Source organism: Streptomyces sp. NBC_01089, from assembly GCF_045162975.1.
GTDB lineage: Bacteria > Actinomycetota > Actinomycetes > Streptomycetales > Streptomycetaceae > Streptomyces.
This window is the reverse complement of the sequence record NZ_CP108660.1, coordinates 5,762,910-5,820,580: the sequence shown is the minus strand read 5'-3', so window position 1 is coordinate 5,820,580 and position 57,671 is coordinate 5,762,910. Positions and strand designations below refer to the sequence as shown.

Annotated in this window: 50 protein-coding genes and 2 tRNA genes (1 of these 52 only partly in view); 9 read left to right on the top strand and 43 right to left on the bottom strand. The window is 71.6% G+C overall.

All coding sequences use genetic code 11. From position 1 onward, the window contains the following. The 5 genes from OG510_RS26085 to OG510_RS26065 all read right to left on the bottom strand — a co-directional run. Positions 1-503: the 5' portion of a PhoH family protein gene (locus tag OG510_RS26085; protein ID WP_406139970.1), read on the bottom strand. 1,585 nt of this gene lie to the left of the window's left edge; the window shows 503 of its 2,088 coding nt (coding positions 1-503); its start codon is at positions 501-503; its stop codon lies beyond the left edge, outside the window. Positions 504-666: 163 nt separating this feature from the next. Beyond that, positions 667-1,755 (bottom strand): carbohydrate kinase family protein, encoded by a 1,089-nt coding sequence (locus OG510_RS26080; protein WP_406139969.1) that lies wholly within the window; start codon positions 1,753-1,755, stop codon positions 667-669. 107 nt (positions 1,756-1,862) lie between these two features. Next, positions 1,863-3,308: an MFS transporter gene (locus tag OG510_RS26075; RefSeq protein ID WP_406139967.1), complete on the bottom strand. Its 1,446-nt coding sequence runs from the start codon at positions 3,306-3,308 to the stop codon at positions 1,863-1,865. Positions 3,309-3,422: 114 nt separating this feature from the next. Continuing rightward, positions 3,423-4,733, bottom strand: a complete 1,311-nt coding sequence (locus tag OG510_RS26070) for a glucarate dehydratase family protein (protein ID WP_406139966.1) — start codon at positions 4,731-4,733, stop codon at positions 3,423-3,425. Further along, a complete protein-coding gene (locus OG510_RS26065; RefSeq protein ID WP_406139964.1) occupies positions 4,730-5,656 on the bottom strand; it encodes a 5-dehydro-4-deoxyglucarate dehydratase in 927 nt (308 codons plus the stop codon). The genes OG510_RS26070 and OG510_RS26065 overlap by 4 nt, the downstream gene beginning before the upstream one ends. Positions 5,657-5,772: 116 nt before the next feature. On the opposite strand from OG510_RS26065, the gene OG510_RS26060 reads away from it, so the two are divergent. Next, a complete protein-coding gene (locus tag OG510_RS26060) occupies positions 5,773-6,555 on the top strand; it encodes an IclR family transcriptional regulator (protein ID WP_406139962.1) in 783 nt (260 codons plus the stop codon). Between the two features lie 190 nt (positions 6,556-6,745). Continuing rightward, complete coding sequence (locus OG510_RS26055) at positions 6,746-8,107, top strand: MFS transporter (RefSeq protein WP_406139960.1); 1,362 nt, start codon at positions 6,746-6,748, stop codon at positions 8,105-8,107. Here the strand turns inward: OG510_RS26055 and OG510_RS26050 are convergent. The 10 genes from OG510_RS26050 to hrcA all read right to left on the bottom strand — a co-directional run bounded on the left by OG510_RS26050 (position 8,053) and on the right by hrcA (position 19,665). After that, positions 8,053-9,066, bottom strand: coding sequence for an adenosine deaminase (locus tag OG510_RS26050; protein WP_406139959.1), 1,014 nt, complete (start codon positions 9,064-9,066; stop codon positions 8,053-8,055). The two genes, OG510_RS26055 and OG510_RS26050, sit on opposite strands and share 55 nt — an antisense overlap. 66 nt (positions 9,067-9,132) lie before the next feature. Continuing rightward, positions 9,133-10,050, bottom strand: coding sequence for a ribonuclease Z (locus OG510_RS26045; protein WP_406139957.1), 918 nt, complete (start codon positions 10,048-10,050; stop codon positions 9,133-9,135). Positions 10,051-10,055: 5 nt separating this feature from the next. Then, entirely contained in the window at positions 10,056-10,415 is a 360-nt protein-coding gene (locus OG510_RS26040; RefSeq protein ID WP_406139956.1) for a histidine triad nucleotide-binding protein, read from the bottom strand. Between the two features lie 152 nt (positions 10,416-10,567). After that, entirely contained in the window at positions 10,568-13,786 is a 3,219-nt protein-coding gene (locus OG510_RS26035) for a S41 family peptidase (RefSeq protein ID WP_406139954.1), read from the bottom strand. 5 nt (positions 13,787-13,791) lie between these two features. Continuing rightward, positions 13,792-14,742: an ATP-binding protein gene (locus tag OG510_RS26030; RefSeq protein WP_406139953.1), complete on the bottom strand. Its 951-nt coding sequence runs from the start codon at positions 14,740-14,742 to the stop codon at positions 13,792-13,794. 116 nt (positions 14,743-14,858) lie between these two features. Next, positions 14,859-15,407, bottom strand: a complete 549-nt coding sequence (locus tag OG510_RS26025) for a hypothetical protein (RefSeq protein ID WP_406139952.1) — start codon at positions 15,405-15,407, stop codon at positions 14,859-14,861. Positions 15,408-15,504: 97 nt separating this feature from the next. After that, a complete protein-coding gene (locus OG510_RS26020) occupies positions 15,505-16,266 on the bottom strand; it encodes a 16S rRNA (uracil(1498)-N(3))-methyltransferase (protein ID WP_406139950.1) in 762 nt (253 codons plus the stop codon). After that, the gene (locus tag OG510_RS26015; RefSeq protein WP_406139949.1) at positions 16,263-17,336 is read right to left on the bottom strand and encodes a nitronate monooxygenase; all 1,074 of its coding nucleotides are present in this window, start codon (positions 17,334-17,336) and stop codon (positions 16,263-16,265) included. The genes OG510_RS26020 and OG510_RS26015 overlap by 4 nt, the downstream gene beginning before the upstream one ends. Before the next feature lie 181 nt (positions 17,337-17,517). Further along, positions 17,518-18,654, bottom strand: a complete 1,137-nt coding sequence (gene dnaJ / locus OG510_RS26010; protein WP_164267319.1) for a molecular chaperone DnaJ — start codon at positions 18,652-18,654, stop codon at positions 17,518-17,520. Next, the gene (gene hrcA, locus OG510_RS26005; protein WP_164267318.1) at positions 18,655-19,665 is read right to left on the bottom strand and encodes a heat-inducible transcriptional repressor HrcA; all 1,011 of its coding nucleotides are present in this window, start codon (positions 19,663-19,665) and stop codon (positions 18,655-18,657) included. A gap of 156 nt (positions 19,666-19,821) precedes the next feature. Here hrcA and OG510_RS26000 point away from each other — a divergent pair, with 156 nt between their 5' ends. Further along, positions 19,822-20,550: an MBL fold metallo-hydrolase gene (locus OG510_RS26000; protein ID WP_406139948.1), complete on the top strand. Its 729-nt coding sequence runs from the start codon at positions 19,822-19,824 to the stop codon at positions 20,548-20,550. 10 nt (positions 20,551-20,560) lie between these two features. Further along, positions 20,561-21,397 (top strand): DUF3097 domain-containing protein, encoded by an 837-nt coding sequence (locus tag OG510_RS25995; RefSeq protein ID WP_406139946.1) that lies wholly within the window; start codon positions 20,561-20,563, stop codon positions 21,395-21,397. Positions 21,398-21,434: 37 nt separating this feature from the next. Here the strand turns inward: OG510_RS25995 and hemW are convergent, their stop codons facing one another. The 4 genes from hemW to lepA all read right to left on the bottom strand — a co-directional run bounded on the left by hemW (position 21,435) and on the right by lepA (position 28,822). Further along, positions 21,435-22,637, bottom strand: a complete 1,203-nt coding sequence (hemW, locus tag OG510_RS25990) for a radical SAM family heme chaperone HemW (protein WP_406142554.1) — start codon at positions 22,635-22,637, stop codon at positions 21,435-21,437. 56 nt (positions 22,638-22,693) lie between these two features. Beyond that, entirely contained in the window at positions 22,694-24,574 is a 1,881-nt protein-coding gene (locus OG510_RS25985; RefSeq protein ID WP_406142552.1) for a SpoIIE family protein phosphatase, read from the bottom strand. Between the two features lie 248 nt (positions 24,575-24,822). Next, positions 24,823-26,712: an AMP-dependent synthetase/ligase gene (locus OG510_RS25980; RefSeq protein WP_406139944.1), complete on the bottom strand. Its 1,890-nt coding sequence runs from the start codon at positions 26,710-26,712 to the stop codon at positions 24,823-24,825. 241 nt (positions 26,713-26,953) lie between these two features. After that, the gene (lepA, locus tag OG510_RS25975; RefSeq protein ID WP_406139942.1) at positions 26,954-28,822 is read right to left on the bottom strand and encodes a translation elongation factor 4; all 1,869 of its coding nucleotides are present in this window, start codon (positions 28,820-28,822) and stop codon (positions 26,954-26,956) included. A 241-nt stretch (positions 28,823-29,063) separates the two neighbouring features. On the opposite strand from lepA, the gene rpsT reads away from it, so the two are divergent. Further along, positions 29,064-29,330 (top strand): 30S ribosomal protein S20, encoded by a 267-nt coding sequence (rpsT, locus tag OG510_RS25970; RefSeq protein ID WP_164266334.1) that lies wholly within the window; start codon positions 29,064-29,066, stop codon positions 29,328-29,330. Positions 29,331-29,688: 358 nt separating this feature from the next. Here rpsT and holA read toward each other — a convergent pair whose 3' ends face one another. Next, a complete protein-coding gene (holA, locus tag OG510_RS25965; protein WP_406139940.1) occupies positions 29,689-30,684 on the bottom strand; it encodes a DNA polymerase III subunit delta in 996 nt (331 codons plus the stop codon). Positions 30,685-30,782: 98 nt separating this feature from the next. On the opposite strand from holA, the gene OG510_RS25960 reads away from it, so the two are divergent. Continuing rightward, positions 30,783-31,028 carry a hypothetical protein gene (locus OG510_RS25960; protein ID WP_164266336.1) on the top strand — a complete coding sequence of 82 codons (246 nt, stop codon included), beginning with the start codon at positions 30,783-30,785 and terminating at the stop codon, positions 31,026-31,028. Positions 31,029-31,039: 11 nt separating this feature from the next. Here the strand turns inward: OG510_RS25960 and OG510_RS25955 are convergent, their stop codons facing one another. Further along, positions 31,040-31,930 (bottom strand): YceI family protein, encoded by an 891-nt coding sequence (locus tag OG510_RS25955; RefSeq protein ID WP_406139939.1) that lies wholly within the window; start codon positions 31,928-31,930, stop codon positions 31,040-31,042. Between the two features lie 166 nt (positions 31,931-32,096). Continuing rightward, the gene (locus tag OG510_RS25950) at positions 32,097-33,074 is read right to left on the bottom strand and encodes an arylamine N-acetyltransferase (RefSeq protein ID WP_406139938.1); all 978 of its coding nucleotides are present in this window, start codon (positions 33,072-33,074) and stop codon (positions 32,097-32,099) included. A 157-nt stretch (positions 33,075-33,231) separates the two neighbouring features. Here OG510_RS25950 and OG510_RS25945 point away from each other — a divergent pair, with 157 nt between their 5' ends. After that, the gene (locus tag OG510_RS25945) at positions 33,232-33,684 is read left to right on the top strand and encodes a pyridoxamine 5'-phosphate oxidase family protein (protein ID WP_406139936.1); all 453 of its coding nucleotides are present in this window, start codon (positions 33,232-33,234) and stop codon (positions 33,682-33,684) included. A gap of 87 nt (positions 33,685-33,771) precedes the next feature. Here OG510_RS25945 and OG510_RS25940 read toward each other — a convergent pair whose 3' ends face one another. The 14 genes from OG510_RS25940 to OG510_RS25875 form a co-directional block, all read right to left on the bottom strand. Further along, positions 33,772-36,342, bottom strand: a complete 2,571-nt coding sequence (locus OG510_RS25940; RefSeq protein ID WP_406139934.1) for a ComEC/Rec2 family competence protein — start codon at positions 36,340-36,342, stop codon at positions 33,772-33,774. Further along, positions 36,339-37,109: a helix-hairpin-helix domain-containing protein gene (locus OG510_RS25935; protein ID WP_406139933.1), complete on the bottom strand. Its 771-nt coding sequence runs from the start codon at positions 37,107-37,109 to the stop codon at positions 36,339-36,341. Before OG510_RS25935 ends, OG510_RS25940 begins: the two co-directional genes overlap by 4 nt. A gap of 660 nt (positions 37,110-37,769) precedes the next feature. After that, entirely contained in the window at positions 37,770-38,615 is an 846-nt protein-coding gene (locus tag OG510_RS25930; protein WP_406139932.1) for a DegV family protein, read from the bottom strand. Positions 38,616-38,753: 138 nt separating this feature from the next. Beyond that, a complete protein-coding gene (locus OG510_RS25925) occupies positions 38,754-39,581 on the bottom strand; it encodes a hypothetical protein (protein WP_406139931.1) in 828 nt (275 codons plus the stop codon). A gap of 177 nt (positions 39,582-39,758) precedes the next feature. Beyond that, positions 39,759-42,674, bottom strand: coding sequence for a leucine--tRNA ligase (leuS, locus tag OG510_RS25920; protein WP_406139929.1), 2,916 nt, complete (start codon positions 42,672-42,674; stop codon positions 39,759-39,761). Between the two features lie 333 nt (positions 42,675-43,007). Beyond that, a tRNA-Ala gene (locus tag OG510_RS25915) sits at positions 43,008-43,080 on the bottom strand. A gap of 85 nt (positions 43,081-43,165) precedes the next feature. Further along, positions 43,166-43,399, bottom strand: a complete 234-nt coding sequence (locus tag OG510_RS25910) for a hypothetical protein (RefSeq protein WP_018103228.1) — start codon at positions 43,397-43,399, stop codon at positions 43,166-43,168. A 336-nt stretch (positions 43,400-43,735) separates the two neighbouring features. Continuing rightward, positions 43,736-43,808 (bottom strand) — tRNA-Ala (locus OG510_RS25905). 112 nt (positions 43,809-43,920) lie between these two features. After that, entirely contained in the window at positions 43,921-44,574 is a 654-nt protein-coding gene (locus OG510_RS25900) for a histidine phosphatase family protein (protein ID WP_406142550.1), read from the bottom strand. Further along, positions 44,571-45,026, bottom strand: coding sequence for a ribosome silencing factor (gene rsfS, locus OG510_RS25895; protein ID WP_164266218.1), 456 nt, complete (start codon positions 45,024-45,026; stop codon positions 44,571-44,573). The genes OG510_RS25900 and rsfS overlap by 4 nt, the downstream gene beginning before the upstream one ends. Before the next feature lie 95 nt (positions 45,027-45,121). Next, positions 45,122-46,948 carry a LytR C-terminal domain-containing protein gene (locus OG510_RS25890; protein ID WP_406139927.1) on the bottom strand — a complete coding sequence of 609 codons (1,827 nt, stop codon included), beginning with the start codon at positions 46,946-46,948 and terminating at the stop codon, positions 45,122-45,124. Positions 46,949-46,967: 19 nt separating this feature from the next. After that, positions 46,968-47,564: a nicotinate-nucleotide adenylyltransferase gene (gene nadD, locus OG510_RS25885; protein WP_406139925.1), complete on the bottom strand. Its 597-nt coding sequence runs from the start codon at positions 47,562-47,564 to the stop codon at positions 46,968-46,970. 46 nt (positions 47,565-47,610) lie between these two features. Then, the gene (locus OG510_RS25880; protein ID WP_203600253.1) at positions 47,611-47,772 is read right to left on the bottom strand and encodes a hypothetical protein; all 162 of its coding nucleotides are present in this window, start codon (positions 47,770-47,772) and stop codon (positions 47,611-47,613) included. Between the two features lie 81 nt (positions 47,773-47,853). After that, a complete protein-coding gene (locus OG510_RS25875) occupies positions 47,854-47,997 on the bottom strand; it encodes a hypothetical protein (protein WP_203600251.1) in 144 nt (47 codons plus the stop codon). A gap of 115 nt (positions 47,998-48,112) precedes the next feature. Here OG510_RS25875 and OG510_RS25870 point away from each other — a divergent pair, with 115 nt between their 5' ends. Beyond that, a complete protein-coding gene (locus tag OG510_RS25870; RefSeq protein ID WP_406139922.1) occupies positions 48,113-49,243 on the top strand; it encodes a M48 family metallopeptidase in 1,131 nt (376 codons plus the stop codon). A gap of 164 nt (positions 49,244-49,407) precedes the next feature. Here OG510_RS25870 and OG510_RS25865 read toward each other — a convergent pair whose 3' ends face one another. The 6 genes from OG510_RS25865 to OG510_RS25840 form a co-directional block, all read right to left on the bottom strand. Further along, entirely contained in the window at positions 49,408-50,496 is a 1,089-nt protein-coding gene (locus tag OG510_RS25865) for a hypothetical protein (RefSeq protein WP_406139920.1), read from the bottom strand. A gap of 136 nt (positions 50,497-50,632) precedes the next feature. Then, the gene (locus OG510_RS25860) at positions 50,633-51,313 is read right to left on the bottom strand and encodes a hypothetical protein (RefSeq protein ID WP_406139918.1); all 681 of its coding nucleotides are present in this window, start codon (positions 51,311-51,313) and stop codon (positions 50,633-50,635) included. Between the two features lie 67 nt (positions 51,314-51,380). Beyond that, positions 51,381-52,664 (bottom strand): glutamate-5-semialdehyde dehydrogenase, encoded by a 1,284-nt coding sequence (locus tag OG510_RS25855; protein WP_406139916.1) that lies wholly within the window; start codon positions 52,662-52,664, stop codon positions 51,381-51,383. Positions 52,665-52,748: 84 nt separating this feature from the next. Continuing rightward, positions 52,749-53,240: a hypothetical protein gene (locus OG510_RS25850; protein ID WP_406139914.1), complete on the bottom strand. Its 492-nt coding sequence runs from the start codon at positions 53,238-53,240 to the stop codon at positions 52,749-52,751. 155 nt (positions 53,241-53,395) lie between these two features. Next, positions 53,396-54,523, bottom strand: coding sequence for a glutamate 5-kinase (proB, locus tag OG510_RS25845; RefSeq protein ID WP_406139913.1), 1,128 nt, complete (start codon positions 54,521-54,523; stop codon positions 53,396-53,398). Positions 54,524-54,538: 15 nt separating this feature from the next. Next, positions 54,539-55,750, bottom strand: coding sequence for a glycosyltransferase family 2 protein (locus OG510_RS25840; RefSeq protein ID WP_406139911.1), 1,212 nt, complete (start codon positions 55,748-55,750; stop codon positions 54,539-54,541). A gap of 296 nt (positions 55,751-56,046) precedes the next feature. On the opposite strand from OG510_RS25840, the gene rfbC reads away from it, so the two are divergent. Continuing rightward, positions 56,047-56,640, top strand: a complete 594-nt coding sequence (gene rfbC, locus OG510_RS25835; protein WP_406139909.1) for a dTDP-4-dehydrorhamnose 3,5-epimerase — start codon at positions 56,047-56,049, stop codon at positions 56,638-56,640. 107 nt (positions 56,641-56,747) lie between these two features. On the opposite strand, the gene OG510_RS25830 is transcribed toward rfbC, so the two are convergent. Beyond that, positions 56,748-57,542: a class I SAM-dependent methyltransferase gene (locus tag OG510_RS25830; RefSeq protein WP_406139907.1), complete on the bottom strand. Its 795-nt coding sequence runs from the start codon at positions 57,540-57,542 to the stop codon at positions 56,748-56,750. Positions 57,543-57,671: the final 129 nt, after the last annotated feature.

The following is a 57,671-nucleotide window of genomic DNA, read 5'->3' as shown; positions in this document are numbered from 1 at the left end:
GACTGGAGTGCCTGGACCGCCTTGGCCATCGCGAGGTACGTCTTGCCGGTACCCGCGGGGCCGATGCCGAAGACGATGGTGTTCTTGTCGATGGCGTCCACATAACGCTTCTGGTTGAGCGTCTTGGGGCGGATCGTGCGGCCGCGGCTGGACAGGATGTTCTGGGTGAGGACCTCGGCGGGGGTCTCGGCCCCCGGCTCGCCCTCGCCGTTCTCGCTGGCCCGGAGCATGGCGATCGAGCGTTCCACAGCGTCCTCCGTCATCGGCTGCCCGGTGCGGAGCACCAGCATCATCTCGTCGAACAGGCGCTGGATCAGGGCGACATCGGCCGCCGCTCCCGTGGCGCTGATCTCATTGCCCCGGACATGGATATCGGCTGCCGGGAACGCCGTTTCGATCACGCGCAGCAGGGAGTCGCCCGAGCCGAGCAGCATCACCATGGGGTGTGCGGCCGGGATCGTGATGTGGGCACGCGCCTGTGGCTGTGTGGGTGTCTGAGTCATGGGCCGGCCCTCGGGCCTGCGCATACCTCCCGTTGCAGGGTTCTCGCTGCTCGACAACCTCTGGAACACCAAGCCTACGACGCCGCACCGACAACGCCACGGGTTTAAGGCCGGCCGGCCGATCTCCCGGCCGGGCCCGTCACCGGGAAGCTCACCGGGCCCCTCACGGTGTGCGGAAGCCGATCGTCGGTACGGCCCTGCGCAGCGGCCAGGAGCGGGCCGCCGCGGGCAGCAGGTCCTCCAGGAAGGCGTACCTGCGCAGGGCGGCCTGATCCTGGCCACGGCAGGTCCGCACACGCTGCCACCAGGCGGCCACCTCGGCCCAGCCGGGCGCCGAGAGGGAGCCGCCGAACTCCTGGACCGAGAGGGCCGCGGTGAGGCCCGCGAAGGCCAGCCGGTCGGCGAGCGGCCAGCCCGCCAGTGTCCCGGTGACGAAGCCCGCGACGAAGACGTCACCCGCGCCCGTCGGGTCCAGCGCCTCGACGGCGATGGCGGGCACGGACGCGCACTCGCCGGTCGATCCGTCGACGGCGTACGCGCCTTCGGCGCCCAGGGTGACGACGGCCAGCGGGACCTTCTCGGCGAGGGCGCGTGCCGCCGCGCGCGGGCAGTCGGTGCGGGTGTAGCGCATCGCCTCCTCGGCGTTGGGCAGGAACGCCTCGCAGTGCTCCAGGTCGGCGAGGCCCGCCAGGTCCCAGCGTCCTGTCTCGTCCCAGCCGACGTCGGCGAAGACCTTCGTACCGCGGTCGGCGGCGTGCAGCACCCACTCCTCGCGGCTGCCGGGCCCCAGTGAGGCGATGGCGGCGCGGGCGCGCGGCGGGCAGTTGGGATAGCTGCCGGCCGGCGGTGGTGCCTCGTGGCCGTGCGAGACCATGGTGCGCTCGCCCTCGTACGCCATGGAGACCGTCACCGGGGAGTGCCAGCCGGGCACGGTGTGGGAGCGTGACAGGTCGATCTGCTCGCCCTGTTCCAGGGCGTCCCAGCAGTACTCGCCGTAGTGGTCGTCGCCGAAGGCGGCGGCGAGTGAGGTGTGCAGGCCGAGCCGGGCCAGCGCGGTGGCCATGTTGGCCACCCCGCCGGGGCTCGATCCCATACCGCGTGCCCAGGACTCGGTGCCGCGCACCGGTGCGCTGTCGAGGCCGGTGAAGATGATGTCCAGGAAGACCGTGCCGGTGAGGAAGACGTCGCAGGCGGGATCCTGGGGGGCGCGCAGCCCGTCCAGCGGGTCGAGTTTCTTGTTGTCGTGGACCACCCTGCACTCCCCGGTTGCCGTGCCGTCAGGCCAGTCTGCACCACGGGTCCGACAGGAGCGCGGACTCGTCGCGCGGAGCCGGCCTGACGGTGGCCGTGCCCGCCGGGTCAGGCGGTCGCCGGCCGTGCGGCGGCTCCGGGCCCCGTACTGCGCGGCGCCGCCCCGGGGTTCGTGCCGGAGTTCGTGCCGGAGTTCGTGCCGGGGACCGTGGTCGCGGGGGCGGTCGCGGGCCTGGCCCTGACCTTGTCGTTACGGCCGCCGCCCCGCACCAGCAGCACGCTCAGCGCGGCGAGGAACCCGATCACGGTGAGTCCGACGAGCCCGCCCTTGGTGGATCCCGTGGAGTCCTCCAGCAGTCCGAAAGCGGTCGGCGCGACGAACCCGCCCAGGTTCCCGATGGAGTTGATCAGCGCGATGCCGGGCGCGGCGGCCCGGGCGTCCAGGTAGCTCTGCGGGATCGTCCAGAAGATCGGTGAGGCCGGCTTGAAGCCCATCGCGGCGATACACAGCGCGCCGAGGCCCACCCAGGGTGAGACGAAGACGGCGAGCAGTGTGCCGGTGCCACCGATCAGCAGCAGAGCCGTCAGGACCGGGCGGCGTTTGCCGATGCGGTCGGAGATCCGGCCCGACACGTACAGCCCGACGAGCGCGAACAGCCAGGGAACCGCGGTCACCAGGCCGACCTGGAAGTCGCTCAGCCCGCCGATGTCGTGGACGATCGCGGGCAGCCAGAACGTCACCGCGTACAGCGCGACGTTGATCGCGAAGTAGATCCAGAGGAAGAGCAGCATCTGCGGGTCGGCGAGCAGCTTCCAGCGGGAGACCTGGGCGGCGCCGCGGTGGACGTCCCGTTCCTCCTGCTCGCTGTCGATGGCGGCGACGAGGCCGCGTTTCTCCTCGTCCGTGAGCCAGTCGGCCTGCTCGACGCTGGAGTCGAGGAAGCGGTGGACGACGAAGCCGAGGGCGACGGAGAAGACGCCTTCGACGAAGAACATCCACTGCCAGCCGGAGTGCCCCCAGATGCCGTGCATCTCCAGCAGGGCGCCGGAGATGGGGCCGACGACGACGGTCGCCGCCCCTGACCCCATCAGGAAGATGGAGGTGGCCCTGCCGCGGTGGGAGTCGGGCAGCCAGCGGGACAGGTAATAGATCACGGCGGGGAAGAAGCCGGCTTCGGCGACGCCGAGGAGGAAGCGCAGCGTGTAGAACATCCCGGGGCTGCTGACGAAGGCCATCGCGGTGGCGACGATGCCCCACGTGATCATGATCCGGGTGAGCCAGACCTTGGGGCCGAAGCGTTCCATCAGCATGTTGCTGGGGACTTCGAAGATGGCGTACGCGATGAAGAAGATCCCGGCGCCGAGTCCGAAGGCGGCGGCGGAGAGACCGACGTCGGCCCGTAGCTGGTCCTGGGCGAAGCCCAGGTTCACCCGGTCCATGTAGTTGGCGACGAACATGACGAAGAAGAGCGGTACGACGCGCCGGAAGACCTTGTGAACGGCGGAGCGGACAGCCGGGGAGTGCTCTACGGGGGCGGAGGGTGCTGCGGACACGAGCGGCTCCGATCGTGGGCAGGGCGAAGCAGAGTGGGGAAGGACGGGGAAGGGTGGGAGGTGAGCAAGAGGCGGGGGGGTTGGGAAAAGGCGGGGTTGGGAAAAGGCGGGTGGTTACCAGCGGGGCAGCGCCGGGGATGTCCAGTCCTCGTAGCCCTTCGCCTTGCGCATCGCTCCGGCGTCGTCGCGGTCGCGCATCGTGCCGTCGTCGTCGAGCCAGCGCCGGTGGAGGCGGGCGAGGGCGTCGCGGTCGAGTTCGACGCCGAGGCCGGGGGCCTCGGAGACCGGGAGCCGGCCTTCGGTGAAGACGTGGCGGGTGGTGATCACGTCGTCGGTCTGCCACGGGTAGTGGCTGTCGCAGGCGTAGTCGAGGTTGGGGACGGTGGCCGCGACATGGGTCATCGCGGCGAGGCTGATCCCCATGTGGGTGTTGGAGTGCATCGAGAGCCCGACCCCGAACGCACGGCAGATCGCGGCCAGTTCACGGGTGGCGCGCAGCCCGCCCCAGTAGTGGTGGTCGGAGAGGACGACCTGGACCGCGTCCTTCAGGAACGCCTCGCGGATCTCCGGGACCGTCGTGACGCACATGTTGGTCGCGAGGGGGACCTGGGTGCCGGCGGAGACCTCGGCCATGTTCGGTGTGCCCGACGTCGGGTCCTCCAGGTATTCGAGTACGTCAGCCAGTTCGCCGGCGACCTGGAGCGAGGTCTCCGGTGTCCAGCCGCCGTTGGGGTCGAGGCGCAGCGGGTGGCCGGGGAACGCCTCGGCCAGGGCCTTGACGGCGGCGACCTCGTCGGCGGGCGGGAAGACACCGCCCTTGAGTTTGAAGGAGGTGAATCCGTAGTCGCGTACGAAGCGGCGGGCCTGCGCGACCACGCCCGCGGGGTCGACCGCCTCGCCCCAGGTGTCGGGCTCGCCGGCGCCGTCCGGGTGCTCGGCCCAGCGGTAGAAGAGGTAGGCGCTGTATTCGACGGAGTCCCTGACCTTGCCGCCGAGCAGGGCGTGCACCGGCAGGCCGCGGACCTTGCCCAGCGCGTCGAGGCAGGCGACCTCGAAGGCCGAGATGATCGAGAGACGCAGCTTGTCGGCGGTCTGGACGCCGCGCAGACCGCCCACGTCGACGGCGTTCTCGATCCGTGCGGCGTCGACGCCCACCTGTCGTGCGAGGGTGACGAGACCGTTGAGGTCGGCCAGGGAGCGGCCGGGGAGCAGTTCCGCGTAAGGGCGGGCGATCTCCAGGTACTTGGTGTCGCCGTAGGTCTCGCCCACGCCGGTGACGCCGTCCGCCGTGACGATCTCGACGACCAGACGCGGGGTGTACGGCTGGTGCACACCCTGGACGTTGAGCAGCGGCGGGTCGGCTATCAGTACGGGCGTGAGGCGTACGTCGGCGATGGTCAGGCTGCGGGGCGTGGACTGCGTCATCGGGTGGCTCCTGCCAGGTCGAGTCCGGTGGTGAGCAGGGTTTCGAGGGCCGCGAGGTCGGCGGGGCCCGGGTCGGTCAGCGGGGCGCGGACCGGGCCGACCGGGTGGCCGCGCAGCCGGGCGGCGGCCTTGACCAGGGAGACGGCGTAGCCGGGGACCCGGTCGCGGAGTTCGACCAGGGGTACGTAGAAGCCGCGCAGCAGGGTGTCCGTGGCGGCGTCGTCGCCCTTGCGGAGTGCGGTGAAGAAGGCTCCGGCGATCTCGGGGGCGAAGGCGTGGACGGCTGAGGAGTACGCGGGGACGCCGACGGTGGCGTAGGCGCGGGCCTGGATCTCGGCAGTGGACGCGCCGTTGAAGAACAGGAAGCCGTCGGGTGCGGCGAGGGTGAGGCGCTGGAGCCGGTCGAGGTCGCTGTGGCCGTCCTTGAGGCCGATGACTCCGGGGATGGCGGCGATCCTGCGCAGCGACGCCGCGGTGAAGGTGACCTGGCCGCGCTGGTAGGCGATGAGGGGCAGCCGGGTACGGGCGGCGATCTGCTCCAGTTGCGCGACCAGCCCGTCCTGCGGGGCCGCGACGAGGTAGTGCGGCATGACGAGCGCAGCGTCGGCGCCGGCCTCCTCGGCGATGCGGGCGAACCGGGCGGCCTGCGCCCAGCCGTATCCGATGCCGGCGACCACCGGGAGCCGTCCGCGGGCCGCTTCGACGGTGGTGGTGACGACCCGGCGGTACTCGTCCTCGTCGAGCGAGAAGAACTCGCCGGTGCCGCAGGCGGGGAAGACGGCGCCGGGGGCGGCGGCCAGCTGGGTTTCGAGAGAGGCGCGGTAGCCATCGATGTCGAGTTCGCCGTCGGCGGTGAAGCTGGTCAGGGGGAAGGAGAGCACGCCGCGAGCCATGCCTTCCCTGAGGCGGGCCACCACATTCATGCTGTCTCCGTATGTAGATGATGTCCAAGCATGGAGACAGACAGTAGATACCCGGGCCAGGAGCGTCAAGAGTCCCGGCACCACGCCCGTTTACCGGCCGGCCTTAGGATCTGGGCATGCCGGAGACCGGAGGCGTACGCGAGGTGAAGTCGGCGGGCCGCACCGTCGAGCTGCTCGAGGTGCTCGCCGCGCGCGGCGACCGGCCCGCCCGGCTGCGGGAACTCGCCGACGAGCTGGGCGTGCCCCGCAGCTCCATGTACGCCCTGCTGCAGACGCTGACCGACCGGGGCTGGGTCCGTACCGACGCGACGGGATCGCTGTACGGCATCGGGATCCGCGCCCTGCTCACCGGCACCAGCTACCTCGACACGGACGCCCGGGTGCGGGCGGTCAAGCCCTATCTGGACCAGGCGTCCACCGCGCTGGGCGAGACCGTCCACCTGGGGCGGTTCGACCGCGGCGACATCGTGTATCTCGCCACCCGCGAGTCGCACGAGTATCTGCGCACCCTCAGCCGGGTCGGCCGCAGGCTGCCCGCCCATGTCAGCGCACTGGGCAAGGCGCTGCTCGCCGAGCGGGACCCGGGCGGGCTGCCGGCCGGCGAGCTGGAGCGGTTCACCGCGAACACGCTGCCCGACCGGGCCGCCCTCGACGCCGATCTGGCGCTGGTACGCGAGCGCGGGTACGCGGTCGACCGCGAGGAGGGCGTCACCGGAATCGTCGGTTTCGGCTTCGCGCTGCGGTACGACACGCCAGCGGTGGACGCCGTCAGCTGCTCGGTCCCGGTGGCCCGGCTGAGTGAGGATCACGAGCGCCGGATCGTCGCGATGATGCGCGAGGTACGGGCCGAGATCGAGGCCGCGGCACACGCCCTGCCCGGCGCACCCGACTGGATCTGAGTAAAAAAAACCCGGCGCCGTCCGTGCCTGCGTGACTATAAACCGAAAGTGCTATAGATCACGTATTGGTAGGTTTCGTTGACTCAGCGTGGTTGATGGATAGGTGACCACGCGCTCCCGTCAATGACACGACGCCCACTTCCCCCCACTCTTCTGCCTGGTCACAGGCATATCTCTGTCAGGAACGCCCGTGTCTTCGCGCTCACGCGCCACATGGCCTCTCATCGCCGTGTTCACCGCTGGTTACCTCGCCTCATACCTCCTGCCGACCATCGTCGGACGCCTGGGCTCCGGTCTCGGCCTCTCTCCTGCCGAAGCCGGCGTCGCCGGCTCGGTCCTCCTCCTCTGCTCGGCGGGCGCCGGTCTCGTACTGGCCTCACACGTCGAGCGCATCGGCCCGCAGCGGGTCGCCCGCGCCGGGCTGCTGCTCACCGTCATCGGCTACGCCGCCGCCGCGACCACCGCGTACCTCCCGCTCGTCATCGCGGGGGCCGCCATCGGCGGCGTGGGCTCAGGTACGGCGACCGCGGTGGCCGCCGGCGGTATCGCGGGCCTGCCCGACCCGCACCGGGCCTCGTCCACCGGGCTCCTCACGGTGTCGGCGACAGCCGGCGCCCTCTACCTCGTCCTGCCGCAGCTCGGCGGCGGTCACCGCGCGCCGTTCGCCGCCGTCGCCCTGGTCGCCGCTCTCGTCTGGCCCGCGACCAGCAGGCTCGGCCGGGCCCGGCCACAGCCACCCGCCACCGGGGCGGGACGCGGCCGTATCCCGCATCTGCGCTCGGGCTCGGTGCTGGCCGGCGCGATGGTCTGCTGGGCCATGGCGCAGAACTCCCTCTGGGGCGTCAGCAGCCGGATCGGCCAGGACCAGGCGGGGCTGTCCGAGGTGACGGTCGGCGTGATCTTCGCGGTGTCGCTCGGCGCCGGGCTGATCGGTGTCGCCGGAGCCGGGGCACTCGGCGCACGGCTCGGCAGAGCGCTGCCGATCGGCGGCGGCACCATGGTCATCTCGGCCTGTATCGCGCTGAGTTCATCGGCGAGCGGGCTCGCCTCGTTCGCGTCGGGCGAGATCCTCTGGAACACCTTCTACCCGGTGGTCCTGTCCTATCTGATCGGTCTGGCCGCCTCGCTGGACCCGCGCGGCCGCTGGGCCGTCCTGGTCGGCTCGGCGTCCTCGCTCGGTGTGGCCTGCGGCCCGGTGGCGGGCAGCCTGCTCGCCGCGCGGACCGGCTTCCCGCTGATGGGGGCGGTGCTCTGCGCCCTGCTTCTGCTGCTGGCGGTCCCGCTGACCGGGGTGGCGCTGCACACATCGGGCCGCCCGCTGCTGCCCGGCTCGGTGCGGCGCAGGGGCGGCGCCCCCGCGGCCGTCGTCGCGGGCACCCTGGGCGCGGTGGCGTCCACGGTCCCGCAGCTCGGCGCACCCGAACTCACCGTCACCGAGATCGCCCTGGAGGAGCCGGAGCCGGTACCCCGCCGCAAGTACCGGCTCACCGGGGGCGTTCAGCCCAGATCGAGGTCCGCGTCGAAGTCGTACGCGTCCACCTCGGCCAAGTAGCGGGCCCTGCGCTCCTCGTCGTGGTCGAGGAAGGCGGCGAGGAAGGAGTTGCGGGCCAGTGTCCGCAGCTCCTCGTGCCCGAGGCCGAGCGCCTCGTGCACGGCGTGGAAGGTGTCGCCCGCGTAGCCCCCGAAGTACGCGGGGTCGTCCGAGTTGACGGTGCAGAGCAGCCCGGCGGCCATCATCTGCGGCAGCGGGTGCTGCTCCAGGGTGTCGACGGCCCGCAGCCGTACGTTGGACAGCGGGCAGAGCGTCAGCGGCACCCGGTCCCTGACCAGCCGCTCCACCAGCGCCGGGTCCTCCATCGAGCGCAGCCCGTGGTCGATCCGCTCCACCCCGAGGATGTCCAGGGCCTCGTGCACATAGGCGGCGGGGCCCTCCTCGCCCGCGTGCGCGACCTTGCGCAGCCCCAGCGCGCCCGCCGCCGCGTACACCTCGCGGAACTTCGACGGCGGGTGCCCGACCTCGGCCGAGTCGAGGCCGACCGCCGCGATCCGGTGCAGATGCGGCTTGGCCGCCTCCAGCGTGCGGATCGCCGAGTCGGCCGACTCGTCGCGCAGGAAGCACATGATGAGCTGCGTGGAGATGCCGTGCCGCTCCTCGCTGCGCCCGAGCGCCCGGGAGATGCCCTCGACGACGGTGCCGATCGGCACTCCGCGCGCGGAGTGCGCCTGCGGGTCGAAGAAGATCTCCGCATGCCGCACGCCCTGTGCGGCGGCGCGCGCGAGGTAGGCGTCGGTGAGCTCCTCGAAGTCCTCCTCGGTGCGCAGCACGGCCATCAGCCCGTAGTACAGGTCGAGGAACGACTGGAGGTCGCTGAAGAGGTACGCCTTGCGCAGCGCCTCGGTGTCCGCGTACGGCAGCTCGATGCCGTTGCGTGCGGCGAGCGCGAAGGCCAGTTCGGGTTCGAGGGTGCCTTCGATGTGGAGGTGGAGTTCGGCCTTGGGGAGATGGCGCATCGGGTCTCGCTCAGTTCGGTGGTGTGGGTGGGTCGGTCGGGACTGGGGACGTACGGCGGACAGCGGTCAGGTGGCGGTGTGCCGGGTGGGGACCGGCACCCGCATCAGGTCGTCGGCGACGGTGAGTTCACCGTCGAAGCCGGCGGCGCGCGCCTGTCTGCCGAACTCGGCGGGGTCGGGGTACCGCTGCGAGAAGTGCGTCAGGACGAGGTGCCGTACGCCCGCGTCGCGCGCGACGCGGCCCGCCTGTCCTGCGGTCAGATGGCCGTGGTCGGCCGCCAGCCGGGCGTCGTCGTCGAGGAACGTCGACTCGATGACCAGCAGGTCGCAGCCGTCGGCGAGCCGGTGGATCCCGTCGCAGAGCCGGGTGTCCATCACGAACGCGAAGCGCTGGCCGCGCCGCACCTCGCTGACCTGGTCGAGCGTGACCCCGTCGACGGCGCCCTCGCGCTGGAGCCGCCCGACGTCCGGGCCGGTGATGCCGTGCTCGGCGAGTTTCGCCGGGAGCATCCGGCGCCCATCGGGCTCGGTCAGCCGGTAGCCGTACGACTCGACGGGGTGCGAGAGCCTGACCGCCTCCAGTTCGTACGCGGGTGTCCGCGCCAGGACGCCGCCGTCGCCGGTGGCCGGGACCTGCGCCAGGGCGACGGACTCGCGGTAGGCCGTGGAGTACCGCAGCCGGTCGAAGAAGTGCTGCCCGCTCGCCGGGTAGTGCGCGGTGACCTGGTGCGGGACCTGGTCCAGGTTGATCCGCTGGATCACCCCGGCCAGGCCCAGCGAGTGGTCGCCGTGGAAGTGCGTGACGCAGATCCGGTCGATGTCGTGCGCGGCGACCCCGGCGTGCAGCATCTGGCGCTGGGTGCCCTCGCCCGGGTCGAAGAGGATGCCCTGCCCGTCCCAGCGCAGCAGATAGCCGTTGTGGTTGCGGCGCCGGGTGGGCACCTGGCTGGCGGTGCCGAGCACCACGAGTTCTCGTACGGACAACGGAACTATCCGGGGGGCCAGTTGAGCCCGCGGCCGCCCAGGACGTGGGCGTGCGCGTGGAAGACGGTCTGACCCGCGCCTGATCCGGTGTTGAAGACGATCCGGTATCCGGTTCCGTCGACCTTGTCCCCGGCGGCGACCTCGGCCGCCTCGCGCAGTACGTCGGCGGCGACCTGCGGTTCGGCCGCCGCGAGGGACGCCGCGTCCGGGTAGTGCACCTTGGGGATCACCAGGACGTGCGTGGGTGCCTGCGGGTTTATGTCACGGAAGGCGACGGTCGTGTCGGTCTCACGGACGACGGTCGCCGGGATGTCCCCCGAGACGATCTTGCAGAACAGGCAGTCGGTCTGCGGCTCTCCCGCCATGCGCTCACTCCTCGGTCGTGGTGTCGGTCAGTGATGATCATTCGTACGCGGCCATGCTAGCCGGGGGCGGCCGGCCGGCCTGTGCTCCACCCCCGGCCGTGCGCCCGCGCCCTGTCCCGGGCGGGGGCGCACGCCGTCGGCGCGTCCGGCGGTCAGCCGCGCGGCTCCGGCAGGCTCGGCGGGGTCTTCGCCGGGGTCTCCTCCAGTGCGGCGAGCGCGGTCCTGACCGCCTCGTCCAGCTGCGGGTCCCGGCCCGCCGCGTGGTCCTGCGGCGCCTGGACCACCTCGATGTCCGGGTCGACACCGTGGTTCTCGACACCCCAGCCGTAACCCTCCAGCCAGAAGGCGTACTTGGGCTGCGTCACCAGCGTCCCGTCCACCAGGCGGTACCGGCTGTCGATGCCGATGACGCCGCCCCAGGTGCGGGTGCCGACCACGGGACCGATGCCCAGCGCCTTGATCGCCGCGTTCACGATGTCGCCGTCCGAGCCGGAGAATTCGTTCGCGACGGCCACCACGGGGCCGCGCGGCGCGTCCTGCGGATAGCTGGAGGAGCGCATGCCGCGCGGCAGGTCCCAGCCGACGATCCGGCGGGCCAGCTTCTCCACCACCAGCTGCGAGGTGTGGCCGCCGCGGTTCTCCCGTACGTCCACGACCAGGCCCTCCCTGGCCACCTCGACCCGCAGGTCGCGGTGGAGCTGTGCCCAGCCCGAGCCGACCATGTCCGGGACGTGCAGATAGCCGAGGCGGCCGCCGGACCGCTCGTGGACATAGCTCCGGCGGTCGGCCACCCACGCGTGGTAGCGCAGCGCCTCCTCGTCACCGGTCGGTACGACCACGACATGGCGGGGGTCGCCGCCGTCCGCGGGCGAGACGGTCAGCTCGACGGGCTTGCCCGCCGATCCGGTAAGCAGCGGCGCGGGGCCGGTGAGCGGATCGACGGCCTGGCCGTCGACGGCCAGCACGGTGTCGCCCGCGCGGACCGCGACGCCCGGCGCGGCGAGCGGTGAGCGCGCCGCCGGGTCGGACGTCTCCGATGGCAGGACCCGGTCGACGCGCCAACTGCCCTCGTCCGTACGGGAGATGTCGGCGCCGAGCAGACCCTGCCGGGTGGTGTCGTCGTGCCAGCCGCCCGGCGGTGTCACATAGGCGTGCGAGGTGCCCAGCTCGCCCTGGACCTCCCAGAGCAGGTCGACCAGGTCGTCGTGGGTGGCGACACGGGCGAGGACCGGCCGGTAGCGGTCCAGGACCCCGTCCCAGTCCACCCCTGACATGTCGGCGCACCAGAAGTTGTCCCGCATGATGCGCCCGGCCTCGTCGTACATCTGCCGCCACTCGGCGGCCGGGTCGAGGGTACGGCGGATCCGGGAGAGGTCGACGGTGACGCTGCGGTCGCTGTCCTCGTCCGCGTCGGATTTGGCCACCCGGCTGTCGGAGGGGACGACGCGCAGCTTGCCGTCCGTGTGCAGCACGAGCCGCTTGCCGTCGCCTGAGACCTCGAAGTGGTCGACGTCAGGGGCGATCTCCTCGTCCCGCAGCTTCTCCAGGTCGTACCGCTCAAGGACGGTGTCCGGCCAGGGGGCGTCCGGGGTGGCCCCGGTCGTGCCGAGGACCCCGCGCAGCGGGTGGCGCAGCCAGAGCAGTCCGTCCCTGGCGGCGCGGAGCGTCGAGTAGCTGCCGGCCTCGACGGGCAGCGGCACGATCCGGTCGGCGAGACCTTCGAGGTCGATACGGGTCACCGGCAGCGCGGTCGGAGCGTCGTGCTCGTCGCCGTCCTTGTCCTTCTCGGTCGCGCGGCCGTGCCGCTGCGGACCGAACGGGGACGGTGTGGTCGCGGCGAGTGTCAGCAGATGCGGACGGCAGGTGCCGATGAACGCCAGGTCGAAGACGTGTGCGTCGTAGATCGGGTCGAAGGCCCGGTCGGAGAGGAAGGCGAGGTGTTTGCCGTCGGTCGTGAAGGCCGGGTCGAAGTCCCGGAAGCGCAGCGGGGTGGCCTCGGCGACGGAGAGGTCGGCGAGGTGCGCGAGCTTGAGCTGGCGCAGCGGCTCGGGGCCGGGGTGCGACCAGGCGAGCCAGGCGGAGTCGGGTGAGAAGACCAGACCCGACGCGTCACCGTCGGCGCTGCGGTCCACCTCGTGCACATCGCCGGACTCGCGCTCGACGACGAGCACCCGGCCGTCGTGTGCGGCGACGGCGAACCGGCTGCCGTCCGGGGCGGCGGCGAGCCCGAGGACCCGGCCGATACGGCCCTGTGCGAGGCGGCGCGGGGCCGCGGCGGGCGCCGCGCCGGTCGCGGGCGCGCACTCCAGGGCGTCCTCGCCCTCCGCGTCGGTGACCCAGACGACCTGTTCGGCGCCGTCGGCCCGGAAGGTGCGGGGCAGCCGCGCCCGTACGCCCGGCTCGGCGGCCAGCGCGCGGACGGGGCCCTCCCGGTGGGTGACCCAGTGCACGGCGCCGCGCGACTCGACGGCGCTGCCGCGGCCGGTACGGTCCGGGGAGGCCGCGCCGATGTGATGTCCGGCGCGCACGGAGTGCGGCTGGAGGTCGGCGCGCTGGCCGCCGAGCCTGACGTCGATCCTGCGGGGCTCGGCGCCTTCGAGGTCGTCGGTGATCCACAGCTCACCGGCCGCCATGTGGACGACGCGGGTGCCGTCGGTGGCGGCGTGCCGCGCGTAGAACCCCTCGGCCGGGGTGTGCCTGCGCAGCTCCGAGCCGTCCGGGAGCGAGGAGTAGAGGGCTCCGACGCCTTCGTGGTCGGAGAGGAACGCCACCCGGTCGCCGACCCACAGGGGGCACTCGATGTTCCCGTCGAGAGAGGCGTGCAGCCGCACGAAGTCGCCTCCGGTCTCACCGGTCCACAGCTTGCCCGCGGTGCCGCCCCGGTACCGCTTCCAGGCGGCGGCCTCACGGCCCATCGTCGCCGACAGGAGCAGCACCCGCTGGTCGGGCCCGTACGCGAGGGAGCCGACCGGCCCGTACGGCAGGGTCCGCGCGGGACCGCCGTCGACCGGCACGGCCCGCGCCCAGCTGCGCCGCAGCGAGACCTGGCCCTGGGCGCTGATGGCGAGCACCTCGCCCTCGGGGGTCCAGCCCCGGACGGAGGTCCGTGCGTCGCCCCAGTAGGTCAGCCGCCGGGAGGGGCCGCCGTCGGCCGGGGCGAGATGCACTTCGGGTGCCCCGTCCCTGGTCGAGGTCCAGGCGACCCAGCGGCCGTCGGGCGATATCCGGGGATGGCTGACGGGGCTGTTGTCAGCGCTGACACGCCAGGCACGGCCGCCGTCGAGCGGGGCCATCCAGACGTCGTCCTCTGCGGTGAAGGCGATCAGATCGCCCTGGACATGCGGAAACCGGAGATAGGAAGGCTGCGTCACACGGATCACCCTAGGCCGTCGCCAAGACCGGCGAGCCGGAGTTTTCCGTACTCCCTGTGTGCCAGCGGCAGCCGGTAGGTCCCGTCACCGCGGGCGTGCACCACCGATGAGCTCACCAGCGAGGCGAGCGACGACCCGTCCGGAAATACCGTACGGACCTGCTCGGCGGTGAACTCACCGGTGAACGCCGACAGCTGGGCCCAGAGCAGCCGTTCGGCCCTGCTGCACAGCTCGTGGCTCCACTCGACGGCCTGCAGCAGCGTGCGGTGCCTGGCCGGATCGCCGGGGCCGTCGGTGAGGACGGCGAAGCGCCCGCCTGGCGCGCCGAGCGCCGCGTGCAGCTGCCGCGCGGTCAGCTGCCGCAGACTGCGGGCGGCGAGCAGGGTGGAGAGCGGATCGCCGTCGAGCTGCCCGGCCAGCCGGCCGGCCCAGCAGCCGGGCAGCTCGACCCCGTACGAGGCGGCGTGCTCCTGGAGCAGGCCTGCGGTCCGGTCCCTGGGCAACGGCGGTACCTCCACCCGGTCTTCGTCCGGTACGCCGAGCGGCCTGCGGCTGGTGGTCAGGATCCGCAGCCCGGGACAGCTGTCGTGCAGCCGCCCGACGAGGTAGGCGCAGCCCGTCAGGACGTGTTCGCAGGTGTCCAGGACGAGCAGCCCCCGGCTGTCGGCGAGCAGGTCGAGCACCGCGCGCACCGGATCGGTGCCGGGCGCGGGGGCGGTGTGCAGCTCGGCGGCCACCGTGTAAGGGACGAGCGCCGCGTCGGGGCAGCCGGAGAAGTCCACCCGGTGCACGGGTGCGCCCGTACACCGGGTGGACTCGGCGAGTCTGGCGGCCAGCCTTGACTTGCCGATGCCGCCGGGGCCGGTGAGGGTCACCAGGCGGGTGGCGGCAAGGCGTTCGGAGAGCGCACCGAGCTCCGGCTCGGGAAGGACGTCCGGTTCGGGAAGGGCAGCCATGGACCCACTCTGACCGGCGAAAGCCCGCCACGCGCGGCCCCGGAGCGAAGATCCGTACACCTAAATCCAGGGATGGGATACCTAGGCGGGATACCTAAGCGCTGGTCGCGGCCGCGCTACTTGCCCGGGTACCGCGTCACGGTGGCGGTGACCGTCACCGTCTCCGTCGGGTGCGCGGCGCCGCCACTGCCGCCGCTTCGGGCCGGCGGTGGGGTGGTGGTGTCCGGGGGCGGGGCCGCACAGTTGCCCAGGAGTGTGGCCGTGAAGGCCAGTTGCCCGCCGACCGTGCTGGTCAGATCGCCCTGTACGCAGCGCCCGTCGACGGTCCGCGTCACCTTGCCCTTGACGGTGATGTCCTGCTTGCTCTTGGTCCTGCCCTGGCAGTCGACCTGTGCCACGTCGTGCGCGGCGGTGGACGGCGGCGCGGACGGAGCGCCGGTGCCGGCCGCGGAGTCGGCCGTGCAGGACAGCCAGTCGACGCCGACGCCGTGGTGCTCAAGGGCGCTGGTGGCGGTGCGGTCGGTGGTGTAGGCGACGGACGCGGTGTTGACCCCGTCGACCGGGTCACAGGCCGCGACGCCCGCGACTGCCGTGCCGGCAAAGCCGATCGCCGCGAGAACCGTCCGGAACCGCACCCGTCTCGATACGTGCCTCAATGCCCCCATACGGGGCAGGTTCCCACCGGAGTGCCCCGATGTGCAGCCCCTATGCGGCCACTTCACTCGCGCGGGTGGCGGACCGCCCCCGGAGGGCGGGCCCCGCTCAGCCCCAGCGTCCCGTCCTGGCCAGCAGCAGCGCTCCCGCGGCCGTGCCCGCCGTTGAGGTGCGCAGCACACTGCGCCCCAGCCGGTACACCCCGGCCCCGGCCGCCGTGAACGCCGCGAGCTCCTCCGGGGACACTCCCCCTTCGGGGCCGACGACCAGCACGATCTCGCCGCGCGTGGGGAGTTCGGCCGCGGCCAGTGGCTCACTGCCGTACTCCTGGTCCTCGTGCAGCACCCCGGCCAGGTCGGCGTCCGCGAGCAGCGCGGCGACCTGCTTGGTGCTCAGCGCATCGGTGACCTCGGGAAAGCGGGTACGCCGGGACTGCTTGCCCGACTCCCGTGCCGTACTGCGCCACTTGGCGAGGGACTTGGCGCCCCGGTCGCCCCGCCACTGGGTGATGCAGCGCGACGCCTGCCACGGCACGATCACATCGACACCTGTCTCGGTCATGGTCTCGACGGCGACCTCGCCGCGGTCGCCCTTGGGCAGCGCCTGTACGACGGTGATCCGGGGTACAGGCGGCGGCTCGTCGGCGCACGCGTCGATCCGGAGCTCCAGCCGGTCCTTGCCCTCGGCCGCCAGGACCACACACCGCGCGGAGCGGCCGGCGCCGTCGGTCAGTACGACGTCCTCGCCCGCCCGCAGCCGCTTCACGGACACCGCGTGCCGGCCCTCGGGGCCGTCCAGGACGAACCGGCCGCCGGGGGCCGCCGTGTCGAGGCCACCCGCCGCGTCGACCACGAAGACCGGGGCGGTCATGACGGGCCGCCATCGGCCAACACCGTGCGGGCCGCGTCCAGTTCGGCGACCAGCACCTCGATGAGCTGGCCCGCGGGCAGCTCACGGGCGAGGCGGTGGCCCTGGCCCGCCCAGAGCGCCATGCCCTGGGCGTCGCCCACTCCGGCCGCCGCCTTGCGCAGTCCGGAGGTGAGGTGGTGCACCTGCGGATAGGCGGCGGGGGCGTACGGTCCGTGCTCGCGCATGAACCGGTTGACGAGACCGCGCGCCGGGCGCCCGCTGAACGCGCGGGTGAGGTCGGTGCGGACGAAGAGCGGGTTGGTCAGGGCCTGCTTGTGCAGCCTGTTCGCGCCGGACTCGGGGCACACCAGGAAGGCCGTACCGAGCTGCGCGGCCTCCGCGCCCGCCGCGAGCACCGCCGCGATCTGCGCGCCGCGCATGAGGCCGCCCGCCGCGATGACCGGCAGCTGCACGGTCTCCCTGACCTGGGTGATGAGCGACAGCACACCGATGCCCGTGCCGTCGTTCTGCGGGTCGTCGCGGTGTGTGCCCTGGTGGCCGCCCGCCTCGATGCCCTGCACACAGACCGCGTCGGCGCCGCACCACTGGGCGGCCTGCGCCTCTTCAGCGGTGGTGACGGTGACGATGGTGAAGGTGTCGACCCGGTCGAAGGCGTCGAGCACATCGCGGGAGGGACAGCCGAAGGTGAAGGAGACGACCGGGACCGGGTCGTCGAGCAGGACGGCCAGCTTGGCCTCGTAGCCGTCGTCCGAGCTGCCGTGGACGTCGCCGAGCGGCGTCTCGTACCAGGTGGACTCACCGGCGAGCTGCTGGCCGTAGAGCTCGACCGCGGCCGGATCGGCGTTGTCGGACTGCGGCATGAACAGATTCACGCCGAAGGGCAGGGAGGTCAGCCCGCGCAGCTGTTTGATCTCCTCGTACATGCCGTCCGCGGTCTTGTACCCGGCGGCGAGGAACCCGAGACCACCGGCCTCGGAGACGGCTGCGGCGAGCTGCGGGCCTGAAGCACCGCCCGCCATGGGGGCCTGCACGATCGGATATCGGCAGAGATCGGCGAGTACGGAGGACATGACCGCATCGTGCCACGTCCTCCGCACCGCACCGAATCGGCGGCTCGGGCGGGAGTACCCACCCTGCGGGCTACCGCCCGTTGAACGCGTCCTTCAGCCGCGAGAACAGCCCCTGCTGCCCGGGCTGACTGCATCCCCCGGGGGACGACCCCCGGACCCCCGGCAGAAAGAACAGCCCCCGCTACCGCCCGTTGAACGCGTCCTTCAGCCGCGAGAACAGCCCCTGCTGCCCCGGCTGGAACTGGCCGGTGGGCCGTTCCTCGCCGCGCAGCTTGGAGAACTCCCGCAGCAGACGCTCCTGTTCGGCGTCCATCTTCGTCGGGGTGAGCACCTCGACGTGCACGATCAGGTCGCCCCGGCCGCCGCCGCGCAGATGCGTGATGCCGCGCTGGTGCATCGGGATCGACTGACCGGACTGTGTGCCCGGCCGGATGTCGACCTCCTCCAGCGCGTCCAGCGTCTCCAGCGGCACCTTCGTACCGAGCGCCGCCGCCGTCATGGGGACCGTCACCGTGCAGTGCAGATCGTCGCCCCGCCGCTGGAAGACCGCGTGCGGCAGCTCGTGGATCTCGACGTACAGGTCACCGGCGGGGCCGCCGCCGGGGCCGACCTCGCCCTCGCCCGCGAGCTGGATCCGGGTGCCGTTGTCGACACCGGCCGGGATCTTCACCGTCAGCGTGCGGCGGGAGCGGATGCGCCCGTCGCCCGCGCACTCGGGGCACGGGGTCGGCACGACCGTACCGAAGCCCTGGCACTGCGGGCACGGCCGCGAGGTCATGACCTGGCCCAGGAAGGACCGGGTGACCTGCGAGACCTCACCGCGGCCGCGGCACATGTCGCAGGTCTGGGCCGAGGTGCCGGGGGCCGCGCCCTCGCCGCTGCAGGTCGTACAGACCACGGCGGTGTCGACCTGGATGTCCTTCGTGGTGCCGAAGGCCGACTCGTTGAGGTCGATCTCCAGCCGGATCATCGCGTCCTGGCCGCGCCGCGTACGCGACCTCGGCCCGCGCTGGGACGACGTACCGAAGAACGCGTCCATGATGTCCGAGAAGTTGCCGAAGCCGCCCTGGCCGAAGCCGCCGGCTCCGCCGCCGCCCGCCTGCGAGAGCGGGTCGCCGCCGAGGTCGTAGACCTGCTTCTTCTGCGGGTCCGACAGCACCTCGTAGGCGGCGTTGATCTCCTTGAAGCGTTCCTGCGTCTTGGGATCGGGGTTGACGTCCGGGTGGAGCTCGCGCGCCAATCGCCGGAATGCCTTCTTGATCTCGTCCTGGGAAGCGTCGCGGCGCACGCCGAGAACGGCGTAATAGTCCGTGGCCACTTACGACTCCGCCAGGATCTGTCCGACGTAACGTGCCACTGCGCGTACCGCTCCCATCGTTCCGGGGTAGTCCATGCGGGTCGGTCCGACCACGCCGAGTTTGGCGACTGCCTCGTCGCCCGAACCGTAGCCGACGGCGACGACCGATGTGGACGTCAGGCCCTCGTGGGCATTCTCATGCCCGATGCGTACGGTCATGCCCGAGTCCTCACCGAGCAGCTTGAGCAGCACGACCTGCTCCTCAAGCGCTTCCAGCACCGGCCTGATGGTCAGTGGGAAGTCATGTCCGAATCGCGTCAGATTGGCGGTTCCGCCGATCATCAGCCGTTCCTCGGTCTCCTCGACCAGCGTTTCGAGCAAGGTCGCGAGCACCGTGGAAACCGTACCCCGGTCTTCCTGTTCGAATGACTCGGGCAGGTCCTGCACCAATTGTGGTACGTCCGCGAAACGGCGTCCCACCACCCGGCTGTTGAGCCGGGCCCTGAGATCCGCGAGAGATGTCTCACCGAACGGCGCCGGGCAGTCGATCATGCGCTGCTCGACCCGTCCGGTGTCCGTGATCAGGACGAGCATCAGCCGGGCGGGCGCCAGCGCGAGCAGCTCCACATGCCGCACCGTGGAACGGGTCAGCGACGGATACTGCACGACGGCGACCTGCCGGGTGAGCTGCGCCAGCAGCCGTACGGTCCGGCCCACCACGTCGTCGAGGTCGACCGCGCCGTCCATGAAGTTCTGGATGGCGCGCCGCTCGGGCGACGAGAGGGGCTTGACGCCCGCGAGCCGGTCGACGAACAGCCGGTACCCCTTGTCCGTGGGGATGCGGCCCGCGCTCGTGTGCGGCTGCGCGATGAACCCCTCGTCCTCCAGGGCCGCCATGTCGTTGCGGACGGTGGCCGGTGAGACACCGAGCCGGTGCCGCTCGGTGAGCGCCTTGGAGCCGACCGGCTCCTCGGTGCCCACATAGTCCTGGACGATGGCGCGCAACACTTCGAGTCTGCGTTCGCTGAGCACCCGCGCACACCTCCAGCTGTCGATCCGGGCCTGCCTGGCACTCGGAATGTTCGAGTGCCAGCAGCGTCCCAGTGTACGGCGGAGAGGTTCACCGCTGGCAAGGGCGGCCCTTCGCACGGTCGCGCCGGTCTCCGCCGACCGGGATAGCGTCGCGGTATGGACGCCGCTTGGGAAGACTCCGGCTGGGAACCGCTGGCGCCGGGCGTGGGCCGGTGCCGGCTCCCGCGCTGGGACGCGACGGCCGGGCTTGTGGCGGGCCGGTTCGGCGCACTGCTCTTCGACACGGGTGCCACGCTCCGCGAGGGCCGGGAGGTCCGGATGCGCGCGGAGGCGGCGCTGGGCCGCCGGGTGACGCACATCGCGCTGAGCCACCCGCACTTCGACCATGTGCTGGGCACCGCCGCGTTCGCCGGGGTGCAGGTGTACGGGGCGGTGGGGACCCGGGCGCTGCTCACCCGGGGCTCGCGCGGGGCCGAAGCGCTGCGCGAGGACGCGGTACGCCACGGGGTGCCGGCCGTGGAGGCCGCCGACGCGGTGGCGCAGCTGGTCGCTCCGCACCATCAGGTCTCCGGGGAGCTGACCCTGGACCTGGGCGGCCGCCGGGTGACCCTGGTGAACTGCGGCCCCGGCCACACCGGCCACGACCTGGCGCTGCTCGTCCCCGGCGACCGCCCTGTCGTCTTCTGCGGCGACCTGGTCGAGGAGTCGGGGGAGCCGCAGGCGGGCCCGGACGCGCTGCCCGCCCGCTGGCCGGCGGCGGTGGACCGGCTGCTGGCGCTGGGCGGCGATGACGCGCTGTACGTGCCGGGGCACGGGGCCGTGGTCGACGCCGCGTTCGTCCGCGCTCAGCGGGATGTGCTGGCAGCGAGCTCCGGGGTGTCGTAGCGTCTGCGGAATGCGCAGCTACAGCCCCGACTTCACGCCGCCGTGGAAGAAGCAGACACCCGCCCGCGAGGTCGCGGCCGAGCCCGATCTGGTGGTCGAGGAGATCGCCACCGGGTTCTGCGGTGCGGTGATCCGGTGCGAGAAGACGGCCGAGGGGCCGACGGTCACCCTGGAGGACCGGTTCGGCAAGCACCGGGTGTTCCCGATGGGGCCGCGCGCCTTCCTGCTCGAAGGGCGCCCGGTCACGCTCGTACGCCCCACGGCGGCGCCGCAGCGCCCGCACCGCACGGCGTCCGGTTCACTGGCGGTGCCCGGCGCGAGGGCGCGCGTGGCGCGGGCCGGCCGGATCTATGTCGAGGGGCGGCACGACGCGGAGCTGGTCGAGCGGGTCTGGGGTGACGACCTGCGGATCGAGGGCGTCGTCGTCGAGTACCTGGAGGGCATCGACGATCTGCCCGCGATCGTCGCGGAGTTCGGGCCTGCGGCGGACGCGCGGCTCGGCGTGCTGGTCGACCACCTGGTCCCGGGCTCGAAGGAGTCCCGGATCGCGGCGGAGGTCTCCAGCGACCACGCGCTGGTGGTGGGGCACCCCTACATCGATGTGTGGGAGGCGGTGAAGCCGTCGTCCGTGGGCATCGCGGGGTGGCCGACGGTACCGCGCGGCCAGGACTGGAAGACGGGCGTGTGCCGGTCCCTGGGCTGGCCGGAGAACACCGGCGCCGCGTGGCAGCGGATCCTGTCGGGCGTACGCTCCTACCGCGACCTGGAGCCCGCACTGCTGGGCCGCGTCGAGGAGCTGATCGACTTCGTGACGGCGCCGGAGGATTCCAGCCACTCCGGCGTTTGAGGAGCGGGGCCGGACGCAGGCAGCGAGCGGCGCCGCCTCAGTCCACCAGATCCCGCACCACCGCGTCGGCCAGCAGCCGCCCGCGCAGCGTGAGCACCGCACGCCCCGACCCGTAGGCCGCCGGATCGAGCAGCCCGTCCGCCAGCGCCCGCCGGGACGCCGCCAGGCCGGCCGGGGCCAGGATGTCCAGCGGGCAGCCGTCGCGCAGCCGCAGCTCCAGCAGGATGCGCTCCACCCTGCGGTCCTCGGCGGGCAGGATCTCCCGGCCCGCGCCGGGTGACTTCCCGGCGGCCAGGGCGGCCGCGTACGCGCCGGGGTGCTTCACGTTCCACCAGCGCACCCCGCCGATGTGGCTGTGCGCGCCGGGGCCCGCGCCCCACCAGTCCGCGCCGCGCCAGTACAGCTCGTTGTGGAGGCACCGGCCCGCGTCGGTGGTGGACCAGTTGGAGACCTCGTACCAGGAGAACCCCGCGTCGGCCAGGACCGAGTCCGCGATCAGATAACGGTCCGCGTGCTCGTCGTCGTCCGTCATGGGCACCTCGCCGCGCCGGATCCGGCGGGCCAGCTGGGTGCCCTCCTCGACGATGAGGGCGTACGCGGAGATGTGGTCGGGACCTGCGCCGACCGCCGCCGCGAGCGAGGCCCGCCAGTCGTCGTCGGACTCCCCCGGCGTGCCGTAGATCAGGTCGAGGTTGACGTGTTCGAAGCCCGCGGCGCGCGCCTCGGCGACGCACGCCTCGGGCCTGCCGGGGGTGTGGGTGCGGTCGAGGATCTTCAGGACGTGCTGCCGGGCGCTCTGCATCCCGAACGAGATCCGGTTGAAGCCGCCGGCCCGCAGCTCCGCCAGATACTCCGGGCCGACGGACTCGGGGTTGGCCTCGGTGGTGATCTCGGCGCCCTCGGCGAGGCCGAACTCGTCCCGTACCGCGGCGAGCATCCGTACCAGGTCCGCCGCGTCGAGCAGGGTCGGTGTGCCGCCGCCGACGAACACCGTGCTGACCGGCCTGGGGTCGTCCCCCAGCACCTTGCGGGCCAGCCTGACCTCTTCGGTCAGGGTCGAGGCGTAGTTGTCCTGGGAGGCCAGCACACCGCCCGAGCCGCGCAGCTCGGTGGCGGTGTAGGTGTTGAAGTCGCAGTACCCGCAGCGCGTCGCGCAGTAGGGCACGTGCAGATAGAACCCGAGCGGCCGCTCACCCGCGCCCTCCAGGGCATGACCGGGCAGCGCCCCGTCATCGGGCATGGGCTCACCATCGGGCAGTACGGAAGGCATGCCCCCATTGTCCCCCGGGCCGGGAACTACTCCGCCCGCAGCACCAGGAGCGCCATGTCGTCGTCCAGCGGCTCCACGCCGAACGCGTACACCGCCTGCTTGATCCGCTCGGCGACGCCCTGCGCGGTCAGCCCCGTACAGCCCGCCAGCTCGGCCGAGAGCCCGTCGCCGTCGTCGAACATGCGCGGGCCCGCCCGCCGCTCGGTGACACCGTCGGTGACACAGAGCAGCGTGTCACCGGGCAGCAGGTCGAACGTCTCGCTCTCGTACGTGACGCCCTCGACCACGCCGAGCAGCATCTGCGGTGCGGCGGCGGCCCGCACGGTGCCGTCGGGGCTCAGCAGCAGCGGCAGCGGGTGGCCCGCGCTCGCCAGGGTGCACCGCACGCCCGCGCCGCCCGGCAGCGGCACCAGCTCGCCGTAGAGCAGCGACAGGAACCGGGACTGTGGGTCCTCGTGCAGCTCCTGGCCGCCCGCGACCGCGACCATCCGGGCCGCGGCCTCGGCGGTCTCCATCGCGTCGTCGAGGAGCAGCTTGTTGAGCCGGTCGAGCACCTCGGACACCTGGTAGCCCTCGCGGGCGAGCAGCCGCAGCCAGGGGCGGGCGAGTCCGGTGACGACGGCGGCTTCCGGGCCGCTGCCCTGGACGTCGCCGAGTGCGAAGCACCAGCGGCCGCCCGCGCTGTCGCCGGGGAAGACGTCGTAGAAGTCGCCGCCCGCGACGCCCTCGCCGCGCGGCTCGTAGACGAGGGCGCTGTCCACGCCGGGGATCTCGGCGACGCTGCTGGGCAGCAGCCCGCGCTGGAGGACCCTGCTGATGGTGGCCTGCCGGGTGTACTGGCGTGCGGCGCCGATCGCCAGCGCGACCCGGCGCGCGAAGTCGCCCACCAGGGCGGCCACTTCCTCGTGGGCGCGGCGCCCGGCCGCGCGGCCGAGCAGCAGGGTGCCCAGCGGCCGGCCCGCGGCAAGGAGCCGGTAGCCGAGCACCGTGCCCTCGGCGCCCGCCGTCCCGTCGGTGACCGGCCACTCCAGGGTCACGGCGCCGCCCCGTGCGGACTCGGGCAGCTGCGGCGGGTCCTTCTCCAGGACGGCCCGCAGTTCGTCGATCCGGCTCTCGTGGGCGTGCCAGACCCGCGAGAGTCTCGGTCTGCGTCCGGGGCCGCCCGCCTCCGGGTCCAGCCAGACGGCGCACCAGTCGCCGAGCCGTGGCACCAGGAGCTGTCCGGCGAGCGCGGCGATCATGTCCTCGTCGAACTGCCCGGCGAGCAGTTCGGACGCCTCGGCGAGGAAGCTGAGCGCCCCGCTGCTGCTCCACTCGCGTTCCTCGCCCTGGGTGCGCCGGGGCGCGGGGGCGAGGATCTCGGAGGCGCGCAGTCCGCGCCTCAGGCGGTCGCTGCCTGACGCGGACTGCGGGTCGCCCCCGTCGAGCGGCAGCCGGGTCCAGACCGTCTTGAGCCCGGTGCGGTAGGTGATGCCCCACGCCTCGGCCAGGGTCGAGACGAGCCGCAGCCCGCGGCCGTACTCAGGGGCGCCGTCCTGGTGGTCATCCGGGTCGCTGCGCACCTCGCGGGACGGGTGGTGGTCGGACACCTCGATCACCAGCGCGGGCTGCTCCTCGCCGGCCGCGCCCTCCAGCCGGAGGAGCATCTCGACGGTGGTGCCCGCGTGCACGACGGCGTTGGTGACGAGTTCGCTGGCGATCAGGACGGAGTCGTCGGCGAGCTGGTCGGTGAAGCCGGTGGCGGCGGGGAGCCCGAGCGCGGTCCAGTCGGCGAGCGCGGCCCGGACGAACCGGCGGGCGGCGGACGGGGACAGCGGGTTGCCGGGCAGGCTGGTACGGACCACTGACGGCACGCCTGCCGGTGGCCCGGAGGGGCGCGCGGTACGGACCGCCGTCTCCCTCTGCACGGGAATGGACCCCACTCGGTGGCTCCCTGACCAGATCTGACGTTGCGCCGATGACGACAACGACAGAGTGACAGACTGAGCCCGCCCATATGCGTCGAGTTACTCAAATGGGCCGTGTCGGATGGGAAAAGCGCTGGTCGGCGCCGTGCCGGAGTGGGGGATTCCATGCCGGGGCCGGGCCCGCGGGGGTGACGGGCGGGCGGCCGGCGGCGGGGTCGGCCGCCGGTCCTGCCCCTTCCCCGCTTCCGTTACGCCTCGCGGGAGCCCGCGTACATGTCCTCGATGAGCCCCTTGTACTCGCGCTCGACGACCGGCCGCTTCAGCTTGAGGCTGGGCGTCAGCTCACCGTGCTCGATGTCCAGGTCGCGCGGCAGCAGCCGGAACTTCTTGACCGTCTGCCAGCGCTGGAGCCCCTCGTTGAGCTGCTTCACATAGCCGTCGATGAGCGACTCGACCTCCTTGGACGCCACCACGTCGGCGTACGTCCGGCCGCCCAGGCCGTTCTCCTCCGCCCAGCCGAGGATGGTCGGCTCGTCCAGGGCGATCAGGGCCGTACAGAAGTTACGGTCCGCGCCGTGCACCAGGATGTTGGAGACGAACGGGCAGACCGCCTTGAACTGGCCCTCGACCTCGGCCGGCGCGATGTACTTGCCGCCGGACGTCTTGATCAGGTCCTTCTTGCGGTCGGTGATCCGCAGATAGCCGTCGGACGACAGCTCACCGATGTCGCCGGTGTGGAACCAGCCGTCGGACTCCAGCACTTCGGCGGTCTTCTCCGGCTGGCGGTGGTAGCCCGCCATGATGCCGGGGCCGCGGAGCATGACCTCGCCGTCGTCGGCGATCCGGACCTCGGTGCCGGGCAGCGGCTTGCCGACGGTGCCGGTGCGGTACGCCTCGCCGGGGTTGACGAAGGAGGCGGCGCTGGACTCGGTGAGGCCGTACCCCTCCAGGATGTGGATGCCGGCGCCCGCGAAGAACAGCCCGATGTCGGGGGCGAGCGCGGCCGAGCCCGAGACACAGGCGCGCAGCCGCCCGCCGAACGCCTCGCGGATCTTGGCGTACACCAGCGCGTCGGCCGCCTTGTGCTTGGCCGAGAGGGCGAAGGGCGCCGACGCGGAGCCGGTGTGCCGGAAGTTGTCCTGGGTGACCCGCGCGTACTCGCGTGCCACTTCGGCGGCCCACAGGAAGATCTTGTACTTGGCGGCGCCGCCGGCCCTGGCCTTGGCCGCGACCCCGTTGTAGACCTTCTCGAAGATCCTCGGGACGGCCGCCATATAGGTCGGCTGGACCACCGGGAGGTTCTCGATGATCTTGTCCACCCGGCCGTCGACGGCGGTGACATGGCCGACCTCGATCTGGCCGGAGGTCAGCACCTTGCCGAAGACGTGCGCGAGCGGCAGCCAGAGGTACTGGACGTCGTCCTTGGTGATCAGCCCGGTGGACACGGTGGCCTTGGCCATGTACGACCAGTTGTCGTGCGGCAGCCGCACGCCCTTGGGCCTGCCCGTGGTGCCCGAGGTGTAGATCAGAGTGGCGAGCTGGTCGGCCGTGATGGCGCCGATCCGCTCCTTGACCGCACCCGGGTTCGCCGCCAGGTACGCGGCGCCGCGCGCCTCCAGTTCGGCGAGCGAGAGGACCCAGCCGGCCTCGTCCGCCGCGTCCGGCTCCAGACCCTCGGTGTCGATCACCACGACATGGCGCAGTTCGGGCAGCTCGGCCCGCCGCTCCCGCGCCTTGGCGAGCTGCGCGGCGTCCTCGGCGATCAGCACCCGGCTCTCGGAGTCGGAGAGGATGTACGCGGACTCCTCGGTGTTCGTCGACGGATAGATCGTCGTCGTCGCCGCCCCCGCGCACATCACACCGAGGTCGGCCAGAATCCACTCGACCCGGGTCGACGAGGCGAGCGCGACGCGCTCCTCGGGCCGCACGCCCAGTTCGATCAGGCCGGCGGCGATGGCGTACACCCGCTCGGCGGCCTGGCCCCAGCTCAGGGACTTCCAGTCGTCGGGCCCCTCGCCCGAGGCGGCGGGCACCGGGAAGCGGTACGCCTCGGCGTCGGGCGTCTCGGCAACCCGCTGGGTGAAAAGGGTCGCCACGGAGGGCGGCCGGGTCTCGATCAAGGTCTGTGTGTCGCTCACGACGTCGTCCTCCGGGCCTGCGAGCAGCTCTGCGCGACTGGCTGGTGGCTGTTATTAAACTGGCGAGTAACTAGTGATCAGAGTAGAGCGCCGCCGTCCGCCACGTAAGAGGGAACGGCCGTGTGGTTCATAACGAACGGGCCCCCGTGCCGTAGCGCGGGGGCCCGTCCGTCGAATCACGTTCCGGTTCTCGCCGGTTCCGGCCGGTTCCCTACCGCCGGTTCCGTATCGCCGGTTCCGGTTACTTCTTCTTGCTCTCGCCCGAGTCGTCGGTCGACAGCACCGAGATGAAGGCTTCCTGCGGGACCTCCACGTTCCCGACCATCTTCATCCGCTTCTTGCCTTCCTTCTGCTTCTCCAGCAGCTTCCGCTTACGGGAGATGTCACCGCCGTAGCACTTGGCGAGGACGTCCTTGCGGATGGCGCGGACGGTCTCACGGGCGATGACGCGGGCGCCGATGGCGGCCTGGATCGGCACCTCGAAGTTCTGCCGCGGGATCAGCTTCTGCAGCTTGGCGACGAGCCGCACGCCGTACGCGTACGCCTTGTCCTTGTGCGTGACGGCGGAGAACGCGTCGACCTTGTCGCCGTGCAGCAGGATGTCGACCTTGACGAGCTGGGCCGCCTGCTCGCCGGTGGGCTCGTAGTCGAGGGACGCGTAGCCGCGGGTCTTCGACTTCAGCTGGTCGAAGAAGTCGAAGACGATCTCGGCGAGCGGCAGGGTGTAGCGGATCTCGACCCGGTCCTCGGAGAGGTAGTCCATCCCGAGCAGCGTGCCGCGGCGGTTCTGGCAGAGCTCCATGATCGCGCCGATGAACTCACTGGGGGCCAGCACCGTGGCGCGGACGACCGGCTCGTGCACCTTGTCGATCTTCCCCTCGGGGAACTCGCTCGGGTTGGTGACGATGTGCTCGGTGCCGTCCTCCATGTCCACCCGGTAGACCACGTTCGGCGCGGTGGCGATGAGCTCCAGGTTGAACTCGCGCTCCAGGCGCTCCCTGACCACGTCGAGGTGGAGCAGACCGAGGAAGCCGACCCGGAAGCCGAAGCCGAGGGCCGCCGAGGTCTCCGGCTCGTACACCAGGGCGGCGTCGTTGAGCTGCAGCTTCTCCAGGGCCTCGCGGAGGTCCGGGTAGTCCGAGCCGTCCAGCGGGTAGAGGCCGGAGAACACCATCGGCTTGGGGTCCTTGTAGCCGCCCAGGGCCTCGGTGGCGCCCTTGTGCAGCGAGGTGATCGTGTCACCGACCTTCGACTGCCTGACGTCCTTCACCCCGGTGATGATGTAGCCGACCTCGCCGACGCCGATGCCGTCGGCCGGGGTCATCTCCGGCGAGGAGACACCGATCTCCAGCAGCTCGTGGGTGGCGTTGGTGGACATCATGCGGATGCGCTCGCGCTTGTTGAGCTGGCCGTCGACGACACGGACGTACGTCACGACACCGCGGTAGGAGTCGTAGACCGAGTCGAAGATCATGGCGCGGGCGGGGGCGTCGGCGTTGCCCACCGGGGCCGGCACGTCCCTGACGACCCGGTCGAGGAGAGCGTCCACCCCGACACCGGTCTTCGCGGAGACCTTGAGCACGTCCTCGGGCTGACAGCCGATGAGGTTCGCCAGCTCCTCGGAGAACTTCTCGGGCTGCGCGGCCGGCAGGTCGATCTTGTTGAGGACCGGAACGATCGTGAGGTCGTTCTCCATCGCCAGATAGAGGTTGGCGAGGGTCTGCGCCTCGATGCCCTGGGCCGCGTCGACCAGCAGGATCGTGCCCTCACAGGCGGCGAGGGAACGGGAGACCTCATAGGTGAAGTCCACGTGACCAGGGGTGTCGATCATGTTCAGGACATGGGTGGTGCCCAGGTCCCCGCCCGTGGTGGGCGCCCAGGGCAGCCGGACCGCCTGGGACTTGATCGTGATGCCGCGCTCGCGCTCGATGTCCATACGGTCGAGGTACTGAGCGCGCATCTGCCGCTGGTCGACCACCCCGGTCAGCTGGAGCATCCGGTCGGCAAGGGTCGACTTGCCGTGGTCGATGTGCGCGATGATGCAGAAATTGCGGATCAGCGCCGGGTCGGTACGGCTCGGCTCGGGCACGTTGGTAGGAGTCGCGGGCACGCAGGGTCCTGATTCTTGAGACGCCGGGCGTCTCGTCTCGGGCGATGGCGGATCGATACGTAGGCTCCATGGTCCCATGGCTGGGGCCCCGATCCCGTTTTGGGCCGGTGGGCGGCCGACTGGTACCGTGGTCAGCTGTGCCTCCTGGGCCTTCCGGATGAACGCTTCACACGGTTCGTGGCGGTCGGCGCGGAGGTGCTCATCGAAATTTCGAATTCATCGAACCTGAAAAGGCTCTTTCGTGGCGAACATCAAGTCCCAGATCAAGCGGAACAAGACCAACGAGAAGGCGCGCCTGCGCAACAAGGCCGTCAAGTCGTCGCTCAAGACCGCGATCCGCAAGTCCCGTGAGGCCGCTGCCGCGGGCGACGTCGAGAAGGCCACCGCGGCCGCTCGGCTGGCTTCCCAGCAGCTCGACAAGGCCGTCAGCAAGGGCGTTATCCACAAGAACTCCGCGGCCAACAAGAAGTCGGCGATCGCCAAGCGCGTTGCCGGTCTCTCCGCCTGAACTGCCTGAAGCCGACCGATGGGGTCCGGCCTCACGGCTGACCACTTTCGGGTGACTTCGACTTACGGGGCTCTCTCCGAGCCCCACCCGTCGTCCCGGGCCCAGCGGCCCCTCTACCGCTCCGGTACGGCACCCCGCGCCGCACACGGCCTGCGTTCGCCACGCGGGTGCGGCGCACCAAGAGCTTGAGCCGAAGGCCCCGCCTCTGTCCTTCCCCAGGACGGATGCGGGGCCTTCGGCGTGGGCGGGGTGAGGGGCGGCTCCGTAGGTGTGGCGAGGCCGCTCCGTGGCCTTCGGCGTGGTGGGCCGCTCCGCAGCGTTCAGCGTGGGCGGAGCGTGCGGACCGGTGGAGCGGTCGTCAGCGCCGCATCCGGGCGGCGCGGGCCACCGTGACCACGGCCCGTTCCAGCTCGTACTCCGGGTCGTCACCGCCGCCCTTCACCCCGGCGTCCGCCTGCGCGACGGCGCGCAGCGCGACCGCGAGCCCGTCCGGTGTCCAGCCGCGCATCTGCTGCCGTACCCGGTCGATCTTCCACGGCGGCATGCCCAGCTCACGGGCGAGATCGGCGGGGCGTCCGCCGCGGGCCGACGAGAGCTTGCCGATGGCCCGGACGCCCTGCGCCAGGGCGCTGGTGATCAGGACCGGGGCGACTCCGGTCGACAGCGACCAGCGCAGCGCCTCCAGGGCTTCGGCCGCGCGGCCCTCGACGGCCCGGTCGGCGATCGTGAAGCTGGAGGCTTCGGCGCGCCCCGTGTAGTACCGCCCGACGACCGCCTCGTCGATGGTGCCCTCGACGTCCGCGACGAGCTGGGAGACCGCGCTCGCCAGCTCCCGCAGATCGCTGCCGATGGAGTCGACCAGGGCCTGGCACGCCTCGGGGGTCGCGGAACGGCCCAGGGCCCGGAACTCCGACCGTACGAAGGAGAGCCGCTCGGCCGGCTTGGTCGTCTTCGGGCAGGCGACCTCACGGGCCCCTGCCTTGCGGGCGGCGTCCAGCAGGCCCTTGCCCTTGGCACCCCCGGCGTGGAGGAGCACCAGGGTGATCTCGTCGGCAGGGGTGCCGAGGTAGGTCTTGACGTCCTTGATCGTGTCGGCGGAGAGGTCCTGTGCGTTCCGCACGATGACGACCTTGCGCTCGGCGAAGAGCGAGGGGCTGGTCAGCTCGGCCAGCGTGCCCGGCTGGAGCTGGTCGGACGTGAGATCGCGGACGTCGGTGTCGGCGTCGGCCGCGCGGGCGGCGGCGACCACCTGCTGAACGGCACGGTCGAGCAGCAGATCCTCCTGCCCCACAGCGAGGGTGAGCGGCACGAGCGGGTTGTCTGCGGAGTCCTGCTGACTCTGTTTCCGGATCATCGCGGTCCAGCATCCCACGGGGCACCGACAGCCGGCCCACGTCCCGTGAGCCCGGGTGCGACGCACCGCGCGCACCGGACGTACCGGAGAATGAACCGGTGAGCGATGTGAGACATGTACTGGTGCTGCCCGACCGCGACACCGCTGACGAGGTGGCGGGGGAGGTCGCCGACCGCTTCGGGGTGGCCGACGAGCCCCAGCTCGTCCGGGACGCGCTGGCCGGGGAGGACGACGCAGACGACGCACAGTGGCTGGTCGTCGTCGAGGACCCGGAGCAGCGGCTGGACCCCCGGGCGCTGGACGCGTTCGCGGCCGAGTACGAGGGGTGGCTGGAGGCGCCTTAGCGGTGCTCCGCTCAGGCGGCCTTCTTCACGATCTGGACGTCCAGATCGATGGTGATGCTGTTGCCGACCACCGCGATACCGCGGGCCAGCATGGTCTGCCAGCTGACGGTGAAGTCGTCACGGTGCAGCTCGGTGGTGGCGCGGCAGGCGGCGCGCACCTCGCCCTCCATGCCGTTGCCGACGCCCAGGTACTGCGAGTCGAGTGTGACGGTGCGGCTGACGCCGTGCAGGGTGAGCGCGCCGGTCACGCCCCAGCGGCTGCCGCCGCGGTGCACGAAGCGCTCGCTGTAGAACTCGAGGGTCGGGAAGCGCGCCACGTCCAGGAAGTCCCCCGAGCGCAGATGGTCGTCGCGCATCCGGACGTTGGTGTCGATGGACGCCGCGTCGATGATGACGTGCATCGCGGACTGCTCCATGTGGTCCGCGATCCTGACGGCGCCGGCGAAGGTGTTGAACCGGCCGTGGATACGCGCCATCCCGATATGGCGGGCGGTGAAGCTGATCTGCGAGTGCATCGGCTCGATCTCCCACTCGCCCGGCTCCGGCAGCGAGGGGGGCTGGGCGACCTGGAGCGTGAGATCACCGAGGCCGGAGTGGCCGCCCTCGGTGACGGTGGCACTGCCGTGGAAGGGCGTGAAGCCCTCGGAGGTGACGGCCAGCCGGTACTCGCCCGGGGGGACGGTGGCGAATATGGAGCCGTACGGGTCGGTCTCGCCGCCGAAGGTTCTGCGGCCCATGGTGTCCGTGAGCACGAACTCGGCCTGCTGGACGGGCTCGTTGACCGGATCGAGCACCCGGCAGCTGAGCACACCCGCGTGCGCGGGCAGGGTGAGTCCGCCCAGCGGGCCACCACTGCGTCCTGCGCCGGTCTGTGACCGGTTTCCAAACCAACGGCTGAACACTTCTGCTGAACCCCCGTGCATCGGGCCGACGTTCGGTCGCACGCACGGAAGGACGTCATTGTCGGGGCGGCGACCCGCTGACGAATATGCATTCGATCACTGTTGGCACGTTCTGGGCAAACGGCGCTGGTCGTGGGGGTTGACGAACAGCTGTCACGAGTTGTACTTACTCAGAAGTAATGTCCATTCGTACCGGCACCCGGTCGAATTCCAGCCCGAAATGGTCGCGGTAGGCGGCGAGAACGGCCGCGTCGCTCACCAGAGCCTGCTCGCGCCGCTCGCCGCGCACGGTGGTGATCAGCTTGCCGCCGCTGAGCGTGATCCGGCCGTGGTCGCTGAGCCGCGAGCAGATGAGCGAACGGGTGAAGTGGGATGCGGGCGAGGTCCGGTGGTACCAGGCGCCCGCCTCGAAGTCGGCCAGCTCACGGGGGCGCTGCTCCAGCCGGTACTGCGGCTTCCCGTCCCGTACGACGTCGAGGTCGTCGCCGGCCGCGCTCGCGATCCGGAAGGTGCCTCCGGGGTCCTGCTGCCCGCCCCGCTCGCCGAACAGCAGCGGGTGGTGACTGTGCTCGCCGAACCCGACGTCGGCGAGCCAGGGGCCGGTGCCGTCGGCCGTCTCGACCCGCAGGGCGAGATGGTCATACGGGATGCCCAGACCGCCGTCGGGGCTGTGCACCCGGCCTTGGAGCAGCGTCACGTGGAAGCCGAGGGCCCGCAGCAACGCCGCGAAGGCGCCGTTGAGTTCGTAGCAGATACCCCCGCGCCGGGCGCCGACGATCTTGTCGATGAGCGGTGCGTCGGCGAGCACGATGTCCTCGCCCCGGTGGATGGAGAGGTTCTCGAACGGCACCGTGTGCAGATGCCGCAGCTGCAGCTCCCGGAGCGCCGCCGAGTCCGGCGCGGCCGGGCGCTCGGCCCCGATACGCCGGAGATACCCGGCCACCCACGCCGGCTCCGGCGGCGCGGGCTGCGGCGGGGCGGCCTGGGGCGGGGTTGCCTGGGGTGGTGTCTGTGACGGGGTGGGCTGTGGCGGCGTGGGCTGCGAAGGGGTGGCCTGGGGCGGTGTCTGCGGCGGGGTGTGCGGCGGGATCTGCCGCCTGGTCCCCGGCGAGCTTGCCGACGGTCTGTCCAGCGATCGGTCCATGCAGGCAGTCTCACGCCGCGTACGGGCTCGCGCCATGCGCCGTAAGACCTACCGGTGTCCTGCCGGAGCCCTGCCGGTGCCCTGGGTGGCCTAGGGCCGGGCACCTAGGACCGACGTACGATCCCCCGGCGCCCGTCCGCCACTAGCGTGGTCCGCTATGACGAACCGGGAACCGGCGCGCGGCCGGCAGCAGCGACGGCAGGACACCATCGGCCGACTGGAGCAGGACGTCGACTGCTGGGTGGCCACCGCCGCCGCGGACGGCGAGCCGTGTCTGGTCCCCCTGTCGTTCGTGTGGCACGAGAACGGCCTGGTGGTCTGCACCCGCCGCACCAACCCGACCGGGGCCAACCTGGTACGCGACGGACGCGTCAGAGTCACGCTCGGCCACACCCGCGACGTGGTGCTCATCGAGGGCGAAGGCGAACTGCTGGCGGACGACAGGCGCACCGTCGCGGCGGATGCCTTCGCGGCCAAGCTCACCTGGGACCCGCGCACCGAGGAGGGATACGTGTATCTGCGCATCACCCCCAGGGCGGTCCAGGCATGGCGCGAGGTGAACGAGATCGCCGGCCGCGACCTGATGCGCGACGGCACCTGGCTGGACTGACCTGCCCGAGCCGGCCTCTCCGAGCGGGCCTGTCCGGACCGACGGGCCCGGGTCCGTGACACCCGGGCCCGGCAGCAGGCCCAGGTGTCACGGGCCCGTCCGTATCGCCCGGAGTGCGGGTCCCGTGCCCGTCACCGCGATGGAACCGTCCCTGTCCGTACGCAGGACCGTGGCCCCGCCCGCCCGGAGCGAGCTGACCGTGCGCGGTGCGGGATGGCCGTACGGGTTGTCCTGGCCGCAGGAGATCAGGGCGAGCCGGGGACGTACCGCACGCAGCAGGGCCGGGTCCTGGTAGGCCGAGCCGTGGTGCGCCACCTTCAGCACATCCACCGGCGGCAGCGCCGGGTAGGCGCGCAACAGTGCCTGCTGGGCCGGGGGTTCGAGATCGCCGGGCAGCAGCAGCGTGAGGCCCGCGGTGCGCACCAGCAGGGTGACACTGGCGTCATTGGGTCCGTCGTCGACGGGCACCGGCGCGGGAGGAGGCCACAGCACCTGCCAGCTCAGCCCTCCGATACGGCGCTGCTCCCCCGGCCCCGCCCGGACGACGCGGACCCGCGCGGCCGCCGCCTCCCGTCGTACCGAAGCGCTCTGATCCGGCGGGTCCTGGAGATTCGTCGTCTCGATCGCCCCGACCGTCCGGCCACGCAGCACGCCGGGCAGACCGGCCACATGGTCGGCGTGGAAGTGGGTGAGCAGGAGCAGCGGGATGCGGGTCACACCGAGGGCCCTGAGGCAACGGTCGACGAGGCGGGGATCGGGACCCGTATCGATCACGACAGCTGTTCCCGTACCGGCCGCGAGCACCGTCGCGTCGCCCTGCCCCACGTCGCACATCGCGTACTTCCACCCGGGTGGCGGCCAGCCCGTGACGACCCGGGTCAGCGGGGCGGGCCTGACGACCGCAAGCAGCAGCAGGAGGACACACCCCGCGCCGATCCATGGGTGGCGACGCACTCTGCGGGCAGCCACGGCGAGGGCGACCGTAACTGCCGCGAGCAGCAACGCGCCGGGCCATCCGCCGGGCCAGTCGATCTCCGCGCCGGGCAGTGCCGCGCCACGCCGGGCCACGGCGGCGATCCAGCCCGCCGGCCACCCGGCGCAGCGGGCCAGTAGGGCGGCGCCCGTGCTCCACAGCGGAGCCACGCCCAGGGCGGCGAAGCCGAGGACCGTCGCCGGTCCGACCGCAAGCTCGGCGAGGAGATTGCAGGGGATGGCGACCAGCCCCACACGGGATGCCAGCAGGACGATCACCGGCGCGCACACCGCCTGTGCGGCCGCCGCGGCCGCGACGACCTCGGCGAGCCTCGGTGGTACCCCGCGCCGCCGCAGTGCGGAGCTCCAGCGCGGGCCGATCGTGAGCAGGGCGCCGGTCGCGAGGACCGAGAGCAGAAAGCCGTAACTGCGGGCCAGCCAGGGGTCGTACAGCACCAGCAGCAGTACCGCGGTGGCCAGCGCCGGGACCAGTGATCTGCGGCGGCCGGTGCCGATCGCGAGCAGGGTGACAAGACCGCAGGCGGCGGCCCGCAGAACGCTCGGGTCGGGTCTGCACACGATCACGAAGGCCAGCGTGAGGGCTCCACCGAGCACCGCGGTCGTCCGCAGCGGGATCCCCAGCCGCGGTGCGAGTCCGCCTCTCTCCGCACGCAGCGCCCTGCCCGGAGGGCCGATCAGCAGGGCCAGGACCAGGGTGAGGTTGCTGCCTGACACCGCCAGCAGATGGGTGAGGTCGGTGGTCCTGAAGGCGTCGGAGAGGTCGGGAGGGACGCGCGATGTGTCGCCCACCACCAGTCCGGGAAGCAGCGCGCGGGCATCCGGGGCGAGCCCTTCGCTCGCTTCCCGCAGTCCGGCGCGCAGATGTCCGGCCAGTCGCTGAACACCGGTTGGCGCACCGATGATCTGCGGTGGCCTGCTGCCCTCCACACTGAGCACGGCCGCGATGCGGTCGTCGCCGGAGAGCGGCGGCTGTGGGCGGGCGCTCAGCCGCAGCCGTGTGGTCGGCAGCAGCCGCTGCCATGCGGCCGAGTGGGCGATCACGAGGACCGGCGTGCGAACGGTGGATGTCGTACCGTCCGGGGCCCGCACCCGTGTCACATCGGCGTCCAGGACGACGGATGCACGGGTCGCGTGATCGCCGCGGATCCGCGGGCGGGTGGGACGGGGGTCGGATGTGACGGTCAACTCCACTGCGACGCGGGCCGACTGACGCGCCAGCTGGGGCAGGGGCCCGCGCCGGACGTCGGCCGCGTGCAGCCCGCCGGACGCGGCGCCTGCCGCGGCGCACAGCAGAACGGCCGCCACCGCTGTCGCGTTCAGCCGCCGCCCCGGCTGGTCGGGCCGGACTGCTGCCCCGACAGCCCGGACAGCCCAGACAGCCCGGATGGCCCGTACAGCTCCTGCTCCGGCGCCACGTCCCCGCCGTTGCCCTTGCCCTTGCCGTTGCGCTCGCCCCCGAGCCACGGCCGCTGTTACCGCAGCCGTGCCGAGACAGACCGTGGTGAAACAGAACGCCCACCAGCCTGGTACCGCCACGGACAGGGCCGCAGCGGCCCAGGTGGCCAGGGCGGGTGCCACCAGCCGTAGGTCTGCGGGGCCCTCCTGGCGGGGGTCGGCCGCGCCGAGGCGGTGGCCCGACGCCGTATGAACTGCCGCGCGCGTCATGGCCGTACGAGGGGCTGGAGGTCGGAGAAGCGCCGGTCACCGATACCGGTCACCTGCCGGAGCTCGTCGACGGAGGTGAATCCGCCGTGCTCGGTGCGGTAGTCGATGATGTGCTGCGCCAGTACCGGGCCGACACCGGGGAGGGTATCCAGTTGCTCCACGGTGGCGCTGCTGAGGCTGACCGGCCCCGCCGTGTCGGCGGGAGCGCCCGGTCCGCCCGCACCGCCGCCGGTGTTTCCGCCTGCGGTGCCCGCCGGTGCGGGCGAGCCGCCGACGATCACCTGTTCGCCGTCGGTGAGCACACGGGCCTGGTTGAGCCCGGACGTGTCCGTGCCCTCCTTCACCCCGCCCGCCGCCCGCAGTGCGTCGGTCACCCGCGATCCGGCGGGCAGCCGCTGGATTCCCGGCTTCCGGACCTTGCCGCTCACATCGACGACGATCCGGGCTGCGGCCGCCCCTGGCCGCGTGGGGCCCGTACCCGGCGCCGGGAGCGCACCGGCCGACGACAGCGGTCCCGGGGCCGGGTGAGATCCGGGCGGCTGTTCGCGGCCATCGGCGGACCGTGCTCCGGCGCCGGGCAGACCCTCGCTGACCACGGCGGGCGCTTGAACGGACTGCGGGCGCCCCGACCAGAAGTGCTGAGCGGCCAGGGCCCCGGCCGCGACGAGCACGAACGCGAGCGCCGCGAGCGTCCTGGGCGTCAGACCGCAGCGTGCCTGCACCCAGAGCGGCATCCGCTCCCACAGGGCCTCCCCCGCACGGGCCACCACCCCGCTCCCCATACGGCCGGAAGCCGACGCAGACCCGACGGACTTGCCACCGCCCGACGTGCCATCCCCCGATGTGCCACCGCCTGACGTGCTACCCCCCGATGTGCCACCGCCTGGCGTGCTACCCCCCGACGTTCGACCTCCCGGCCCACCGGACGCGACGGACAAAACAGATGGCTCCGACGAGACAGGCGCGGGAACCGAGCCAGGCCCGTCAGGCGCCACAGGCCAGTCAGGTCCCACAGGCTCCACAGGCCCGTCAGGTTCCACACGCTCCACACTCAGAGCGGCGGACCGCGCCGGGAAGAGCGCCTCCGCGCGAACGCGCGGCGCCTCATCGGGCTCCGCCGGCCGCCCCCTGAGCCGGGTGCGGCGGCGCGAGCCGGTGTGGCGGGAGCGGCCGTCCGATGCCGGGGCCCGGCCGGGACCGCTGGTCGCGGAACGTGACGTGAGCGTGCGGGAAGTCATGCCACGAGACAGTAAAGACGTCGGCAGAATCTTGTTGATCAAGGTCAATTACGGTGGAAACACCGGGACTTGTGGATATCTCGGCCACCCGAACGAGAGAGTCCGGTTGCGCGGCGGATCCACTCGGCGGATCCGCGTGGGGGGATCCACTCGGCGGATCCGCGCGGGGGATCCACTCGCCGGATCCGCTCAGCGGGGCGAGATCACCACCCCGAGCAGCCCGGGCCCCGTATGCGCGCCGATCACCGCGCCGACCTCGCTGACATGCAGGTCCACCAGGCCCGGCACCCGTTCCCTCAGCCGCTCGGCGAGCGCGGCCGCCCGCTCGGGCGCCGCCAGATGGTGTACCGCGATGTCCACCTGGCCGTCCCCCGCACGCTCGGCGGCGATCTCCTCCAGCCGTGCGATCGCCTTCGAGGCCGTCCGTACCTTCTCCAGCATCTCGATGCGGCCGCCTTCGAGTTGCAGCAGCGGCTTCACCGCGAGAGCCGAGCCCAGCAGGGCCTGTGCGGCGCCGATCCGGCCCCCGCGGCGCAGATAGTCCAGCGTGTCCACATAGAAGTACGCGGACATCCCGCCCGCGCACTTCTCCGCTGCCGCCACCGCCTCGTCCAGTGAGCCGCCCGACTCCGCCGTCCCGGCCGCCGAGAGCGCGCAGAAGCCGAGGGCCATCGCGACCATGCCGGTGTCGACCACCCGGACCGGGACGGGCGCGTCCCGCGCCGCCAGCACGGCGGCGTCGTACGTACCGGAGAACTCGGACGACAGATGGAGCGAGACGATGTCGCTCGCGCCCGCGTCCGCGGCCGCCCGGTAGGCGGTGGCGAACATCTCGGGGCTGGGGCGGGACGTGGTCACCGAACGTCGTTTCTGCAGCGCCAGCGCCAGAGCGCGGGCCGAGGTCTCCGTACCGTCCTCCAGGGCCCGGTCCCCCAGGACCACGGTCAGTGGCACGGCCGTGATGCGGTGCCGCGCCAACGTCTGCTGCGGCAGGTAGGCCGTGGAATCGGTCACGATCGCGACATGGCGGGACATGAGCCGGAGATTACCCGCAGGTGCGGGGGCCCGGCAGCGCGCCCCCTCACCCGTGCCGTCGTCCGTGCCGTCGCCCGTGCCGTCGCCCGCGTCCCTGCCCCCGTCCCCGCCCGTGCCGGAGGTCCTTTCGACGGTCACTCAGGTGGTGCTCTCCGGGCGCGTGGCCTTCTGCCACGAGTAACGCTGCCGACGGCCCGGGTCCCGGCCCGTGATCGCGTCCGGCCCGGTCCCGGCCCCTTCACCGGCCGACGACCAGCGCCCCGCGTCAGCCGACGGGGCGGAACCAGAACCAGAGCGTGAGCCGGAACCGGAACCGGCGCCTGAGCCAGAGCGTGAACCGGCACCAGAGCCAGCACCGGCACCGGAACCGGCACCCGAGCCCACGCCCGGCCGCCGCCCCCGCGGGTCCCCGTCGTCCGCCGGTGTCGTCCAGTGCCGGAGCGCCCCCGCCTCCACATCGATCTGCTCGTTCAGGGCGACCAGGTCGTCGTCGGCGAACTTCCGCGCCCGGTCCCTGGCGGCCCAGCGCAGCGCGTCCGCCGAGTGCGTGATCTGTTCCGTGCGCTCCCGGAGGGCCGGCAGCCGCTGTCCGAGCCCCGTCTTGTCCGGTTCGCGCTCCAGCCGCCGCAGCTCCGCGTCCAGATCCAGGCCGTGCGCGCTGAGCCGCTCGAAAAGGGTCAGCGTCTCGCGCAGCGACTCGTCCTCGGCCACCCCCGCGTGCAGCGCGTCCTGAGTGGCCCGCATCGACGTACGCAGCGAGAGCCTCAGCTGTGCCAGCTCACCCGCGGCGCCCGGCTGGCCGTAGCTCTTCGCGCGCAGCGCGGTGTCCTCGACGGAGCGCCGGGCCTGCGAGATCGTCCGGTCGACGCTCCGCCTCGCGGCTCCCACCACTCTCACCGTCGCGTACGCCCCCACGCCGAGGAAGACGAGGAACAGCAGCACCAGGATCAGGATCACGGCTTCCATGGGGCGTCCCTCGGTTGTCGGACTCGGTACCTCCACGGTAAACGGAAAGGGCAGGCTGAGGGTTCCATCGGAACCCCCAACCTGCCCGTAGGGGAAACCCCGGGGCAGCTCACGCCCGCCCCCGGGACCAAGCCGGACCAGCCTCGCTCAGGCCGGACCGGCCCCACTCGAGCCCGCTCAAGCCGGAACGATGTTCACCAGCTTCGGTGCCCGCACGATCACCTTGCGGATCCCGGCCCCGCCCAGCGCCGCGACCACACCCGGGTCCGTCAGCGCCAGCTTCTCCAGGTCCTCGTCCGAGATCGACGGGGAGATCTCCAGCCGCGCCCTGACCTTGCCCTTGACCTGGACGACACACGTCACGGTCTCGTCCACGACGTACGCCGGGTCCGCCACCGGGAAGTCCTGGTGCACCACGGAATCGGTGTGCCCCAGCCTCCGCCACAGCTCCTCGGCGATGTGCGGCGCCAGCGGGGCGATCAGCAGCACCAGCTGCTCGGCGACCGTGCGCGGCACCGGGCCGCCCGCCTTGGTCAGGTAGTTGTTCAGCTCGGTGACCTTGGCGATCGCGGTGTTGAACCGCAGCCCCGCCATGTCGTGGCCGACACCGTCGATCGCCTTGTGCAGCGCGCGCAGCGTCTCCTCACCGGGCTCCGTGTCGGTGACACCGGCCTCGCCGGTCTCCTCGTCCACGACGTTGCGCCACAGCCGCTGCAGCAGCCGGTACTGGCCGACCACGGCGCGGGTGTCCCACGGCCGTGAGACGTCCAGCGGGCCCATCGCCATCTCGTACAGCCGCAGCGTGTCCGCGCCGTACTCCGCGCAGATCTCGTCCGGAGTGACCGCGTTCTTCAGGGACTTGCCCATCTTGCCCAGGACGCGGCTGACCTGTTCGCCCGCGTACCAGAACGCGCCGTCCCGCTCCTCGACCTCGGCCGCGGGCACCGCGATCCCACGGCTGTCGCGGTAGACGAACGCCTGGATCATGCCCTGGTTGTACAGCTTGTGGAACGGCTCGACCGACGAGATGTGCCCCAGGTCGAACAGCACCTTGGACCAGAACCGCGCGTACAGCAGGTGCAGTACGGCATGCTCGGCGCCGCCGACGTACAGGTCGACGCCACCGTGCGGCTGGCCCTCGCGCGGCCCCATCCAGTACTGCTCGATGGCCGGGTCGACCAGCTTCTCGCTGTTGTGCGGGTCCAGGTAGCGCAGCTCGTACCAGCAGGAACCGGCCCAGTTCGGCATGGTGTTGGTCTCGCGGCGGTACTTCCTGACGCCGTCGCCCTGCCCCAGGTCCAGCTCGACGTTGACCCAGTCCTCGTTGCGGGACAGCGGGGTCTCGGGCGAGGTGTCCGCGTCGTCCGCGTCGAAGGTGCGCGGCGAGTAGTCGTCCACCTCGGGCAGTTCCAGCGGCAGCATCGACTCGGGCAGCGGGTGCGCGATGCCGTCCTCGTCGTAGACGATCGGGAAGGGCTCGCCCCAGTAGCGCTGGCGGCTGAACAGCCAGTCGCGCAGCCGGAAGTTGACGGTGCCCTCGCCGACGCCGCGCTCGGCCAGCCACTCGGTGATCCGCTCCTTGGCCTCGGCGACACCCAGGCCGTCCAGGGAGATGTCGTCGTGGGTGGAGTTGACCAGCTTCGCGTCGTACGAGCCGAAGGCGTCGTCCCAGGTCTCGGGGGAAAGACCGCGGTCGTCGGACGGCTCGACGACACAGCGCATCGGCAGCTCGAAGGCGCGCGCGAAGGCGAAGTCACGGCTGTCGTGCGCCGGGACGGCCATGATCGCGCCGGTGCCGTACCCCATCAGCACATAGTCGGCGATGAAGACGGGGACCTGCTCGCCACTGACCGGGTTGACCGCGTACGCACCGGTGAAGACGCCGGTCTTCTCCTTCGCGTCGGCCTGCCGCTCGACGTCCGACTTCGACGCGGCGAAGGCGCGGTACGAGGCGACGGCATCGGCCGGGGTCGCGTGGCCGCCGGTCCAGACCTCGTGCGTGCCCTCGGGCCAGGCGTCCGGGACGATCGACTTCTCGCCGGAGATCAGCTCGTGCTCGGGCGCCAGCACCATGTACGTGGCACCGAACAGGGTGTCCTGGCGGGTCGTGAAGACCGTGATGGGGTCGGAGCCACCGCCGACCGCGAAGTCGACGCGGGCGCCCTCGGAGCGGCCGATCCAGTTCCGCTGCTGCAGCTTGATCGCTTCGGGCCAGTCCAGCGCGTCCAGGTCGGACAGCAGCCGGTCCGCGTACGCGGTGATGCGCATGTTCCACTGGCGCAGCTTCGCCTTGAAGACCGGGAAGTTGCCGCGCTCGGAGCGGCCGTCGGCGGTCACTTCCTCGTTCGCCAGGACGGTGCCCAGGCCCGGACACCAGTTGACCGGGGCGTCCGACGCGTAGGCCAGCCGGTACTGGCTCAGCAGGTCGGCGCGCTCCACGGCGTCCAGCGCGCTCCACGCACGGCCGCCGGGGACCGGGCGCTCACCGCTCTCGAACTGGGCGGCCAGCTCGGCGATCGGCCGGGCCCGCTGGGCGTCCCGGTCGTACCAGGAGTTGAAGATCTGGACGAAGATCCACTGGGTCCACTTGTAGTACTCGGGGTCGATCGTCGCGAACGACCTGCGCTTGTCGTGGCCCAGCCCCAGCCTGCGCAGCTGGGACTTCATGTTCTCCATGTTGGCCTCGGTGGAGGCCCGCGGATGGGTGCCGGTCTGTACGGCGAACTGCTCGGCCGGCAGCCCGAAGGCGTCGAAGCCCAGGGTGTGCAGGACGTTGTGGCCGGTCATCCGCTGGTGCCTGGCGTAGACGTCCGTGGCGATGTAGCCCAGCGGGTGGCCGACGTGCAGCCCGGTGCCCGAGGGGTACGGGAACATGTCCATGATGAACTTCTTGGGCCTGGCCGCCATGGCCGGGTCGCCCGCCAGGTCGCCCGTGGGGTTCGGTGCGTCGTAGGTGCCGTCGGCGTCCCAGAAGTCCTGCCAGCGTGCCTCGATGTCGGCGGCCATGGCAGCGGTGTAGCGGTGCGCCGCGGCCACCTCGGATGAGGGCCCTCCCGCGCTTGCGGCAGCGGGGGAAGAATTCGTCTCGGTCATGATCCTCAAAGCTCCATCGGTCGTCTCTGCCCGCGATCCTCATGGCTGTGGCGCCTGTGGCACCAAACGAAAAAGCCCCTCGCACAGGAGGGGACGCCGCGCTGATGCCGACCGGGGACACTTCGTCGGTCGGGACTGATCAGCGCGGCTCACTAAGCAGGAGGCGTACGGCACGCATGGCGTCAGGGTACCGCAGGCACCGTACGGCCCGTGCGGACACCTGGCCGTGCGACCAGCAGCCGCGCGTACGCGGACACCTGCACGGAGACACGAAGAAGCGGGCCACCCGATTCGGATGACCCGCTGCTGTCCACCTCGTACGAGGTCTCACTGTGGAGCTAAGGAGAATTGAACTCCTGACCTCCTGCATGCCATGCAGGCGCTCTACCAACTGAGCTATAGCCCCGTGCTGTCCGCCGTTCTGCGGGGTCGCCCCCTCGGCTCCGCCAACATTACCGGTCCCCCGTTGCTCCGCCAAATCCGTTCCCCGGTCAGGCGGTGGCGAAGGAGTAGAACCGCTTCAGCGTGCAGTGCTCCTCCAGGAGCCGGCCGTAGATCGGCTCCCCCTCCAGCTCACGGTAGGTCTCGATCGGGTCGCCCTTTATGATCAGCGCCCGCGCGCACTCCTCGCACCAGTACTGGTAGTCGGCGTTGACCGGATCCATGTCCCTGACGATCGGCGTACCGCTGCCGCACCAGTCGCATTTCCTCCTGTGTGCACCCATCAGTCAGCTCCAGCTGTGGCCGCGGGGCGGGCAGTCGGGACAGGCCGGACAGGCGGGCGGCGAAGGGCAGTTGAGCGGGGTCCCGCGGTGGGGACGGGCGTGGGCCGCTGCCCCGCCGGCCAGGGCACGGGCGCGATCGAGCATGCTCGCGGGCATCGCGCTCTCCCCTCCCTCCGGGCCGGCGTCCCACCGGCGCTCCGATTCTGCCATGACCCCGCAAGGGGGACAGTGGTGTCGGCGGACGGACAAACGGAGACCGGGGCGGGGCTGACGAAAAATCCCGCCCCCTGATGGGGACGGGATTTCTCCTTGCTCCGGCCTTGGAGCTTCCGACTGTGGAGCTAAGGAGAATTGAACTCCTGACCTCCTGCATGCCATGCAGGCGCTCTACCAACTGAGCTATAGCCCCGCTGTTCGCTTCGCTCGCTGCATTCTCTGCGTTCCGCGGCGCGAACAAGAAGAACTTTAGCCTGCGACCAGCCGGAAAGTGAAATCCGCCGGGATGCCACCCGCGAGGGTGCTCAGTCGTCGTCGCCGAGGACCGGCTCGGGGAGCGTTCCGGCGTTGTGCTCGAGCAGCCGCCAGCCGCGGGCGCCCTCGCCCAGCACGGACCAGCAGCAGTTGGAGAGCCCGCCCAGGCTCTCCCAGTGGCGCGACTCCAGGCCGAGGAGCCGGCCGATGGTCGTACGGATGGTGCCGCCGTGGCTGACGACGACGAGCGTCCCGTCGTCGGGCAGCGCGTCGGCGTGGGTGATGACGACCGGGGCGGCCCGGTCGGCGACCTCGGACTCCAGTTCGCCGCCACCGCGACGCACGGGCTCCCCACGCTTCCACGCGGCGTACTGCTCGCCGAAGCGGGCGATGATCTCGCTGTGCGTGAGCCCCTGCCAGCTGCCCGCGTACGTCTCGCGCAGGGCGGCGTCGTACGTGATGTCGTGGCCGGTCACGGCCCCCAGCTCACGGGCGGTGGTCGCCGCCCTGCTGAGGTCGGACGCCACGATCGCGTCGGGCTTCATCGAGGCGAGCAGCCGGGCGGCCCGGCGCGCCTGGCCGACACCGGTCTCGGTCAGCTCGATGTCCGTGGAGCCCTGGAAGCGGCGCTCCAGGTTCCACGCGGTCTGGCCGTGCCGCCAGAGGACGATACGGCGGCCACGGCCGCCCTTGGTGCCGTTCAGTGCAGCTCACCGTCCAGGCCGGCGTCCGCCTCGTCGGCGTCGGCGCCGTTGAGCCGGGCGTGCTCCTCGGCCTTGCCGCGGGTCTTGACGGCGTCCTCGGGCAGGGCGATCTCGGGGCAGTCCTTCCAGAGGCGCTCCAGCGCGTAGTAGACGCGCTCCTCGCTGTGCTGGACGTGGACGACGATGTCGACGTAGTCGAGGAGGATCCAGCGGGCGTCGCGGTCGCCCTCCCGGCGCACCGGCTTGGCTCCGAGCTCCTTGTTCAGCCGCTCCTCGATCTCGTCGACGATCGACTTGACCTGGCGGTCGTTGGGCGCCGATGCGAGCAGGAAGGCGTCGGTGATCGACAGCACATCGCTGACGTCGTACGCGGTGATGTCGTGCGCGAGCCGGTCGGCGGCCGCCTGAGCGGCGGCGTTGATGAGCTCGATGGAACGGTCCGTGGCGGTCACTGGCAGGCTTTCGTCGGCGGTCGTGGAGTACCCCAGGGTCTCACGGACCGCCGACGGTCCCGCAATTTATGGTCGCCCGGACCGGGCGAGGGGCTTCAGCCCGTCTTGTAGTCCTGGCCCAGCACCACGGAGACGTCCGCGTTCGCGGCGGGCTTGGCCTTGTGGACCGATCCGGCCGGCAGTCCGAGCATCTTCGCCACTTCCTCCGCCTTGGCCTTCTCCGCCGGGTCGCCATAGCTGACCTGCGACGAGGCGGTGACGCTCGCGGTGCCGCCGACGACGACCGAGTAGCCGCCGTTGACGAGGGCGATCCTGGCGCTCTCCGTCGTGGCGGTCCGGCCGCTGGCGTTGCTGATCCCCACGCTGGTGGCACCGCCCTGGTCGGGCGCCTTCACCGAACCGCCGAGTACGTTCTTGACCACACCGGCGCTCGCCTGCGCGCTGAGCGTGCCGTCGCTCCGCACCGGCAGCAGCTCGGTGCTGTAGTCGCCCTTCCTGGCGTGTGCGGCGAGCTTGGCCAGGAACGCGCCCAGGTCCTTGTCCGACAGGGACGGGTCCATGATCTGCAGCAGGTTCTTCATGATGGTCGTCGCGGCCTGCGGATCGTCCGAGATCTTCTTCAGAACGCCCTGCATGACCTGCCCGAAGCGCTCCAGCTGCTTCGCCTCGGGCTCGCCGGGCGCACGGTAGGTGGAGTACGCGACCGCCATCTGGCCGCTGAGCGTCTGGTCCTTGCCCCGGTGCACCAGCGGCTCGGCGCCCTTCTTGGTGTCCGGTACGTCGACGTCGGTGTCGACGTCGATGTTGCCGATCATCTCGACCAGGTTCTCCAGATACGGAGTGTCGAGCCGCCAGGTGCCGCCGATCTTGGCGCCGAGGAGGGTGTCCAGGGAGTCCCTGGTGCCGTCCGAGCCGTCGTCGTCCACGGACTTGCCGAGCGTGGTCGCCGTACCGTCGTCGTTCGACACCGAGAGGGAGTTGGGCAGCAGGAGCGTGGTGCCCTTGCCTGTGGTGACGTTGTCGACGAGCAGCGCGGTGGAGGTGCCGCCGCTCTTCGTGTTGTGCAGATGGACCACGATCGCGTTGCGCTGCTGCGCCCCTGAGGCCGTGGCGCCGCCGTCGCCCGAGCCGGAGACCCCGGGCAGTTTGCCCGCGTACCAGAGGTAGCCCACACCGCCCGCGACGACGAGCGCCAGCACGACGACGAGGGAGACGACGCGGGTACGGCCCCGGCGTCTGGCCTCCTCGCGGCGCTCGGTGCGGCTCTCGGTGAACTTCAGCCAGTCGATGACGTCTTCGGAGTCCTCGTCGGGCTCCTCGATGAAGGAGAACTGCTCGGTCCTGTACTCGGCGTCGTCCGGCGCGGGACGGCGCTGACCGGGCACGGCACGCTGCGGCCGCTCCTCGGGGGACTGCGGCCGCTGCGGCTGCTCGGGCCTTGACCGGGGCTGGGACTGCGGCTGGTGCGTCTGCTGGGACTGCGGCTGCTGGGACTGCGGCTGCTGGGACTGCGGCTGCTGGGACTGCGGCTGCTGGGACTGCGGCTGCTGGGACGGGGCCTGCGGCGGCTGGCTCTGCTGCGGGATCCACTGCTGGGTGGTGTCCACCGCGGGCTGCTGCCCGGTGCCGTAGTCGTAGCCCTGGCTCTGCCCCTGAGCCTGATCCTGGCCCTGATACGGCCCGGACGGGGGCTGCTGCTGCGCGTACGGGTCGTATCCGTACCCCGGAGCCTGCTGGTGCTGCCGGCCGTACGGGTCGTACTGCTGCTGGGGCTCCTGCGGCTGCTGGGGCCGGTGCTGCTGCTGGCTCTGCTGCGGCTGCACCTGCTGGTACACCGGCTGCCCGTACTCGTCGTACCCGACGAGCTGCATCGGCTGCCCGTACTGGTCGTACTGAACGTAAGGGTTCTGTCGGTCGTTCAACGGTGCCCCTCTCCGCGGCTCATTCGCCGCGGTACAGCTGGCGCTTGTCGATGTAGCGCACCACACCGTCCGGAACCAGATACCAGACCGGGTCCCCCTGCTCGACCCGGGCACGGCAGTCGGTCGACGAGATCGCCAGGGCGGGCACCTCCACCAGGGAGACACCGCCCTCCGGCAGGCCGTCGTCCGTCAGGACATGGCCCGGCCTGGTCACGCCGATGAAATGGGAGAGTGCGAAGAGCTCTTCGGCGTTCCGCCAGGTGAGGATCTGGGAGAGCGCGTCGGCACCGGTGATGAAGAAGAGGTCCGCGTCGCTGTTGAGGTGGCGCAGATCCCGCAGGGTGTCGATGGTGTACGTCGGGCCGCCGCGGTCGATGTCGATACGGCTGACCGAGAACTGCGGGTTGGACGCGGTCGCGATGACCGTCATCAAGTACCTGTCCTCGGCCGGGGAGACGATCCGGTGGCTCTTCTGCCACGGCTGCCCGGTCGGGACGAACACGACCTCGTCCAGCTGGAACTGGGAGGCCACCTCGCTGGCGGCCACCAGGTGTCCGTGGTGGATCGGATCGAATGTCCCGCCCATCACGCCGAGACGCCTCTTCTGCTCTCCCATGCGTGCAGACCCTACTGGCCCGGCACCTGCCCGTCCGCGCCCCGGGTCAGCGGTCGCGGTTGAAGCGGGTGGTGATCCACAGCAGCAGCAGGAGCGCGAGGAGCGCGCCGCCACCGGTGATGTAGGGGCTGAGGCTGGGGTGGTTGCCGCCGTGGCCGCTCTCGGATGCGAGGGTGGCGAGGCTGGCGGTGGTGCTGTGGAGGCTCATGGTCAGCAGGACCTATCCGGGAGTCGGAGCGGGGGCTTCGCGGACATCGTATGCGGGCCCGCCGGGCACGCTCACGCCGACTCAGTCGTTGTCGCGATATCCGCGCAGGAGAAACCAGGCGAGCAGGACAGCCCCGACAAGCAGGACAACCAGCAGGACCCGCAAGGTGTCGCCCGGCCCCTGCTGGTTCGTCGCAGCGGCGAGCAGTGTGGTCGCGTCCGGCATGACGGGTGCGCTCCTTCTCGGTGTAGGACCCCCGCCACACGGTAGCCCCACCGCATACGCTGGAGCCCGCCAGGGGGACGAGCAGAGCTCGATGACGGAAGGCAGGGGGACATTCATGACGGACAGCGGTCACGGAAGCAGTCACGGGAACACCCACGAGAAGGTGCCGGGCAGGAAGCGCAGGCGCTTCGAGGGCATCTCCTCACGGGCGTACGAGCATCCGGCGGACCGGTCGGCCCTGGTCGCGCTGCGCAAGCTCACCGGTTTCGACACCGTGCTCAAGGCGCTCAGCGGGCTGCTGCCCGAGCGCAGCCTGCGGCTCCTCTTCCTCTCCGACTCGGTGCGGGTGAGCGACGCGCAGTTCGCGCACCTCCACGTCATGCTGCGGGATGCCTGCTACATCCTGGACCTGGAGAAGGTCCCCGCCATGTACGTCACGCAGAACCCCCAGCCGAACGCCATGTGCATCGGCCTCGAAGAGCCGATCATCGTGGTCACCACGGGCCTGGTCGAGCTCCTCGACGAGGAGGAGATGCGCGCGGTCGTCGGCCATGAGGTGGGGCACGCGCTCTCCGGCCACGCGGTGTACCGCACGATCCTGCTCTTCCTCACGAGCGTCGCGCTGAAGGTCGCCTGGATCCCGCTGGGCAATGTGGCGATCATGGCGCTGGTGACGGCGCTGCGCGAGTGGTTCCGCAAGTCGGAGCTCTCCGCCGACCGGGCGGGGCTGCTCGTGGGGCAGGACCTCCGGGCGTCGATGCGCGGCCTGATGAAGATCGCCGGTGGCAACCATCTGCACGAGATGAACGTCGACGCGTTCCTGGCGCAGGCCGAGGAGTACGAGGCGGGCGGCGACCTGCGCGACTCGGTGCTCAAGATCCTGAACGTGCTGCCGCGCAGCCACCCGTTCACCACGGTGCGCGCCGCCGAGCTGAAGAAGTGGGCGGAGAGCCGGGACTTCCAGCGGATCATGGACGGGCACTACCCGCGGCGCGACGAGGACAAGGACACCTCCGTCGGCGACTCCTTCAGGGAGTCCGCTTCGCACTACGCCGACACGGTGCGCACCAGCAAGGACCCGCTGATGAAGCTGGTGGGCGATATCGCGGGCGGCGCGGGCGACCTGGGCGGGAAGCTGCGCGGGAAGTTCACCGGCGGGGCGGGCGGCGGCGCGAAGGGCGACGCCGGAAAGGGCGACGGGCCGGCCGAAGGACCTGCCGGGACGGAAGGCCCCGCGACCGGCTGACGGACCGGCCGCACGCTTGCGGGGCCGGCACTTGAGGGGCCGGCTGCGCGCTTGCGGGGCCGGCCGCGCGCTGAAGCGCCGGCTGCCCGCTGAGGTGCCGCTTGCCCGCCAGAGTGCCGGCTGTGCGCAGAGGCGCCGCCGCCTGCCGAAGTGCCGGCCGCGCGCTACACGGCCGGCTGTGTCCCGGCCGCGAGTGTCCCGCACAGCGAGGTGGCCCGCTGCCCGGTGGCGTACGGGTCGGTGCCGGCCGGGCCGCCGCCCGACGCGTGCTGTCCGGCGAGCAGCGGGCGCAGCCGGTTCACCGCGTCGGCGGTGCAGTTCTGCGGCCCTGCCTCCACATCGGCGAGCGTCACATGCGTCTGGCGCAGCCGCAGGTCCTCGGCGCCGAAGCGGAAGTGCACCTCGCGATGGACGGTGAACAGCGATGCGCCGTCCCCCTGCGCGGGGCCGGCTCCGGTGGTCCGGGAGGCGGCCGGCCTGAGCGGATAGACGAAGGTGTGGTCCGCGATCACCTCCAGCGTCCGGTCCGCCGCCTCCGCGTACCGCAGCTCGCCCGTGACCCGTACGCCTGAGCTCGCGAGCGCCACCTGCGCGGGGTCGAAGCGCACCAGCCAGCCGGTCGCCGCGTGCAGCCCGTCGGCCGACGGGGCGGCCATGCTCCGGTTGAACTGCGTGTACTGGTCGGGGGCGAGCAGATCCCTGAGCTGCTCCGCCGAGCCGCCCATCAGCACGGCCGGGTCCAGCGATGACGTCACGACGTACTGCCGGGCGATTTTCAGGGCTGCCAGTACATCGCTGTAGGCGAAGTGCGCGGTCGCGCGGGCGCCCGGCACATTGACCCCGGATTCGCCGGTACGGAACGCGGCCGCCGGGCTGTGCGCGAAGAGCTCGGCCGGTGTACCGCCCGGCACCGCGCCACGCGGTGCGAGCGGCACGACCACGCTGTGCAGCGGCTGGGCCCGGCTGACCGGCGGGGGCCGGTACGGGTGGTGGATGCCCATGAAGACGGCGGTGCCGAAGGCCAGCACCAGCAGCGCCAGTGCCACGAGCAGGCGTCCGGGGCCTCTGCGCGGCCATCCGGCGCGGCTGCGGACGGCCCTGGCGTGCCGGCCCATCCGCTCCTGCGCGGAGAACTCCTGGAGCCGGGCAGCCCTGATGAACGATTCGTCGAAGACGACGGACCGGTACTCGTCGTCGCCACCGCTGGGCAGGCCCTCGGGTGACCCCTCGGGTGGCTCTTCGCGCCCCGCCATACCTTGAGAGTAGGTCGCGGCGGGGCTGCCTAAACGCCCCGGTACGTGCCAACTTCCGGGCGGCCCGCACCCCTCGGCCGCGCGCGGCCGTGCGGGAGCCGTGCCCGGGGCGGGGTGAGGGGGCCGGAAGCCGTCGTCAGGGCGTACGCGGAAGGGCCGAGGCGGGCGGAGCCGAATGGCCCAGCGCGTGGCCGGCCGAGTGGTCGGCGGAGTGGTCGGCCGAGTGTCCGGCCGGGACGGATTGCGCCGGTGCGGGCCGGGTGACGCCCGCACCGCCCTGGACGGCGCCGACCCCGGTCATCACGGGCGCGGGCACCTGGTCCTGCCGGCTGGCCGACGCTCCCCGGTAGACCGCGGCGAAGGCCAGGGCCACCATGCCGATCCCCATGACGAGGGCCAGCAGCCAGGCCACCGGCCGGTGCCAGCGCGCCCGGCCGCGGTACGGGCGCAGCGCGCCGCCGTGCAGCCCGTAGGGGCCGCTCTCGCCGTCGTCGGGCCCTGCGCCGTACTCACCGGGGCCGCCGGGCCCGTACAGCAGGCCGTAGTCCGCGGCGTTCTGCCGGAGGAACTCGTCGTACTCGTCGAAGGGGTCGTCGTCGCCGCCCGGGCCGCCTGCGCGCGCCCTGGCCGCCTCGGCCTCCGCGCGCGCCTCGGCGGCGGCCAGCAGCCGCTCGACCGCGGTCGGTTCATGGATGGTGGCGGCCCTGACGAAGTCCTCGCCGAAGACCACGGAGGCGAATTCCTCGTCCGCTCCTCCGCGGTCGTCGTCAGGCTCCCGGCCGTCCTGGAACGGCCTGCCCCCCACGTCGTCCGGCACGTCATCAGAGTAGACCCGGTGGGTGGATTTGGGCAGGGAGAGGGGCGAAATCGACCGGGCCCGATGGTCACCGAATGTGACCGTCTCCTGTCACGATGTACTTGGTCGAGGTCAGCTCGGGCAGCCCCATCGGGCCCCGGGCGTGCAGCTTCTGCGTGGAGATGCCGATCTCCGCGCCGAAACCGAACTGACCGCCGTCGGTGAAACGGGTGGACGCGTTCACAGCGACCGTCGTGGAATCGACCAGCTGGGTGAAGCGGCGGGCCGCGGCCTGCGAGGTGGTGACGATCGCCTCGGTGTGGCCCGACGTCCACAGCCGGATGTGCGCGACGGCCGCGTCCAGCGAGTCGACCACGGCGGCCGCGATGTCGTACGAGAGGTACTCGGCCTCCCAGTCGTCCGCGGTCGCCTCGACGACCTTCGCCTTCGTACCGTCGGCGTGGGCGAGCACCCGCTCGTCGCCGTGCACGGTCACGCCCGCGTCGCCGAGCGCGTCGAGCGCCCTGGGCAGGAACGCGTCCGCGATGTCCCGGTGGACCAGGAGCGTCTCGGCCGCGTTGCAGACGGACGGGCGCTGAGCCTTGGAGTTGACGAGGATGGCGACGGCCATGTCGATGTCGGCCTGCGCGTCCACGTACACATGGCAGTTGCCGGTGCCGGTCTCGATGACCGGAACGGTGGACTCCTCGACGACGGTGCGGATCAGCGAGGCGCCGCCGCGCGGGATCAGTACGTCGACCATGCCGCGGGCGCGCATCAGCTCCCGTACGGAGTCACGGGACTCCCCCGGCACGAGCTGGACGGCGTCGGCCGGCAGCCCGGAGCCGCCGACCGCGTCGCGCAGCACCCGCACGAGGGCGGTGTTGGAGGCGTACGCGGAGGCCGAGCCGCGCAGCAGTACCGCGTTGCCCGACTTCAGGCAGAGCGCCGCGGCGTCCACGGTCACATTGGGCCTGGCCTCGTAGATGATCCCGACGACGCCGAGCGGCACCCGCACCTGGCGCAGGTCGATTCCGTTGGGCAGCGTCGAGCCGCGGACGACCTCGCCGACCGGGTCGGGCAGTGCCGCGACGTCCCGTACGTCCCCGGCGATGGCGCGGATCCGCTCGGGGGTGAGGGTGAGACGGTCGATGACCGTGTCGGCGGTTCCGACGGCCCTGGCCTTCGCGACGTCCTCGGCGTTGGCCTCGACGATCTCGGACGTACGCACTTCGAGGGCGTCGGCGATGGCCAGCAGCGCGTCGTCCTTGGCCGAGCGCGGCAGTGGCGCGAGGTCGGCCGCGGCGGCGCGGGACCGGTAGGCGGCCTGGATCACCGGGGACTGGTCGGAGAGCGGGGAGAGCGAGGTCATGCCCGCAGACTAATGCGCGGTCTGCGGGCGTCCGTCCGGTATCCCACGCTCCGAGACGGCGGGGGCCGCACGGTGGCCCGCCGGTCAGTACGGGTGCACTCCGACCGGCGCCGCGGGCGGCGGTCCGTAGCCCTCGGCTATCCGCAGGTGGTAGGTCTCGCGGTCGATGACCTCGAGGCCCACGATCTCCCACGGCGGCAGCTGGGAGGTGGAGCGGTGTTCGCCCCAGAGCCGCAGGGCCACCGCCGCGGCGTCGTGCAGGTCCCGCGCCTCCTCCCAGTAGCGGATCTCCGCGTGGTCGTCGGCGTACCGGCTGGTCAGCAGGAAGGGGTGATCGTGCGCGAGCTGTTCGAGACCGCGTCTGACCTCCTTGATCGGGGCGGGGCGGCCCGACACGCTCAGGGTGATGTGCCACAGCTTGGACAGGGCGGCCTCCTCCCCGCGCTGCGCGCGCTGCTCCCGGTCCGCATCCGCTTCCGCTTCCGGGCGTTCTTCGAAGTCGGTCCCCGCGCCGACACTCGTCAGGGTCCGCTCCCCGGTTCCTCGGGGCGGTGCCCCGGGACGGGCTCGTCTCACCGGCGGCCTCCTGTGTGCGTTGCGGCGTCTGTCCCGCGGGTGACGGGCGGGCAGCGGTCGGGAGCGGGCTCCCGGGACAAAGTTGACCAGCCCGGCGCCCGGCGCGTGACGGTTTTCCGGAAGGTCCCTGCTGAAAGGCTGGTGTTTCAGCCGTTTCAGGGGACCATGACCACGAGATCGTCCCTGTGTACGACTTCCCGCTCGTAGGCCGGGCCGAGTTCACGGGCCAGGTCCCGGGTGGAGCGGCCGAGCAGCTGGGGGAGCTCCTTGGCGTCGAAGTTGACCAGCCCGCGGGCGACGGTGCGGCCGGCGGTGTCCCGCAGCTCGACCGGGTCCCCGGCGCTGAACTCGCCGTCGACGGCGGCGATTCCGGCGGGCAGCAGCGAGGAGTTGCGTTCCACGACCGCCCGTACGGCACCGTCGTCCAGGGTGAGCGCGCCGCGCGGGGTCGACGCGTGCTGGAGCCAGAGCAGCCGGTCGGCCGAGCGGCGGCCTGTGCGGTGGAAGTACGTGCCGGTGTCCCGGCCTGCGAGGGCGTCGGCGGCGCGCGAGGCCGAGGTCAGCACGACCGGGACGGAGGCCGCCGCCGCGATCCTGGCCGCCTCGACCTTGGTGACCATGCCGCCGGTGCCGACGCCCGCCTTGCCCGCCGAGCCGATGGAGACGTGCGCGATGTCGTCGGGGCCCGCCACCTCGGCGATGCGGCGGGTACCGGGCTTCGCGGGGTCGCCGTCGTACAGACCGTCGACGTCCGAGAGCAGGACGAGCAGGTCGGCCCGGACAAGATGGGCCACCAGGGCGGCCAGCCGGTCGTTGTCGCCGAAGCGGATCTCGTCGGTGGCCACCGTGTCGTTCTCGTTGACGACCGGCAGGGCGCCCATGGCGAGGAGCTGGTCCAGGGTGCGGTAGGCGTTGCGGTAGTGGGCCCGGCGGCTGGTGTCGTCGGAGGTCAGCAGCACCTGGCCGACCCGGACGCCGTAGCGCGCGAAGGACGCGGTGTACCGGGCGACGAGCAGCCCCTGGCCGACGCTGGCCGCCGCCTGCTGCCTGGCCAGGTCCTTGGGGCGGCGGGCCAGCCCCAGCGGGGCGAGCCCGGCGGCGATGGCGCCGCTGGACACGAGCACGATCTCCTTCTCGCCGCCGCTCCTGACCTTGGCCAGGACGTCGACGAGGGCGTCCACCCGGTCCGCGTCGAGCCCGCCGGCCGCGGTCGTGAGGGAGGAGGATCCGACCTTCACGACGATCCTGCGGGCTTCCGTCACAAGCTGCCTTGCCTCTGTCACACGGCCGAATCTATGTCAGCCGCGCCCGCCCGCGCGCGGGTATTCCACGCGCTGGACAGGACGGGCCACGGCCCACTTGCGCAGCCTGCGGATCCGGGTGCGCCCGGCAGCGGGCAGCCGCCGCCAGACCGAGGGGCAGGGCACGGCGTAGATGTGGTCGGGGATACCGGCGGACGGGTCCCTGAAGTACGGAAGGGCGAGGTGGTACGTGCCGTTGAGTCCCCGGCCGACCCGCTCGGGCTGCTTGCCCCGCTTGAGCTCGGTGAGCACGCCGGTGAGGAGGTCGGTCCTGCCGAGTGCGACGCAGTGCAGCCGCAGTCTCTCGGCGGGCTTGAGTCTCCCGGCCACGGCCGGGTTCCAGTGCGCGGCCATCAGCGGCGCCGCGAGCTCCATGCGCTTCCGCTGGACCGCAGCCGACTGCTTGAGGAAGCCGGGGCCGAACTGCGGGAGCAGGGTGACCACGAAGGGGCGCACCATGAGCTTGTCGCGCTGCGGGCCCGGCGGGACGTACTGGGCTATCAGCCCCATCAGGGCGCGGGCCGAGTCGAACCGCAGCAGGTAAGTGCCGCTCTTCGTCACGTGTTTGCCGTCGTCGCGCCCCACCAGGTAGTAGCAGGTGTAGTCGGATATGACGGACACTCCGTCGCCGCGCAGATAGGTCTCCAGGGTGAAGAGGGCGTCCTCGCCCGTCCTGAGACCCTCGTCGAAGGTGAGGCCGAGGCGTTCGAGCAGGGAGCGCCGGAAGAGCTTCTGAGCGCTCAGGGTGAACTTGATCTGCGAGTCGAAGACGTCCGCGCGCTCGACGGTCTCCTTCCACATGGACTTGGGGGCACCGCGGTTGACGCCGACGACCTTCCCGAGCACCACGTCCGTACCGGCGCGGTCGCCCATCGCGACCATGCGCTCCAGCGCCTCTTCGCCGAAGTAGTCGTCCGCGTCGAGGAAGAACACATAGCGGCCGCGAGCGAGTCCGAGGCCGACGTTGCGTGGTCCGCTGGGGCCCCCGGAGTTCTTCTGCCGTACGACCGTCGTGGGTATCTCCGACCTGGCGGCGAACTCTTCGAGGTACTCCCCCGTGCCGTCCGTCGATCCGTCGTCCACGGCGACGATCTCGATCCGGTCCGCGCCCAGGGTCTGGGCCTCCACGGATTCAAGGCACTTCACGAGGTACGGCATCGCTTCATAGGCTCCGACGACAACGGTCACATCGGGCTCACTTGTGCTCATCACATCAGTGAGACAGGTAAATACGACGCTTGGTTGCCTCACCGGCCGTACTGATATCCGCCCAGGTCGAACACAGTATGGCCGGTATCACACCCCTCGCGGGGGCCACCGCGGGCCGCCATAACGGAACTTCACATTCCGCACACGGCGGGGGCAGCCGGAGCGATCTCCTCCGTTCCCGATAGAATCGCCGCCCGGCGCCCGCGGGAATTCCTCACCCCGCCCGGCCACCCGGGAAATCCCCCATGGATTCCCGATGTCCCGGCAGCGGAAAATGCAGACAAGGACGTGATCTGATGCGGCAGCTCGCCATCGAGGGAGCCTGGGTGCATGAGCCGAAAGTCTTCCCGGACAGCCGCGGCAGTTTCCACGAGTGGTTCAAGGAGCCCGATCTGGCCGAAGCGGCCGGCCACAGCCTGCGGCTCGCCCAGGCCAACTGCTCGGTGTCCCGCAAGGGCACCCTGCGCGGAATCCACTTCGCCGATGTGCCGCCGAGCCAGGCCAAGTACGTCAAGTGCGTACGCGGCGCCATTCTGGACGTCGTCGTGGACATCCGGGTCGGCTCACCCACGTACAAGCGGTGGGAGGCCGTACGGCTGGACGACGTGGACCACCGCTCCGTCTACCTCTCCGAAGGGCTCGGGCACGCCCTGCTGGCGCTGACCGACGACGCCACCGTGGTCTACCTCTGCTCCACCGGGTACGCCCCGCAGCGCGAGCACGGCATCCACCCGCTCGACCCGGACCTGGCCATCGACTGGCCCGCGGACGTCACCCCGCTACTCTCCGACAAGGACGCGGCGGCGCCGACACTCGCCGAGGCCGAGGCCCAGGGGCTGCTGCCCTCGTACGCGGACTGTGTCGCGTACGCCGAGAAGCTGCGCGACTGATACGCCGCGCGGCTTCCCCACGCACAGGACACAAAAGACACAAAGGACACGCCCACCGGACGGCGGCCGTACCCCGGGCAGGGGCACGGCCGCCGTCCGGTGCGCGGTCAGCCGGCGACGCGCTCGATCTGCCGGCGCAGACCGGCGAAGGCGGAGCGCGGCCGGTTGAGGTTGCGGGCGCGGATCAGACCGGGCCAGAAGCCGGCGCCGAGCAGCGCATCGGGCGCCACCGCGCGCTTGCGCGACAGCACCGCCTCCGGGACGTCCTGCGGGTCATCGGTGACGTACTCCGCGAGGATGGACTCGTAGTTCTGCTTCAGTACGGTGCTCGACGGGTCGGCGCCGAAGACCACGACCACGCCGGTCGGCTTGGTGTCCACCTCGACCACCAGCAGGTCGGGGCGGAACCGCCGCAGCACCTCGGCGACCTTGTAGACATCGCCCGTCCAGGCCCCGGTGTGCCGGTCGCGGGCGGCCTCGTCGACGTTGCGCGGCAGCATGTCGTCCAGGACGATCACGCTGTTCCAGCGGGCGTGCTTCTCGACGTTCATGAAGTCGCGCAGGGCGAACTCGAAGAGGTGCATGCCGTCGATGAACGACAGCTCCAGGCGCGGCTCGGCGCCCACGAGCCCCAGCGGGTCCCGGCGGGCCAGGGCACGGAAGGGGTTGCGCCCGGTCCGCAGGTGCAGCAGCGGGTCCTTCCGGGCGAAGAACGCGTCGCTCGTCTGCTTGACCAGGTGCACGTCACAGCTGATCGATGTCACGACCTTGAACGCGGGGTCGACCGCGATGGAAGGCACCCGGGAAAGCGCCAGACTACGACCGTCATTGACCCCGATCTCCAGATAGGTGCGGGGACGGTATATGCGGTGCATGCCGCGCAGGAATTCATGGCGGTTCACAGGGAGCGCCCTTCGTCGGAAATAACAACCGGTCCGATCCCCGGCGAAGCTACCTCATGAGCGCCGGGCTGCGAAAGCGTCGGTGCTGTTTTAAGCGGCTGTTAAACATTCTGAGTCCACTCATCCCGA

Coding starts and splice junctions, on each gene's coding strand:
- OG510_RS25925 (WP_406139931.1), bottom strand. CDS start 39,581: ATGGAAGCCGTGATCCTGATCCTGGTGCTGCTGTTCCTCGTCTTCCTC.
- OG510_RS25880 (WP_203600253.1), bottom strand. CDS start 47,772: ATGAGCCTCCACAGCACCACCGCCAGCCTCGCCACCCTCGCATCCGAG.
- OG510_RS25840 (WP_406139911.1), bottom strand. CDS start 55,750: ATGAGCACAAGTGAGCCCGATGTGACCGTTGTCGTCGGAGCCTATGAA.
- OG510_RS26040 (WP_406139956.1), bottom strand. CDS start 10,415: ATGGCGGGAGAGCCGCAGACCGACTGCCTGTTCTGCAAGATCGTCTCG.
- OG510_RS25870 (WP_406139922.1), top strand. CDS start 48,113: ATGACGGACAGCGGTCACGGAAGCAGTCACGGGAACACCCACGAGAAG.
- OG510_RS26070 (WP_406139966.1), bottom strand. CDS start 4,733: ATGACGCAGTCCACGCCCCGCAGCCTGACCATCGCCGACGTACGCCTC.
- OG510_RS26065 (WP_406139964.1), bottom strand. CDS start 5,656: ATGAATGTGGTGGCCCGCCTCAGGGAAGGCATGGCTCGCGGCGTGCTC.
- OG510_RS26020 (WP_406139950.1), bottom strand. CDS start 16,266: ATGACCGCCCCGGTCTTCGTGGTCGACGCGGCGGGTGGCCTCGACACG.
- OG510_RS25930 (WP_406139932.1), bottom strand. CDS start 38,615: ATGTCCCGCCATGTCGCGATCGTGACCGATTCCACGGCCTACCTGCCG.
- rfbC (WP_406139909.1), top strand. CDS start 56,047: ATGCGGCAGCTCGCCATCGAGGGAGCCTGGGTGCATGAGCCGAAAGTC.
- OG510_RS26015 (WP_406139949.1), bottom strand. CDS start 17,336: ATGTCCTCCGTACTCGCCGATCTCTGCCGATATCCGATCGTGCAGGCC.
- OG510_RS25940 (WP_406139934.1), bottom strand. CDS start 36,342: ATGACGCGCGCGGCAGTTCATACGGCGTCGGGCCACCGCCTCGGCGCG.
- OG510_RS26000 (WP_406139948.1), top strand. CDS start 19,822: ATGGACGCCGCTTGGGAAGACTCCGGCTGGGAACCGCTGGCGCCGGGC.
- OG510_RS26050 (WP_406139959.1), bottom strand. CDS start 9,066: ATGCGCCATCTCCCCAAGGCCGAACTCCACCTCCACATCGAAGGCACC.
- OG510_RS25855 (WP_406139916.1), bottom strand. CDS start 52,664: ATGACCTCGCTCTCCCCGCTCTCCGACCAGTCCCCGGTGATCCAGGCC.
- OG510_RS26060 (WP_406139962.1), top strand. CDS start 5,773: ATGCCGGAGACCGGAGGCGTACGCGAGGTGAAGTCGGCGGGCCGCACC.
- hemW (WP_406142554.1), bottom strand. CDS start 22,637: ATGCCCGATGACGGGGCGCTGCCCGGTCATGCCCTGGAGGGCGCGGGT.
- OG510_RS26025 (WP_406139952.1), bottom strand. CDS start 15,407: ATGGGGGCATTGAGGCACGTATCGAGACGGGTGCGGTTCCGGACGGTT.
- OG510_RS25950 (WP_406139938.1), bottom strand. CDS start 33,074: ATGGACCGATCGCTGGACAGACCGTCGGCAAGCTCGCCGGGGACCAGG.
- holA (WP_406139940.1), bottom strand. CDS start 30,684: ATGATCCGGAAACAGAGTCAGCAGGACTCCGCAGACAACCCGCTCGTG.
- OG510_RS25995 (WP_406139946.1), top strand. CDS start 20,561: ATGCGCAGCTACAGCCCCGACTTCACGCCGCCGTGGAAGAAGCAGACA.
- OG510_RS25865 (WP_406139920.1), bottom strand. CDS start 50,496: ATGGCGGGGCGCGAAGAGCCACCCGAGGGGTCACCCGAGGGCCTGCCC.
- OG510_RS25945 (WP_406139936.1), top strand. CDS start 33,232: ATGACGAACCGGGAACCGGCGCGCGGCCGGCAGCAGCGACGGCAGGAC.
- leuS (WP_406139929.1), bottom strand. CDS start 42,674: ATGACCGAGACGAATTCTTCCCCCGCTGCCGCAAGCGCGGGAGGGCCC.
- OG510_RS25910 (WP_018103228.1), bottom strand. CDS start 43,399: ATGGGTGCACACAGGAGGAAATGCGACTGGTGCGGCAGCGGTACGCCG.
- nadD (WP_406139925.1), bottom strand. CDS start 47,564: ATGGGAGAGCAGAAGAGGCGTCTCGGCGTGATGGGCGGGACATTCGAT.
- OG510_RS25875 (WP_203600251.1), bottom strand. CDS start 47,997: ATGCCGGACGCGACCACACTGCTCGCCGCTGCGACGAACCAGCAGGGG.
- OG510_RS26030 (WP_406139953.1), bottom strand. CDS start 14,742: ATGGCTGCCCTTCCCGAACCGGACGTCCTTCCCGAGCCGGAGCTCGGT.